The sequence below is a fragment of the Pigmentiphaga litoralis genome (assembly GCF_014651835.1).
Lineage (GTDB): Bacteria > Pseudomonadota > Gammaproteobacteria > Burkholderiales > Burkholderiaceae_B > Pigmentiphaga > Pigmentiphaga litoralis.
Genome location: NZ_BMXQ01000001.1, coordinates 2,759,126 through 2,815,089, shown reverse-complemented (window position 1 = coordinate 2,815,089; position 55,964 = coordinate 2,759,126). Strand labels below are relative to the sequence as shown.

Sequence of the window (55,964 nt, the reverse complement as noted above, 5' to 3'; positions counted from 1 at the left end):
CGATCTGGTGCGGCGCGGTGCGCAGGCCCGCAGGCAGGCTGACCGTTTCGGGCAGGATGCCAGCCAGCTTCGCGCTGCCCCATTGCAGGTCGTTGGGCCATTTGACCGTGACGGGCTGGGCGGCGGCCGGCAGGAAACGGTTCAGTGCCTCGCACGCCGCCACGCCCGCCACGACGGACAGCGGCGGCAACTGCGCCGGCGGCAGCCGGGTGTTCAGGGCGCAGGAAAACAGCAGGGCATCGCCGGCCTGGGTGCGCCAGGGGCGGCCTGCCCGGCCCCGGCCGGCAGTCTGCAGGTCGGCGCCGCGCAGCAGGGGCCCGCGCCAGTCGGCCAATGCAGCCCGGGTGGCGCGTTGCAGATCCGCGTTGGTCGAGGCGGTTTCAGTCACCCAGCTGACGTCGTGCCAGTCGGGCAGCAGCCGCGCGACGCGGGCGGCAAAAGGGTTCGAGGCGAGGGACGCAGGGTCCCGGCCAGAGGCGGAAGACGCGAACATGGGCGGGATTGTAGGCCGCAACGCCGCACGCCACCCGGTTTTTCCCCAAGGCGGCCCCTGTCGGGTGGCAACGACACGCCCGCCGAGTGCACGTAAACTTGAGGCATGTCGCAAATGCATGTCATTTATCTTTCATGAGCATCGTTGGCCCCGCGGCCGAGCCGGCGCCTCCGGCACTCGGCTACGCCGCGCCGCTCGCCAGGCTCGCCCTGTCGATCGTGCTGCTGCTGGTGGCCTACGCCAGCCTGTATCCCATCACCGACTGGATGGACGTCGGGGTGCCGGCGTTCGCCTATCTCAAGGCGCCCTGGCCACGGTACTGGGTGGGCTCCGAGATCGCCGCCAATGTGGCCGCCTACTTTCCGGCGGGGGCCCTGTTCGTCTGGGCGGTATACCCGTATTGCCGGGGCGCCCTGGCGGTGCTGCTGGCCGTGCTGCTGTGCGGGGGCGTGTCGGGCGGGCTGGAAGCCCTGCAGACCTTCCTGCCTGACCGCATCTCGTCCAATGTCGACCTTGCCGCCAACGCGGCGGGCGCCTTGCTGGGCGCGCTGGTGGGCGTTGCCACGGCTCGCCGCCTGATCGGCCGCAGTGCGTTGCTGAAATGGCGGTTGCGCTGGTTCCTGCCCGACGCCGGTCCGGCCCTGATCCTGGCTGCGTTGTGGGTGATCGTTCAGGTGCCGCGTCAGCCCATGCTGTTCGGCACCGGCGAATTCTGGCTGCTACTGGGCGATTGGGCCGCGTTTCCGGCGGAGCTGGTGGCCGAATTCTGGGCGCCCGAGCCGGTGCACCGCGTCTGGGCCGAACAGATCTGCACCGCCGTCGCCATGGTGGGCGCGGCCATGTTGCTGCTGCACAGCGCCAAGCCGGTGGCTGCGCGCGGTGTGCTGCCGGTTGCGCTGGTCGTGCTGGCGCTGGCCATCAAGGTGCTGCTGCAACCGCTGGCGATTCCGGGGCTCGATCCGGCCATCTGGCTGACCCAGGGCGCGGTGGTCGGCGGCTGCGTCGGCGTGGCTTTCGCGGTACTGTTGTCGTATGTGCCGAACGGCGTCCAGCGTGGCCTGGGGATCGCCGCGCTGGTCATGCAACTTGCGATCGTCAACCTGTTTCCGGCCGATCAGTACTTCGGCATGTCGACCGTGTTCCGCGCCGGGTGGCTGCATCTGGAATCGCTCACGCTCGGCCTGTCGGTGATCTGGCCCGTTGCGGCGCTGGTCTGGCTGACGCGTCCGCGCCGGGCCCCCATCGACGCCGCTCCCACTTCTTGAAGGACGCCTGTCCATGAGTTCCTACTACAAGCACCACGTGTTTTTCTGTCTGAACGAGCGCGAAGAAAAGGCGTCGCGCCCGAGCTGTGCCCGCCGCGACGCGCAGGCGATGCAGGAATATGCCAAGAAGCGCATCAAGTCGCTCGGGCTGTCCGGCCAGGGCGAGGTCCGCATCAACAAGGCAGGCTGTCTGGACCGCTGCGAAGAGGCGCCCGTGCTGGTCGTCTACCCCGAAGGCATCTGGTACACCTACATCGATAAAAGCGATATCGACGAGATCATCGATTCGCACTTCGTCAAAGGCCAGCCGGTCGAACGGCTGATGATCTGAAGGCTTCTGGACACGCATGGCTGCTTCTACCGACACCCTCACCTTCACCGGCCAGGCCGGCCTCATCGATTGCGCGCTTGATATCCCCGACGGCGGGATGGAGGGCGCGATCGGCTGGGCGCTGGTGCTGCATCCCCATCCGCTGTTTGGCGGCACCCGCGACAACAAGGTCGTGACGACGCTGTCGCGCGCCTGCGTGCAGGAGGGATTCGTGACGGTGCGGCCGAATTTCCGCGGCATCGGCAAGTCCGAAGGAGTCTTTGACAACGGCATTGGCGAGGCGGCCGACATGGCCGACCTGGTCGACCAGTTTCGCGAACGGTACCCGGCCCTGGCCGCAGGGCGTTTTGCGCTGGCCGGGTTTTCGTTCGGCAGTGCCGTCGCCAGCCAGGTGTTTGCCGCCTGCGGACCCGACAGCCCGCGCGGCCTGCCGGTGTCGGCGCTGATGCTGCTGGGAACCGCTGCAAGCCGGTTCCAGGTCGCCACCGTGCCCGAAGACACACTGGTCATCCATGGCGAGCAGGACGACACCGTGCCGCTCTCGTCGGTCATGGACTGGGCGCGGCCGCAGTCGCTGCCCGTCACGGTCATCCCGGGCGCGGGCCATTTCTTCCACGGCAACCTGACCATCGTCAAACGCCTGGTGCTCGCGCACCTGACACGCCCCTGATTTGGCAACAGTAGCAATCCGTTGCATTCCCCGGCCGGACCCGCGCCGGGCCTCGGCTTGCCGGGGTGCCTATAATCGGTCTTTTCCATCTCGCATGCCGGGTCAAGTGATCCCGTCGTCCCTGGCTTCTTACCGCCGGCCGGCGCCCAGTCCCGCATGCACGACTCGAATTCTCCCCCCATGAATCTGCGTTCCACTCTGGGTGCTACAGGTCGTCGATACGCCCTGACCGCCCTGGCTTCGGCCATGCTCGTCACGACCACCGCACTGCCTGCTGCCTTTGCTGCAGCCCCGGCCCCGACGGCTCCGGCCACCGCTGCCGGTCCTGCCGCGGCGCCGGCCGCCACCACGTCGTCGGCCCAGCCCGGCGCGCCGGCGATGTCGTCGGTGGGCCTGCTGTCGGCCATTCCGGCGCCGGCCGTCGCAGCCCGGTCGTGGGTCACGATCGACGTGACCAGCGACCAGGTGCTGGCCGAAGACCGTGCCGACGAACGAGTGGAACCTGCGTCGCTGACCAAGGTGATGTCGGCCTATCTGGTGTTCAACGCGCTGAAGGAAAAGCGCCTGTCGCTGGACCAGACGATCAACGTGTCGCAAAAGGCCTGGCGTACGGGCGGATCGCGCATGTTCATCGAGCCGCGCAAGCCTGTGTCGGTCGACGAACTGATTCGCGGCATGATCATCCAGTCGGGCAACGACGCCACGGTGGCCCTGGCCGAAGCCGTCTCGGGCACCGAAGAAGCCTTTGCCACGCTCATGAACCAGGAAGCCCTGCGCCTGGGCCTGAACAACACGCACTTCGTGAACTCGACGGGCCTGCCCGATCCGACGCACGTGACTACCGCGCGCGACCTGGCGCTGCTGGCCAAGCGCTTGATCCAGGACCACCCCGCGTATTACTCGACGTACTACAAGGAACGTCAGTTCACGTACAACAAGATTTCGCAGCCCAACCGCAACCGCCTGTTGTTCCTCGATCCGTCGGTCGATGGCATGAAGACGGGTCACACCGATGCGGCCGGCTACTGCCTGATTGCGTCTGCCATGCGCGGCGATCGTCGCATCCTGACCGTGATGGTCGGCGCGGCCAGCGAGCACGCACGCTCGCAGGAAAGCCTGAAGCTGATGAACTGGAGCTTCCAGAACTTCGACACCGTCCGGGTGTATGCCGCCAACCAGGCCGTGGCCGAACCACCGGTGTGGAAGGGCAGCGCCAAGACCGCCAAGCTGGGCTCGCCGCAGCCGATCTGGGTGACCGTGCCGCGTGGGCAGGCCGGCAACATCAAGTCCGGAATCGAACGCACCGATCCTTTGGTCGCCCCGTTGCTCCCGGGCCAGCAAGTGGGTACGCTCAAGCTCACGCTGAACGACAAGCCGGTGCGTGAAGTGCCGCTGGTCGTGCTGGAGCCGGTCGAACTGGCCGGCATCTTCGGCCGCGCGTTCGACGCCATGCGTCTCTGGTTCAAATAATCTTCAAGGAAACGGGATGATCGACGGGATCACGGGCGACCCACTGGTCTATTTGAATGGCGCGTGGTCGCCACTGTCGGAAGCCAAGGTGTCGGTGCTCGACCGCGGCTTCATCTTTGGCGACGGCATCTACGAAGTCGTCCCGGTCTACCATCGCAAGCCGTTCCGCATGAGCCATCACCTGGCTCGTCTGGAACGCAGCCTGGGCGCGCTGCGCATCCGCAATCCGCACAGCCTGGTGGAATGGGAAGATCTGGTGCGCCAGCTGATCGACAGTTCGCCCGCCGATGACCAGTTCGTCTACCTGCAGGTGACCCGCGGCGTGGCCAAGCGCGACCACGCCTTCCCGACCAATGACGTGGTTCCGACCGTGTTCGGCATGACGTCGCCATTCACGCGGCCCGACGCGCGGCAACGTGAGCAGGGCGTCAGCGTCGTCAGCATGCCCGACGAGCGCTGGCTGCATTGCGAGATCAAGTCCACATCCTTGCTGGGCAATGTGCTGGCCAAGCAGTACGCTGTCGATCATCAGGCGCAGGAAGTCGTGATGTTCCGCGACGGGTTCCTGTCGGAAGGGTCATCGAGCAATATATGGGTGGTGAAAGACGGCGCGATCATCGCGCCGCTCAAGAACCACCTGATTCTGGAAGGCATCCGCTACGGATTCATCGAAGGTCTGGCCGCCGCGCGCGGCCTGCCCATCGAGATCCGCCCCGTTGCCGAAGCCGAAGTGCAAGCGGCCGACGAATTGATGTTGTCGTCAGCCACCAAGGAAATTCTGCCCATCGTGTCCTACAACGGCCAGCCGATCGGCACCGGGAAACCCGGACCGGTCTATGCCCGCCTGCGCAAGGAATACGACGAGGCCATTGCGGCGTTGTGATCATGGAAAAAATCGAATCCCCGGATGAACGGACCTCGTTGATCGAGTATCCGTCGGACTTTCCCATCAAGGTGATGGGTCAGCACCACCCTGAATTTGCGGCCACGCTGACCGAAGTCGTGCTGCGCCACGACCCGGTCTTCGATCCGGCCACGGTGGAAATGCGCCCCAGCAAGGGCGGCAACTACCTCGGCCTGACCTTTACCGTGCGCGCCACGTCGCGCGAACAGCTCGACGCGCTGTATCAAGAGCTGAGCGGCCACCCGATGGTCAAAATCGTTCTGTGACGGCTGCGGTTGGGGGGCACCCCGTGGCGCGGTTGCGCGGGCCGCTGCCCGTGCCGCTGCACGTGCTGCGGCGCTTTGCTACGGTGCGGCCATGCTGATCCGCTGGCTGCCGCGCCCCTCGGACTACCAGGCCACGTGGGAAGCCATGCGTGCCTTCACGGCGGCGCGCACACCCGACACGCCCGATGAACTGTGGCTGGTCGAGCATTCCCCCGTCTACACGCAGGGCCTGGCTGGCAAGCCCGAGCACCTGCTGGCGCCCAGCCACATACCGGTCGTGCAGAGCGATCGGGGCGGGCAGGTGACCTATCACGGGCCGGGCCAGGTCGTGGCCTATGTGCTGCTGGACCTGCGGCGCGTCGGGTATTTCGTGAAGGAATACGTGTCTCGCGTCGAACAGGCGCTGATCGATACCCTGGCGGAATTCGGCGTGAACGACGCGCAGCGCAAGGCGGGCGCGCCGGGGGTGTATGTGCCGTGGCCACGGCCGGCGGCCGGAGCCGGCCAAAATTTTTTGGAGGGTGCTGACGGATCGATCGCGGCCGCGCCACCGCGTGAACTTGCCAAGATCGCGGCCCTGGGCATCAAGGTCCATAAGCACTGTACCTATCATGGGCTGGCCCTGAACGTGGCGATGGACCTGTCGCCGTTCGATGGCATCAACCCCTGCGGCTACGCGGGCCTGCGCACCGTTGACCTGTCAGCTTGCGGCATCCACGTGGACCTGGTCACCGCAGGCGAACGGCTGGCGGCCCACCTGAGCGCGCAGCTGCTGGCGACCCCGGCCGACCCGTCCCGCAGTGCAACAACGCGAGACCCCTCCGCGGCGGTAGAATAGGGGGTTATCACCAATCACAGCCCCCGGTTCTACCCCGGCCCCGCTGTTCAGGAATACTAGCCATGAGCTCTGTAGTCGATACGTCGGTTGATGCGGCCAGCGCGGCCATCCCCGCCGAACCCGTCATCACCAACAAGTCCTACGACCCGCTTAAGAAGCAGAAGTCGGAGGCCAAGATCTCCCGCATTCCCGTCAAGGTCGTCGCGGCTGAAAAGCTGAAGAAGCCCGACTGGATCCGCGTGCGCGCCGCATCGCCCGGTTCGCGTTTCTACGAGATCAAGCAGATCCTGCGCGAACACAAGCTGCACACCGTGTGCGAAGAAGCCTCATGTCCGAACATCGGTGAATGCTTCGGCAAGGGCACCGCCACGTTCATGATCATGGGCGACAAGTGCACCCGCCGCTGCCCCTTCTGTGACGTCGGCCACGGCCGTCCCGACCCGCTCGACACCGACGAGCCGCTCAACCTGGCCCGCACGATCGGCGCCATGAAGCTCAACTACGTCGTCATCACCTCGGTGGACCGCGACGACCTGCGTGACGGTGGCGCCGCCCACTTCGTCGAATGCATCCAGAAGACCCGCGAACTGTCGCCCAACACCCGCATTGAAGTGCTGGTGCCCGACTTCCGTGGCCGCCTGGATCGTGCGCTGGCCATCCTGAACGCCGGACCGCCCGACGTCATGAACCACAACCTGGAAACCGTGCCGCGCCTGTACAAGCAGGCCCGTCCGGGATCGGACTACAAGCACTCGCTCAAGCTTCTGGCCGACTTCAAGGCGCTGCACCCGAACGTTCCGACCAAGTCCGGCCTGATGCTCGGCCTGGGCGAGACCGACGAGGAAATCCTGGAAGTCATGCGCGACATGCGCGCGCACAACGTCGACATGCTGACCATCGGCCAGTACCTGCAGCCGTCCGAGCACCACCTGCCGGTGCTGCGGTATGTGCACCCCGACACGTTCAAGATGTTCGAACGCGAAGCCTACGCGATGGGGTTCACCCATGCGGCCGTCGGCGCCATGGTGCGCTCGTCGTACCATGCCGACGAACAGGCGCATGCGGCGGGCGTGGCGGATTCGTTGAACTGATCCGCCTGCCTGCGGACAGCAGGCTGTGGAAGAAAAAGCGGCCTTCGGGCCGCTTTTTTATTGCGTGAGAGGTGGCTCATCCGCAACGCTGCAAGGATGAAGAATGAGAATCATTGCTATACACTTGCGTCCTTACGGAGGCCAGCGCCACTGCCTTCACCAACCACCAGGTATCTCCGTGCCCGAGCGTTACTACAGAGAACTGCTACGGTATTTCACGCGCAAGTCGGGCGATGGCCATTCCGCCGCCGACGTCGTGCAGGAAGCCTACGCGCGCATCTATGCGCTGCAGCACTCGGGCGGCGCCGTTCTGCAGCCCCGCGCATTGCTGTATCGCGCGGGCCGCAACATTGCCGCCACGGCAGCCGCGCGGCGGGCCGCGGAGCAGCGGGTCCTGGACACGCTGGGGCTGGTCTCCGCCGACTGCATGCCATCGGTCGAAGGGCAGGTGATCGCCCGCCAACAGCTCGATCGCCTGATCCAGCGGTTAGCCGTCATGCCGCCCAAACGCCGCGCCGTGTTCATTCTGGTCAGGGTGCATGGCTACAGCTACGCGGAGGCTGGCGAACGGATGGGGCTGAACGTGACCGCGATCGAGCGGCATGTCATGCGTGGCATCCTGGATTGCGCCGGCGTGTCGGCGTCGCGCCCATGATGTCAGCAGTCTCACCCCCGCGTACTTTGGTAGCGTTTGCCGTTTCCATTCCCTGACCATGAGTTCCAACCCGCGGTCTCGCGCCCTGATCGAAAAGGCCCTGCTGCTGGTCGGCCGCACGCACAAGGCGACCCCCGAGGTGGCGCAGGCTGCGCGCGATGAACTTGCCCGTTGGCGTGCGGGCAGCCCCGAGCAGGCCCAGGCCGTTGAGGCGGCGCAGCGCCTGTGGGACAGCACGGACGCCAGCGCTCTGCAAAGTAGCGTTCCCCTGCCAGGCAGCCAGACGGCGGCTCGGGAAGGCCGCCGCCGCACGCTTGGCATGCTGGGCGCGGGCGGTGTGATCGCAGTCCTGGCCGGTGGGGGGCGGTGGTACTGGCAGCAGCCGCTGGAACAGCTGGCCCTGTCGACCGGAAGGGCCCAGCAACTCGACCGCACCTTGGCTGACCTGTCGGAACTGAGTCTGGCAGCGCGGACCACTTGCACGGTCGTGGTCTACCGCAACCGCCGCGAAGTGCGGCTGTCGGAAGGCGAAGTCCGCTTCAAGGTCGCGCATGATCCCGATCGGCCCTTCACGGTCACGACCGAATGGGGGCAGGTGCGTGTGTTGGGGACCACGTTCACGGTCAGCGCGCGCGAGGGCCACATGCAGGTTGCCGTGGCGCAGGGCCGGGTGGGTGTGTGGCCGCGCGGTGATGCGGGCGTGTCGGATGGGGCAGCGAGCACAGGGTCAGGCAGTCCCCCGGTTGTGCTGCAGGCAGGTGAAGCGATCCACGCCGATGGCCAAGGCCTGGGCGTGCGCCGCACGCTGCCGCCGGATGACGTCGGCGCGTGGCGGCAGGGCTGGCTGGTGTTCGACAACACGCCTTTATCGGAAGCCCTGGCCCGCTGGAACGATTACGTGCCGCAACCCTTCCGGCTGCAAGACCCGGCGCGGCTGCGCGATCTGCGAGTCAGTGGCAGCTTTCCGCTGCGGGATCCGCAGGCATTTCTTCAGGGCCTGCCCGACATGCTGCCGGTGCGCGTGACGCGTGCCGCGGGCGAACCCATCACCATCGAATTGCGCCAGCAAAAATAGTTGTCAGGGTTGGGGTGACTTCTCGGTCTTCTGCTTGAAACCCACCCGAGGACAAGGTCCATGATCCGACACCACCCCCTTGCAGCGCTGCCCGTATGCGGCCGCGCGCCGCGTGCCACCCCGCGTTCGAACAAGCCTTCGACCCCGCGTGCAGATCGCGCCGCGACCCATTCGCTGTGCGCGATCGCGCTGGCATGCAGCGCCGCGTTAGGCATGGCGACGGCGCCCAGGTACGCAGCTGCGCAAAACGCCCCGTTGCCCACTACCACGCTGTCGGTCGCGTTGCCGGAACAACCGTTGGCGCAGACCCTGAACGCCTTGTCACGTCAGTCGGGCGTGGCCATCGGTGCCGAGGGCGCCCTGCTGGCCGGCAAGACGGCGCCTGCACTGCAGGGGGTATTGACCCTGCAGCAGGCGCTGGACACGGCCTTGCGTGGTAGCGGTCTGGTGCCGGTGCGCAGCGGGCCGGGCACCCTCACCATCCAGCGCCAGGCGGCAGGCCCGGCCGCCATTTCGACCTTGCCTGCCGTCAGCGTGACCGCCGACGCAATCGCTTCCGGCCTGCCGGCGCCATACGCGGGCGGCCAGGTGTCCCGGGGATCGCGCCTGGGCATCCTGGGCAACAAGGACATGCTTGATACGCCTTTCAGCGCGACGCAATACACGTCGCGGCTGATCGAGGATCAGCAGGCGCAGAATCTGGGCGACATCCTGGTGAATGATCCGGCCATCCGCAACACCTACTCGCGCGATGCCGGCCGCGACGAATTCAACATCCGCGGCTTTACGCTGTTCAACTACGACATCTCGTTCAACGGTCTGTACGGTATGTCGCCACGCGACTCCAGTTCGCTGATCGGTGTGGAACGGGTCGACGTCCTGCGGGGGCCGAATGCCTTGCTGAACGGCATGGCGCCTGCCGGCTCCGTGGGCGGCGCGATCAACCTGGTGCCCAAACGCGCCGGTCCCGACCCGCTGAATCGCGTCACCTTGTCCTACATGGGCGGCGGCCAATTCGGCACGCATGTGGACCTGGCCCGCCGCTTTGGCGAAAACAAGGAATGGGGCGTGCGGCTCAATGCCATCCGTCGATCGGGAGACACGCCGGTCGATCATTCCAGTTCCGCATTGAGCGCCGTGGCCTTGGGCGTCGACTATCAGGGTGACAAGGTGCGTCTTGAAGCCGACGTGAACTACCAGAAGCGCCGCACGAGCGCGCGCAGCGGTCTGCTGCTGCCGGATAGCGGCTTCCAGATTGGCCGCGCGCCCGACAACAAGACGAACTTTCTGCCCGACTGGACATATTGGGATGTCAAAGAACTGGCGGCCACGGTGCGTGGTGAAGTCGACATTTCGCCCAACCTGACGGCGTACGGTGCGGCAGGGGCCATGAACTATGACTTCACCAGTCTGCAGACTTCGTTCTTGCTTGAAGATGCCGCTGGCAGCCTGATTGGACGTCCGGTGCGTCTGAACCAATACGTCGATACACGCACGGCCGAAGGCGGCGTGCGCGGCAAGTTCGCCACCGGCGGCCTGCAGCACGTCGCGGTGGCCAGCGTCAGCACCCTGACCATGAACAGTGGATCGCGTCGCCAGAACGGGTCGGTGATTTCGTCGAATCTGTATTCGCCAGTGTTCAACGCGCGGCCGGAAATCGCCATTGCCGATGGCGTCCCGAAGACAGGGCAGACGCGGTTGAACAGCATTGCGCTGGCTGACACCATTTCGATGGCCGACCAGCGGCTGCAGTTGACGCTGGGCGCACGGCGTCAGCAGGTCGAGTCGTCCAACTTCGACGCCGTCACGGGAAACCGCATCGATCCAAGCTACAAGAAAAGCGCCATCACACCGGTTGCCGCATTGGTGTTCAAAGTCACGCCGGTATTGTCGGTGTACGGCAATTACATCGAAGGCTTGACCCAAGGCCCCACGGCGCCTGCCGATGCGGTTAACGCCAATCAAATGTTCCCGCCGTCCAAAGCCAAGCAGATGGAAGTCGGGACCAAATACGACTTTGGCCGGTTCGCCACCACCCTTAGCGCGTTCCAAATCGAGCGTGCCAATGGCTACCGAAATCCGGCCACCAACGTTTTTGGCGTGGATGGCCAGCAGCGCAATCGCGGACTGGAATTGGTCACGCAGGGCGAAGTGGCAACCGGCGTGCGCTTGCTGGCGGGCGCGGCCTTTACCGACGGCAAGCTGACGCGAACCGAAGGTGGCCTGAATGACGGCCGCAATGCGCCGGCCGTGCCGCGTTTTCAGTTCAATGCCGCCGCCGAATGGGACACCCCGTTTCTGGTGGGCCTGACGCTGACCACACGCGCCGTGCGGACCACGTCGCAGTTCGTCGACACCGACAACACCCAGCAGATTCCGGGTTGGACGCGCTTTGACGTGGGCGCCCGCTATCGGTTCGTGGCCGGCAAGACGCCCATCACGATTCGTGCAACGGTCGAAAACGTGGCCGACAAGAACTACTGGATGTCAGCCGCTCGCCAGGGTTTGACGTACGGGGCGCCACGTACGCTGCTGCTGTCGCTGTCGGCGGATATTTAAGCGCAGCATGAGCGCGGGTGAACGGGGCGCATGCCGCGGGGCCGCATCCAGCATGGCTGCATGCGTTGCGGACCGGCACGGGTGCGCGGTGCCATGCGCTCGTGATGTGGGTAGAGGGGCCGCATGCAGCGCGGACCGGCATGAGTGTGCGCCCAGGCACAAATGCGCGGTGCGATGCACCCGTGTGCTGCCACGGCATGGCGCATCAGGCGGGACGTTCGCTTGATGGCGCCCGCTCGTCGCGACGTAGTGTGGCGCGCTCTGGCGGCTGTGGTCGGCGGCTACGCGGTGGCCAACCTTGTGCCGGTGGCGTTGACTGCCGGGTGGGGATGGGACCGCGTGGATGCCGCCCTGGCCGCCATGCAATTCAGCTTCGTCGTGTATGCCGCCGCCGTCATGTGGGCGTTTGGCGCGCGGAGCGCGCGTGCGGCGTGGATCGGTCTGTGTGGGGTTGCGCTGGTGACGGGCGCGGTCGTAGGGTGGGTCACATGAAGGGCCAGATCAAAGGCGGAACCAAGGCCCAGGTCAAAGACCGAACCAAGGGCCAAATCAAGGCTCGCAGCAGGGGGCTCCCTGGCACCCGCCGTGTCGCGTCGCTGCACGCGGCCTCCGCGCCATGAAAGACGCCTTCCGCCAGTCAATGGCCTGGCTGCACACCTGGCTGGGCGTGCTGGTCGGGTGGCTGCTATACTTCATGTTCATCACCGGCACCGCGGGCTACCTGGATACCGAGATCGATCGGTGGATGCGGCCTGAGCTGCCGGTGGCGACCGTTTCGCAGACGCCATTGAAGACAGACGCGGCGATCCGCCTGGCCACCGCGTACCTGTCCGAGCACGCGCACGGCGCGCGGCGGTGGAGCATCACGCTGCCGATCGATCGGAATGCGCCGTATTTGGAAGTGTCTTGGCAGGCGCCGCGGGGGGCATTGCCTGCCCAGACATCCGGCTCGGCCTACCTCGACCCGACCACCGGCGCCGAGCTACCCACCCGCAACACCGCAGGCGGGCAGACGCTCTACCAGATGCATTGGAAGCTGCATTACCTGCCCCAGACTGCAAGCGAGTGGATCGTCGGTATCGCGACCGTGGCCATGTTGATCGGCCTGGTCACCGGCATCGTCGTGCACAAGAAAATCTTCAAGGACTTCTTCACCTTCCGTTATGGAAAGGGCCAGCGATCCTGGCTCGACGCGCACAACGCCGTCAGTGTCCTGACCTTGCCCTTCCAGCTGATGATCACGTACTCGGGGCTGGTATTCGTCATGTTCACTCTCATGCCCCTGATCGTCGCTCCGTGGTATGGGCCAGGCGACACCGGCCGCAGCGCGTTCCTGGATGACGTCTTCGTGCCGCTGGCGCCGGCCAAAGCGTCCAACAGGGGGGCGACCTTGCTGCCCCTGGCACGCATCGCCATGGACGCACACCGGCGCTGGAGCGACGCGCCCATCGCCGCACTCGACATCCAGAATCCCTTCGACGCCAACGCACGCGTCATCGTCGTCGGCGACTTTTCGGCCGGGCCGATGCGGGCCACCGACATCCTGGCCTACGACGGCATCTCGGGCGATCTGCTTGTCGAACGCCACGCCTGGCAGTCCGGCCCGAAAGCCTTCCGCGACCTGATGCTGGGGCTGCACGAAGGCCAGTTCGCACCACCTGCCTTGCGCCTGCTGTACGTGCTGTCCGGCCTGCTGGGCGCCGCCATGATCGCGACCGGCATGGTGCTGTGGGTCGTGAAGCGGCGGCAACGCGCCGACCGCGGACGGCCGGTCAGCCATGCTGGCCTGCGCCTGGTCGAACGCCTGAACGTGGCCGCCATCATCGGCTTGCCAATCGCGATCGCGGCGTACTTCTGGGCGAATCGCCTGGTCCCTGTCGACCTGAAACCCCGCGCATCGCTGGAAGTCGACGTGCTGTTCCTGGCTTGGCTGATCATGGCCCTTCACGCATCACTGCGGCCGCTGGGCCAGCTCTGGAAAGAGCAGAGCCTCGTCGCAGCCGGGATGTTCTGCCTGCTGCCACTGGTGAACGCCATGACCACGAACCGTCATCTGGGCAGGACGATCATGGACGGCGACTGGGTGCTGGCGGGATTCGATCTGACAATGCTGGGGCTGGGGGCGATGTTCTGTGGCGTCGCCTTGAAGCTGCGCACCCGGTAAGCGCACTCGGTAAGCGCCAACTATCGGCGTCAGGACGCTTCCTGCAAAAGGAAGCCTTCGGTCACATGCGCAAATCGTTCCAGGTCATCGAAGGGAATCATGTGACTGGCTTGAGGCAAGTGCGCCACCGCCAGCTCCGGTTGAAGGCCTTGGACCTCGGCAAGTTCGTCGGGGGTGATCACGTTCCCGATGCCGGCCACCATGAGCAGAGTAGGCATCGCCAGCGCCGCGATATCGCCATGGATGTCGTCTTCCTGGAAACCTCGGTGCGTCTCTGTGATCGCCGTGATGTCGCACGTGTGCAGCCACTCGGCGCGGGTCTGGCACTGTGCGTCGCTCCACCTTGGGTAACTCAGGCGGACCTGTTCGGCACTTAGCAATCCGGCCTGGGCTTTGCGCAGGGTATCCAGATAGAAAGACAGCCCCAGCACATACGGTCGCCGACCCGGCCCGCTCAAGGGCGGATCCGCCAGGACCATGCGCTGGATCGAACCGCCACGATGTGCGGTCCGCGCAGCAATCCGTCCGCCCATCGAATGGCCGATCAGATAGAAGCTGTCCAGGTTCAGCGCGGCGGCAAACGCCTTGACGTCGTCGGCGTAGGTATCCAGGGAATAGCTCAGGCCAGGTCCGGCTTCAGAGAGTCCCCTGCCTCGAACGTCGAGCACATACGTGTCGAACGACGCGCCCAGGCGCTCGCCCACAAACGCCCAGGTGGCGGCTGGGCTGGTGATTCCAGGAATGACAATCAACGGCGGACCGTCGCCGAAACGCAAATAGTGCTGCCGGATGCCGTTGGCATGCACGTGCGCACCGTAGCGAAGGCGACTCATAAAGGCGCCAGCGCGGTCTGGTCGGTGTCAACGGCCGAAACCGAGTGGGTTCTCGGCCGACGAGCGCCACGCACGACGTCGATGAGTGCTTGCGGGTCCTCGGGCAGTGAGTCGCCCCGCCATGCGCTATGGCCATCGGGCCGGACAAGCGTCAACCGACGTTCGTAAAGCGCCGCAATCGTGTCATCTGCAATGTCGACCACGTGCAGCGGCATCCCCCTCCTAGTGGCGGCGGCTTCCAGCCGAGACACATCCAGATCGGCGCCGCCGAAGCGCAACAGCACGAAGCCTCGACCGAACAGATCAAGCGTGGACCGGCCATCGCCGAGCCAGGCATGGGGGGCGCGTGACCCTGGCCGCGACGTCTGGACATAGTTGACGGGGTCTGCATCCGGAGGGGGCGTCCCGTCGGGCACGCAGATGGGTGAGTCCTCATAGCGATAGCCCATCGCGGTGCCGGCGATCTCCCACTCCGGCAGCATGACTTCTTTCAGCGTCTTGCCGACTTCGCACCGAGTCGCTTCGCCGTCGGGCGTCGAATCGAGGATCTTCGAATAGTCCAACTTGAGCAGCCATGGCCGAAAAAGGCTGGTTGCCGCGCTGACGAACCACTTACCCACGGGCCGACGTTCCAGATCATAGGTGTCGAGCAAATGCTCGCCACCCCAGCCGGTCAATACGGCTTCCAGTTTCCAGCCAAGGTCGACAACGTCTTGCAGCGAGGTGTTCATGCCAAATCCGCCGGTTGGCGACATGGCATGGGCGGCGTCACCTGCGATGAAAATCCGACCGTGGCGAAGCTGCGATGCGACAACTTCGCGGCGGCGCCATGGCGACAACGCCTTGACCTCGAACGGGATATCGTCGCGACCCAGACACCGTCGCACGATTGCAGACGTATCGGTATTTTCCAGGTCGATTTTCTGCGCAGAGCCCGTCAGCGACAGGCGCCACTCGTTGCGACCATCAACGACCGTCAGGTTTCCCCAGATGCCGGTAGGACCCACCAGCATGTAGCGCTCACCTTCGCCCATATCATGATGACGCTGCAGCCATGGCGAATGGATCAGGAGGCTGATCGTATAGTTGAGCAAGGGAGTACCGTCGAGACCGATGCCCAGCGCATTGCGAACACTGCTATCGACGCCGTCGCAGGCCACCATATAGTCTGCGTGGATCACGGTCATGGTGTCATCGATCGTTTCTGGCCTGCCGATGCCGAGCGTCTCGGGACGGTCGCCCGTAAAGTCGTGCGCGTGGTTCTGCTTCAGGTTCCGGACGTACGCAATGACGCCGCCGTCCGTTTCTTCAAAGCTTTCGAGGCGATGCAATCGACGGATGGATACGCTCGGATGTTCGAGTGCCGCCTTTTCGAGCAGCGGATCGAACAGCAATTGTGGGCACCGCTCCCGATCCTGCGGCGAAAACGGCGGCGCGGCCCGGCCGCCCAGCGGCTCGTACTGTTCACGCTCAAGTTCGTGGCCAGTCAGGCTCGTGCAATAGACGATGTCCATCCGGTAGTCGCGCGGAAACCCCGCGTGATAGACGCGGTCGGCAATGCCCCAGCGGCGGCAGAATTCCATCGTGCGCCATGTCAGTCCCGCGGCGCGCGGCAGTGTACTGATCTCGTCTTGCTGATCGATAACGATGCAGTCGATGCCTCGCCAACCCAGGTCAAGCGCCAGAGCCAATCCGGCCGGACCCGCGCCCACAATCAGTACGGATGTTTCGATGGTGTGAGCCATGGTGTTCTTGCTCCTTGCCTGTACGGCGGTTCAGGCCGTCACGACGTCGAGATATTTTTTCATGATGTGCTGGATCGCGGCTTCGAGATGCGACATGGGGCCCGGCTCGTAGAACGGCGATTGCATCGCATGCTGTAGCGACACGACCATCGAAGCGTCTTCTGCGACCAGATCAGTGATGAAGCCTTTGTATTCCTCAAGGTTCGCCGAAAAGTCCGGCTGATCGAAGGCTTCATGCGGGAACATCAGGTAGACGTGGAGCACACACTTGGACGCCGAGATCGGCCACACCTGCCACATGCGCAGGCTGTCGGATCGCATCGACAAGCTCAGGTTCGGGTAGATGCCTGCGCGGCAGGAAGTATCTTCGGACATGCCCTTGAGCCAGGGCAGCATCGGGAAGGTGCGCGCGCCTGTGCTGGAATGGGGACGCGCCTTTTGCTCGTAGGCCCAGCCGCCGCGCGGCAGCAGTCGCACGTCGAAGGTGTCGGCCTTGTTCTTTTTGACGAAGCCGCCGAACGTTCCCTTGTGGAGCACCGGCACGTGATAGACGTCCACCAAGTTTTCAACAAGCAGCTTCCAGTTGCAGTCGACTTCAATCACCATCTTGTCGGCTATCCGGCATTGGTCGGTCTGGAACCACCAAAGCTCTGTTTCGTAGGGCGCGATGAAGTCATCGAAGGACATCGGCTCGGGATTGAAGCTGACAAAGATCCATCCCCGCCAGACTTCAAGCTTCAAGCGCCGCATCCTGCAGTTCTTCAACTCGGCCTTGGTTTGCGTCATCCTTGGCGCAGTCACCAGATTGCCGCTCAGGTCGTAGAGCCACGCGTGATACGGACAACTGAAATCCTGTGCGTTGCCCTTGCCCGACACCACGGCAACGCCCCGATGCACGCACATGTTCATGAAGGCGTTGATCTCGCCTGCTTCGTTGCGTGCCAGCACGAAAGATTCGTCGGCGATCTGGCAGGTGGTGTAGTCGCCCGGCAGGGGGATCTCTTCGCTGCGGCCCACGCAAAGCCATGTTTCGAGAAAGATGCGCTCTTTTTCCAGTTTGGCAATGGATGCCGACGCGTAGAACTCGCCCGGCACGTGATTGGCCTCTGGCAGGTCGCGGTAGACGTGCGCCGCTTTCTCGCGAAGATCGAGCAGGGGGATGGACAAGGGGGCGTTCATGACAGCTCCAATCGGACGGAATTACTGGACCTTCGCGCCAGACACCTTGACGGCGGTCGCGTAGCGCTCGAGATTCTGCGAAATGTTGCTGGTGTAGGCTTCCGGAGTGCTTCCTACTACGGCCGCACCCATGACGTTATTGATTCGGTCGACGACCTCGGGACGTTTGAGTGCAACCGCGATTTCTTTCGACAACTTTGCGATGGCGGCCGGTGGTGTGCCGCGCGTCGCCATGATGCCCAACTCAGTGGTGAAGTCGAAGTTCGGAACGTACTCGGCGATCGAGATAACATCCGGCGTTTGCGGCCAGCGCTGCGCCGAGGTCACGCCCAACAGCTTTACCGTGCCTTGTTTGATGTAAGGCAGGATCGAGGGCAACGACGCGACGGTCACGGTGGTCTCCCCACCGATGAACCCCACGATGGACTGACCCGATCCCTTGTAGGGAACGTGTGTGATGTCCAAGTTCAGCGCCGTCTTGAACGACTCCATGGCAATGTGATGCAAGCTGCCGATCCCGGCTGACCCGTAGTTGTATTTGCCAGGGTTCGCCTTGGCGAGGTCAATGAATTGCTGCAGGGTGTCGATGCCGGCCGAGGTCTTCACGGCGAAAAAGAAGGGCACCCGCGTCATCAGGCTGACGCCGACAAGATCATGGCGCGGATCGAATGGCAGCTTGGCGAAGAGCGCCGGGGTGATGACGTACTGAGTGTCGGTGAGCAGGACGGTATAGCCATCGGGCGTGGCTTTGGAAACCATGTCCGCGGCCGGAATGCCGCCAGCGCCGGGGCGATTTTCGACCACGAAGGTCTGGCCGGTTTGTTGAGTCAATGCCTCGCTGACGGTTCGGGCCAGCGCGTCGGCGCCGCCGCCAGCGCCGTAGGCAACGACCATCCGGACGGGCCGCGCAGGGTATTCCTGGCCGACGGCGTGCGAGCCTGTCAGTACGCCGAAGGCAGCACAGCCGACGATGCAATATGCTTTCAAAACGCGAGATAGGGACATGATTTCCAAGCCTTTGGACAGGGTTAAAGGAACAGTCGATCGGTTCAAAGCAGGGGCATGTCGGCGTATCTGCGCAGCCTGACTTCCGGTCTTACACGCCGGACGGCGCAAGTCTCCCTCTACCCTCCAGCAGGGCAATGGCCTCGGTGACTGAAACCACGTCCGCGTACTTGGCGGCCATGTCGAACAGGTTCACTGCATGCGATGTTTGTGAACGGTCAAAGACGGCTTCGTGGGGAACGATGACTTTGAAGCCAAGCGAAGAGGCGTCCACGGTCGTGGCGCGGACGCATCCGCTGGTGGTGCCTCCAACAACGAAAAGCGTATCGACGCCAAAATCGATCAAGTGGCTTGCCAACGGGGTACCGAAGAAGGCACTGGCGTGATGCTTCGGAATGACCAGGTCTGTGTCGGCAGGAGCAACGTCGGCAATGAACTCATAGCCGCGTGCGGAAATCGTCATGATGTTGGGCATTTTGTCGGCGAAGCGCCCGCCGTTGTGCCGGCCTTTAGGAGCGACATGCGGATAGACGATCGGAAAGCCGGCTGCCCTGAATACCGCGATCAGGCGGGCGACATGGGCCACTGCGCGCCACGTGACTTCCCCGCAGCTGGTGGGATATTCAAGAATGGCGTCTTCGATGCGTGCCGGCTTTTCGCCCGACGACCGGTATTGCATGTCGATGATCAGCAAGGCCGGCCGCCTGATATTCATCGCAACCTGGCCTGTGCCCATACCCGCAAGCCGATAAAGGGCCTCGTCCGCAGCAGGAATGACCCCGGTCCAGGGCATATCCATCGATGTGCTGTCAGTCAGGGTGGGAAGCAAATGGGGAGTCGGAGTCAAGACAGGTCCTCGGTGGTGTGCCCGGCAAAGCCTGCCACGCGTTGGTTTGCGGGAACGACGTTGCCGTGATCGACCATTGGCTCGTCGTCCACCCAGATGCTGCACGACGACATTGGGATGTCGAGGTGGCAAGGCGTGTGACGGCTGCCGCCGGCCTCGGCGTTCGGTCCGGTCGAGAACATGAAGTTGCCGTAGTAGGACCGCGCGTCCATGGCATTGGTCTGTCGCTTGTCGTACATGCCGAGTGCGGTCCACGTCGCCCGGTCGTGCAGTCCCCATCCCAGATGCGACACCGCGTAGCCATCCGGATCGTTGAACGAAGCGATGTAGTCGCGCAGGTAGCGGGCGTCCAGACCGCCTTCGATGCGCCGTACAAAGCCATCGCGAATTTCGAGCCGGATGGGCGTGCGAACGTAGTCCTTGAACGGCAGAATGGTGTCGCCACTATCAAGAACCACGACGCCGTTGGCCGACCCCTCGTCGGGCCAGCGTGCAATGAACGCGCTGGGACAATGGTCCCAGCGTCCAGGTTCGTCGGCATAACCGTACTGAACGAGCGTGGGATATTGCCCCAAGGTCACGTGCAGATCCGTTCCGGCGTCCGATCGCACATGCATGCGGTGCGCGCGGCTCAATACCGAGTTGGCCGCCAGCACCCGCCGTTTGTCATCGGCGTTCGTCATCAGGCGCATCATGACGTCGGGCGGTTCTTTGACCAGGATGATGCGGCAGCCCGCGGCCAGGATTTCGTCCTGCTCGGCGCCGCGATACATGCCCATAAGGTCAACAATCAGGTCCGCGCCCTTGAGCGTCTGTTGCGCCAGACGGTTGTTGGCAATGGCGGACGGACCGTAATGCGCCGTGCTTTCGCCTGCCACGGCAACCGCCGGTGCGGCGCCTGGCTCAAGGGTGAGATACGACGCTCCCCGCAGTGCCAGCGCCAGTTGAGCCGCGTCGATATGCAGAGATGAGGACGCTGCACCCGTCAGCAGCACGACATGCTCTTCTTTAGTCAGCTTGCAAAGGTCGAGGAGGCGCGTCCAGGCGTTCAACAGAGCGGGATCTACAGTCACGATGTCAGTCCTCGGATACCGCGTTGGCGTATTGCAGCAGCAGGGCGCCGATCTCGTCATGCCGGTCGGCAATCCGTTGGATCGGCGCCCCGATGACGAACGCATATTCTTCGCCGCCGAAACGAAAGCCGACTGCAATGGCGGTGGTGTCGGATCGGTATTCGCCGACAACTACATGCCAGCCGCGCCGTGCTCCCATTTCCACCTGTTCAGCAATGGCCTTGGGATCGACCAAGGTCGCAGGCGAGTAATGCTGCAATTCAAGTTGACGGATAAGGGCTTCGCGCGTTGCGGGTTCCATCAGCGCGAGCATGGCGCGACCAGAGGCGGCGCTGTGTATCGGCTTGCGCTGACCGGCATGGGCGGCGAAACGCAGGACTTGCGTGGGCTCGGCCACGTCCAGGTACAACACTTCGACGCCATCGCGTTTGGCCAGGATGGCGGTTTCCGCCAGCTGGCTGCACAAGTCCGCGAGAACCGGCGCAGCTAGCGCCAGGATGGGATCACGATTCGAGATGCGCTCGCCCAGGTCGCGCCAGCGACGTGTAGGGTAGTAGCCCGAGTCCTTGCCCAACCAGTACATGTAGCCCGCCTGCCGCAGAGTCTCCAACAGCGCAAAGCAGCTCGACTTTGGCAGTTCGAGTTGTTTGCTCAGTTGCGCAAGGGTCGCCGGCTTCGACGTCCGTGCGAAGTATTCAAGAACGGTCAGCACCCGCAATGCGCTTTTGACGCCAGCGGCCGGCAAGGACTGGGCAGTCTCCGCGTCAACGGCGTCGGGGCCGGGAGCGACAGCAGTGGCCTGCGCAGACCGATAGGACTTATTTGTTTTATCGTTCATATATGTGAACAAGCGTTTATGTTTAGGAATACGTTACGTGTGACGTTCTTGTGTGTCAACCTGTTTTTATGTGTTGCGGCAGACGTGCAGACGAAAAAAAGCCGCACCTTGAAAGGGTGCGGCTAGATGGTTCTGCGTCAGGATCGCGGCTCAGGCCATGTTCAATCCACCTTGATATTCCGCTCGGTGATCAACGCCTTGCCCTTCTTGGTCTCTTCCGCCAGATACGTCTTCAGTTCGGCAGGCGATCCGCCGATCGGCTCGGCGCCGATCGAAGCCAGCGTGGCCTGGACCTTCGGGTTTTTCAACGCTTCGCGCATCGACGCGTTCAGCTTGTCGATGATCGGCTGCGGCGTGCCGGCCGGGGCGAAGGCGGCGAACCAGGGGGTCAGTTCGTAGTTCTTCACGCCCGCTTCAGCAACCGTCGGCACGTTGGGCAGGGCGGCGGACCGCTTGCTGGTGGTGACGGCAATCGCGGTCAGCTTGCCGGCGTCGATGTGCGGCTTGGCCGACGTGACGCTGTCGAACATGTAGTCGACCTGGCCGCCGAGCATGTCGGCAATGGCCGGGCCGCTGCCCTTGTACGGGATGTGCAGCAGGTTGGTGCCGGTCATGGATGCGAACAGCTCGCCTGCCAGGTGGATCGATGTGCCAACACCGGCCGATGCGTAAGTGTATTTGCCGGGCGCGGCCTTGGCCTTGCTGATGACTTCTGCCACGGTCTTGACGTCGTTGCGCTTCGGGTTGGTAACCAGCACGTTCGGCACCACCGCCAGCAACGAGATCGGCGCAAAGTCGGCGATCGGGTCATAGTTCATGCTGCGGTACAAGAACGGGTTCACCGCCATGCCGTTGGCGACGATCATGATGGTGTAGCCGTCGGGCGCCGAGCGGGCCACGCTGCTCGCGCCGATGTTGCCACCCGCGCCAGGACGGTTTTCGATCACGAAGGATTGGCCAAGCGATGCGCCCATGGTCTCGCCCAGGGTGCGGGCAATGTTGTCCATGGCGCCGCCGGGCGGGAAGGGGACGACCCAGCGCACCGGGCGGTCGGGATAGGTCTGCGCAAAGGCGGTAGGGGCCAGGGCCGCGGCGAGCGCCGTCAGCGCCAGCGCGCCGAGGACTCGGCGCGACGGGTTCAGAAGTGTCAAAACAGTCTCCGTTATAGGTAAAAGCTTGTGGTTCAGCGAATGGAAGAAGGGTGCTGCGCCAGGGGCGTCACGTGGATTTCCATGTACGGGAACAGCGGCAAGCCGGACAGCAGGGTGTGCAGTTCGTCGTTCGACTCGACATCGAACAGGCTGTAGTTGGCGTATTCGCCGACCACGCGATAGATCGCCTGCCATTTGCCCGAACGTTGCAGGTCTTGCGAGTAGTTCTTTTCGCGCAGCTTGATGGCGTCGACATCGGCGGCGGGCAGATCGTGCGGGATGCGCACGTCCATACGGACCAGGAACATCATGGTGGGTCTCCTCAGGTGCCTTTGCGGCGATAGTGCTTGAGCTTGTCGTCGTCCAGCTCGAGCCCCAGGCCGGGTGTGGTGGGCACGGTCAATGCAAAATCGCGGAATTCGGGGCGGTTGACGACGATGTCGTCGGTCAGCAGCAGGGGGCCGAACAGTTCGGTGCCCCAGGCCAGGCGGGGCAGGGTGGCAAACGCGTGGGCCGATGCAATCGACCCGACGCTGCCTTCGAGCATGGTGCCGCCGTACAAGGACATGCCTGCGGCGTCGCCCACCGCTGCCGTGCGAATCAGGCCGTACAGGCCGCCGGATTTGGCGATTTTCAGCGCCAGGACATCGGCGGCGCCAAGCCGGGCGATTTCCAGCGCGTCTTCCGGACTGTGCACGGCTTCATCCGCCATGATCGGCACGACAAAGCGCGCCGCCAGGCGGGCCATGCCGGCAAGATGGGCACGCGGCAGGGGTTGCTCGATCAGGTCCACGCCGTTGGCTTCGAGCTGGGCGATCGCGCCCGCCGCCTCGGCTTCGTTCCAGGCCTGGTTCACGTCCACCGTCACGCGGGCGCGGTCGCCCAGCGCGCGCTTGATGGCGCATACATGGGCCACGTCGTCGGCCACGGCGCGGCGGCCGATCTTCAGCTTGAAGGTGTTGTGGCGGCGGGACGCCAGCAGGGACTCGGCTTCGGCAATGTCGCGCTGGGTGTCGCCGCTTGCCAGGGTCCACAGCACCGGCAGGCGGTCGCGCACGGCGCCGCCCAGCAGGGTGGACACCGGTACGCCCAGGCGCTTGCCTTGCGCGTCCAGCAGCGCGGTTTCCAGCGCGGACTTGGCAAAGGTGTTGCCCCGCGCCGTGTAGGCCAGCCTCGCCATTGCGCCGTGGATGTTGGTGGCGTCACGGCCGATCAGCGCCGGCGCCAGGTAGGTGTCGATGTTGAGCTTGATGCTTTCGGGGCTTTCCTCGCCGTAGCTCAGGCCGCCGATGGTGGTGGCCTCGCCGATGCCTTCGATGCCGTCCGAGCAACGCAGGCGCACGATCACCATCGACTGCGTGTTCATGACGGTCATCGCCAACTGGTGGGCGCGAATCGTCGGCAGGTCGACAATGAAGGTTTCTACTGCGACAACGTTAGGATAATCCATACTTTTTTGATCGGAAGCGTCGATCTGGCCAAGTATGCGTAGTGACCTTGGGCGCGTCCAAGACTATATTTGTCGTTTGCCATACCCTGAAGGTATCGAATGGACCTCCGGCAACTGCGCTATTTCCAGACTGTGGCCCAGGAACTCAACGTGACCCGGGCGGCGGCGCGTCTGCATATGGCCCAGCCTCCGCTCAGCCGGCAGATCAAGAGCCTGGAAGAGGATCTTGGGGTGGCGCTGTTCGACCGGTCCGAACGCGCGCTCAAGCTGACCGAGGCCGGGCGCTTCCTGCTCGAACAGTCACTGCAACTGACGCTGCGCTTCCAGGAAATGGTCGAAGGCACCCGTCGCATCGGGCAGCAGGGGCGGCGCTGGTTCGGGATCGGGTTTGTTCCGTCGACGCTGTACGGCTTCGTGCCCGAGCTGATTCGCCGGGTGCGCAGCGCCGATCCACAGGTGGAAGTGGGCCTGTCGGAAATGACGACGCTGCAGCAGATGGACGCCCTGAAGGCAGGCCGGATCGATGTCGGCTTTGGCCGGATCCTGTTCGATGACCCCGCCATTGAACGGACGGTATTGATGGCGGAGCCGCTGGTGGCGGTGTTCCCGCATGCGCATCCGTTGCTGCTGCGCAAGGCGGAAGAAGGCGTGACGGCGGCAGACCTGGCGCCCTTGCCCTTCGTGCTGTATCCGGCGCGGCCGCGCCCCAGTTACGCCGACCACGTGCTCGCGCTGTTTCGCGCGGCGGGCCATACCTTGAATATTGTTCAGGAAGCCAATGAACTGCAGACGGCAATCGGCCTGGTCGCGGCAGGGTTGGGGGTGACGGCAGTTCCGGCGTCGGTGCGGCGGCTGCATCGCGACGATATCGGCTATGCGCCGCTGATCACCCCGGGGTTTTCATCGCCCGTAATTGTCAGTTATCGGCGTGATGACCGGTCGCCTTTCCTGAAGCAGGCCGTGGCTTTGGCGGAGACGCTGGCGGCCGCGCAGGCGGGGTAGATTGCGCTCGTCGCGTTAGCGGATCGCCGCAGCGGCATGACCTCGGTGGCCTTACCTTACCGGCATCACCCCGGCGGCATCACCCAGCGGCACGCTGCCCCTGGCCGCCGACCGCGTGCCCGGAGTCGGATGGTTGCTGGCCGCATGGTAGGTGAATACGGCTGAGAACTTGACCTGGTCGCTCAGGTTCCGGCCGGCTGCATGCAGCGTATTGCTATGGAAGAACATGATGTCGCCCGCGTTCAATTCGGGTACGACCGCGCGTGCGATCAATGCCTGGTTATCGGCCAGGTCATCCCGCAAAAAGATCTTTTTGTCGAAGCGTGCGGGCGCAATCACTTCGATATGCGAGCGCGGCACCAGGTGCAGGCCGCCATTGTCATTGTGCTCGGGGCCCAGCGCGACCCACACCGACACCATGTCCGGACGGTCGAACGCCCAGTAGCGAAAGTCACGGTGCCAACCGGTCAAACTGCCATAACGGGGGTGTTTGGTCATCACGCAGTTGTGATGCGCCAGGGAAATGCACGCCGGTCCGTTGAAGTACGCCTGCATCCATTCGCGGATCGGGGCACTGGTCGCCCAGGTGCGATAGGCCTCATGGCGCGACCAGGCATCGAGCAGACGGCGCACGGTGCCGCCTCCCTCATCCGCATGCGAGGCCGGTGCACCGGGGTAGCCCAGGTCCGCTTCAAGTTCGAGCGGTTCGACGCGCGCGTCGAGATCCGCCTGCGCAAGCCGCCGCAGCTCGGCCACCTGGCCGGCATCGAGCATGTTCCGCACCACCACCAACCCTTCCTGGCGAAGGGTGGCTACCTGATCTTCAAGAGACTCGGAACGCATGGTCTGTACTTCGGTATTCGAGGGAGAACCGACTAGGATACGCCTATCGCAGCGTGTCGTCAGAGCTCGGCCGTGCGGCATGCAACACGCCGATTCATGGGCATGCAACGGGCGCAAAAACGGGCAAGAAAAAGGGCCGACAAAGCGGGCCGCGATGCGCAGGCTGCGGACCACGATGGATGCATGCCTTCTGCCTCCACCGCGGTCGCGAAAGCCTGTTATTCCACCGTAATGTTGTTGCTCTTTACCAGCGCGCCCCAGCGCGTCGTTTCCTTCTGGATGAAGCTGGCAAATTCGGCAGGGGTGCTGCCCACCGGGTCCAGGCCCAGCTTTTCGAGCTTGCCGCGCGTCTCGGTATCGGTCACGGCGGCCTTCACTTCCTTGGCCAGGCGGTCCACCACGGCGGCCGGCGTGCCCTTGGGCACGAAGAAGCCGTTCCACTCCAGCACGTCAAAGTCCTTGAAGCCGTTTTCCTGGATCGTGGTGACGTCCGGCAGCGCAGCCATCCGCTTGGCCGACGTCACGGCAATCGCCTTGAGGCGGTTCGACTGGACGTAACTCAAGCCCGATGCGGCGTTCGCAAAGTAGGCATCCACCTGTCCGCCCATCACGTCGGCCAATGCCGGGGCGCCGCCCTTGTACGGAACGTGCAGCATGTCCAGCTTGCCCTGGTTCTTGAGCAGTTCGCCCACCAGGTGCGCCGGGCTGCCGGCGCCATACGATGCGTACGTGACCTTGCCGGGATTCTTCTGCGCGTATGCCAGGAATTCCTTGAAGGTGTTGTACGGCGCCTTGGGCGGCACAACCAGGATGTTGGGCACGCTGACCGCCAGCGACACCGGGATGAGGTCCTTCGCGGCGTCGAAGGGCATCTTGCGCAAGACGGGGTTCACCGCATAGGTGGATGCGTCATACAGCACGGTGTAGCCATCGGGGTCGGCCTGCGCGACGGCCTGGCCGCCGATCATGCCGCTTGCACCCGGACGGTTGTCGATCACCACTGTCACGCCCAGCGACTTGCCCATGGTCTGGGCCAGGATGCGCGCCGCATTGTCGGCGCCGCCGCCGGCCGAATAGGGCACGATCAGGCGAATGGGTTTGGTGGGCCACGCTTGCGCGAAGCTGGAGGCGGTTGCGCCAAGGGCGGCCACCGTCAGGCCGACAGTGGCCAGGGTCTTGATGAAAGTCATCGTGTCTCCGATGGTGTTGAAAATTCTTGTGATGCAGGCACTTACACTCGCGACGCGATCCCGGCCTGTCTCGCCAGCACGTGTTGCGGCGACAGCTCCGGGTGGGCCATGGCCGTCAGCGGCATCATGTAGGTCTGTTCCAGCATGAACTGGCCCGTCATGGCGGCATGGGGCGTCTGGTCCGAAAAGCAGATCCAGGTGCTGCCCGGCGGAAACTCGAAGGATTCCTGCTCGCCATTGGCCTGGTAGTCGGCATCGGCCTTCATGCGGTCATGCATCTGCAGCATCAGGTGATCGTAGGCGCTGCGGCGCGTCTTGGTGATGTGCAGGCGGTGCATCAGCCAGGCCAGACCGGGCCGGAATGGTGTTGCGCCCGGCACAAAGCGCTGTGCCAGCGAATCGAAATCCTGGCCCACCCGCCACTGGCGCGACTGGCCATGCGGATTGATGTTGTTGAAGACCCGCAAGATCCGCTGTTCGCCGGTGGGCCGCGACGGAAACGCGTCCACATGCAGCCGCGTATCGTCCTTGCGCCACGACGGCTTCCACGTGCCGATACGGTGCAGGCGCAGACTGGTGGTCGGCTTGTGCAGGCTGTCCAGATAGCCCGGCACCAGGTGCGACAGCAGCGCGCGCGTCGACGTGTAGTAGCGCTTGACCAGCGCGGCAATCGCGTCCTTGCGGGCATCGTCCACCACCACGCCGGTCAATACACCGGTCGTGGCGTTCAGGCTGATGTTCTTGCGTTTGGGATCGACCAGTGCCGGATCCAGCAAGGCCAGTTCGGCCGGACTGAGCGTGAACGCAAGCCTGGGGAAGTACAGCACCTTGCCGCGCTCCAGCTCGTCGATTGGCGACGCGCCCGGCTGGCTGGGCGGGGCGGCATTCCAGTCCTGAAGGTCGAAGGGGACAATGCGGCTGGAACGGGTCATGGGCAGAGACAGTCGGGAAGGGGCGAGGGCAGGGTCGGGACGCGAACGCTCACCCTGCCAGCGCCTTTTCGATCGTTGCGTGGAATTCGGCTTCGTCGGGTTCGCCAAGGTAGCGTTTGATGATGTTGCCTTGCTTGTCGATCAGGAAGGACGTGGGCGTCAATTTGACGTCCTGGAAGGCGCGCGCGATGTCGCCGACCGGATCGAGTGCGACCTTGAAGGGCAGTTGCCGCGTCTCGGCAAAATTGAGCACGTAGTTGGCCGGGTCGTAGCTCATCGCCACCGCCACCATGTCATAGCCTTTGGGCGCATACTTCTTGTAGGTCTCGACCATCATCGGCATTTCTTTCACGCATGTGACGCAGCTGGTGGCCCAGAAATTGACCAGCACGACCTTGCCGCGCAGGCTTTCGGTCGTGAATTTTTCGCCCTGGATCGACGTGAATGTCGTCTCGGGCGCCTTGCTCGACGGCGCCAGGGCGAACCAGGCGCCAGCAGCCGCGATTGCGGCTACGGCGGCGACCGCGATAAGCTTGGCCGCCCCGCGCTGTGCGCGAAACGTTACCGGATAGCCCTGAGAGGCAGACAATGAAGACATATCAGTCCATGCACGTGAGTGAGTCTGGCCAGGCCCGGCAAGGGGACGACGCAATAGTGCTGCACGCCATCGACACGCGTCGCCGGGAGATCCTTGGCATTATAGGCCTCGTCGTCCTCGGTGGCGCCCTGCTGTCGCCACGCAGCGTCCTGGCGGCCAGCGTGTCCGGCCTGTCCAACACCGAAGCGTCGGCCGGCCTGAAGGAAGCGCTGATCAAGGGGTCGGAAACCGCCGTGAACCTGCTCGGTCAGCCCGGCGGTTTCCTGGACAACGCCAAGGTGCGCATACCGCTGCCCGAAGGCCTGAAAAAGGCGCAGGCGGTGCTGCGCATGATGGGCCGCGGCCAGCAGGCCGAAGAGCTCGAAGTCGCCATGAATCGCGCGGCCGAATCGGCGGTGCAGGAAGCCAGGCCCCTGTTGGTCAACGCCGTGCAGACCATGACGGTGCAGGACGCCAAGGGCATCCTGACGGGTGGCGACGACTCGGTCACGACCTACTTCAAGGGCAAGACCCAGACTCCGCTTGCGCAGCGTTTCCTGCCGATCGTGTCGAAAGAGATCGACAAGCTCGGGTTGGCGCAGATGTACAACCAGTACGCTGGTCAGGCCGCGCAGTTCGGCGTGATCCGCAAGGAAGACGCCAACGTGCAGCAGTACGTCACCCGCAAGGCGCTGGATGGGCTTTACCTGATGATCGGCGAGCAGGAACGCAGCATCCGCGCGGACCCGATCGGGACGGGCAGCGCGATCTTGAGGAAGGTGTTCGGCGCGGTGAAGTAAGCGGCGCTCCGCGCTGCGACGCGCGCGAGTTCCGTGCGCAATGCGTGCCGGCTCCGTGTTGCAACGCGGGCGAGTTCCGTGCTGCAAGGCGGGCGGGTTCGCCGCTGCAACGCCGGCGGCGCTCCGCGCGCTCAGCCGGCCGGCGCGGTCTTCAATTTGCGGCCCAGCCGCCGCCAGCCGATCACCACACCTGTCACACTCAGCGCCGCGCCGCCCAGGCTCAGCAGGATCAGCAGCGTGTCCCACAGCGGACGCCGATCCAGCAGCGGCAACCAATCCCAGCTGTGCAGCATCGCGAACAGCCACCGGCTGAGCCGGCGCGCGTCATCGGTCTGGCTGATGACCGAGGCCGTGCGAGGGTCGATATGCACCCAGGTGTGCGATGGATCGTCGAACCTGACCCGCAGGATCGGCAGCGGCTTGTCGGTCCCGCCCGTCATGGTGTGGTCGTCGCGGGCGTAGTAGTAAGTGTCGTAGTCGACAAGGCGGTCGATGCTCGCCACTGGCGCGGTCATCAGCCGAGACGCCGCAGTGGAAACGGCGGCTTCATCGAAGCTTCTTGCGGTTGCCGTCCTGGCGTCGAGGACTTGCGGTGCGCCAAGCGCCGCACGCGCCAGCACAACGGGTTGGCCCATGGCATAAGACCAACGCAGCTCGCGGATCGAGCCGCCGGCGGCAGCCAGCAGGTCGGCTATCGGCGCACTGAACGTGCCGGACCCGTGGGACCCTGTCGGTGCGCCCGCACCCCCCGCGTCACCTGCGATGACGTCCGCAGCTGCCTGCACGCGTCCGCCCTGCATGGCGACACCATTCAACGCCGGTCCGCTGGCGCTGAACATCTTCCATGGATTCATCGACATCCATCCGCTGAAGATCCACGTGAGGGTGATGGCCGCGAACAGCAAGCCACTGATGTGATGCCAGCGCATCATCGGGCTGGTATAGGGCGAGCGCGATCCCGTGCGATAGACCCGGCTGAAGCGCCAACGCAGGATGCCGATGACCGAGCCCGTCAGCGCCACGGCCAGTCCCAGTACCGACAGCGTGTTGACGATGCCGGACCAGTACGGATCAAAGACGGTGCCGCGGAAAGGGTAGAGCCAGTGGATCCACGCGCCCGCGTAATTCCAGAGGCGTTCGGTGCGCGGCGCGTCGCGAACGACTTCGCCCGTGCGGCCGGAGATGTAGAGACGTGTGCGCTGCGCGTCGCCAACGTCGACGACGTGCAAGGGACGATGCGCGTCGAGGCCACGCGAGTGAGAGAACGCGTCTTCGTCGATTTTGGCGACATAGGTCAGGGGCGGTGAAGGTATGCCGGCCGATGACACGATGCCCGCACCCGCACCCGCACCCGCACCCGCACCCGCACCCGCACCCGCACCCGCACCAGAATCTTTGCCCTCCAATGCCGCCGCCGTACCCCTGCGCACACCGGCACCCGATTCCGCAGGTGCTGCAGCAACTCCTGCCACGCCCGCCCACGCCGCCGCGCTCGCCAGCGCGTCCTCCTGCGTCGTGGCTGGCAGCCGTTTGCCGGTAACCGCATCGACCACGATCGTGCCGCCCCCAGGCGACGCACCGTGACCGCTGCCCGCTCCACCCGCCGCAACTTGCGGCTCGACCAGGTACACCGGCTGCCCGGCTCGCGCGCGTGCCAGCCGCAGGTCCCGCAGCGGCCCATGTATCCCGGCCACCGCCAACGCGGCGTCGGGACCCAGCAGCGCCGTCTTCGCATCCAGCGCCGGCAGGTGTGACAGCCGCTCGGCCGTCGTCAGCTTGGGATAGCCGACATACATCATGACGACGCCCGATACGAACCACATCGCAAAGAACAGGCACGCCGTAATGCCCATCCAGCGGTGGATCAGGAACAGCCAGCGTTTTGCGCGGTGCATGGCGGCGCTCCTCAGAACGACGCGCGCAGCGTCAGGTCTGCGGTGCGTGGCGCACCCAGGTAGACCTGAGTGGTGGTGCCGGCGTTGGCGGCGTACACCCGGTCCGTCAGGTTGCGGATGCGACCCGTGAGCGACATGGCCTTGCTGAATTGCCAGCTGACGCCCACGTCGACCAGCGTGTAAGCCGACCACGTAGCGGTGTTGGCGGCATCCGCATAGACCCGTCCGACATGCCGCACGCCCACGATGCCGGTCCACGCCGGCGCAAACGCATACGAGGTCCACACATTGGCCACGAAGGACGGCGTGTTGTTGGGCGTCTTGCCCGCCAGCGACACGCCGCCTTGCGTAAACGTGTCATAGGTCGCGTCGACCAAGGTCACGTTGCCCTGCACGGCCCACCGGGAAGTCGGCCGCAAGGCCAGGGCCGCCTCGATCCCCTTCGAACTCTGTTCACCCACAGGCAGTGTCAATGCGCTGTTGTTCGGATCTTGCGTCGCGATGTTCTTGCGATTGATGTGATACGCGGCCAATGTGGCCGTGGCCTTGCGGTCCCAGAAGTCGAGCTTGCTGCCGATCTCGATCTGTTTGCCGGTGGTGAGCTTGCTGTTGTTCATGACGTCCGCGAACGATGCCGTCGACAACACTCCCGACGGGGGATCGGCGGCGGTCGCGTATTGCACGTACAGGTTGGCGTCCTGCGTCACGTCCCACACCAGGCCGATGCGGCCCGTGGTCGGCGAGTAGGACCGCTCAAAGCTGGCCGGTGCAGCGGCCGTGACGGCGCGCCGGTTCGTCAGGTCCAGATCAATCCGTTCATGCCGCAAGGCTGTCACAAGATTCAGGGTGGGCAGCAACGCAGTGCGGTTTTCGAGATACACCGCCAGCGTCTTGATCTTCACATCGCGGTCGGGGTTGAAGCCGGGGGATGTCCCCGGGATCTGATAGAAATCACCGGGCGTGAACTGGTACGGATCCACGGTATCGACCGTTCCGGCCAGGCTGTTCGGAAAGCGGGTGTGCCGGTTGGTGCTGATGTCGGCGCCAACTGCCCAATCGCTTTTTCGCCCGAACAGGGTGCCCTGATACAGGGCGTCGATCCGGTCGCCGATCAGTTGCTGGTCATGGCGTTGCAGGAATGCGCCCGATCGCTGGATGGCGCGGTTGTCGGGCGTATAGCGGTAGGTTTCCACGTTCCGGTAATCGCGCAGCGCGTCGTACACGTAGAACGTGTTGGTCAACTTGAGTCGGTCAGTCGCCTTCCATTCCGTGATCGACCGCAGCCACTGCACCCGCTGCTGATACAGCCCGTCGGCCGCGTTGTAGTTCTTGAAGCGCGTGCCTTTGTCTATCGTCAGTTCCCCCGCCGCGGGGTTCAGCACCGGCGTGCCCCAGTAGGGTCGGTCCACGTGCTCGGCCTGGTATTCGTACGCCAGCGTGTGGGTCAGGCCTCGGCCAAAGTCCGACAGCAAGGAGGCAGCAAGCTGGGTGGATCGCGTTCCCGTGCCGGCCGTCCAGCTGTTCGCGTCGCGATGGTTCACGTCGACGCGGGCATAGTGGTTGACGGCGCCTTCGCCATCCCCGGCAATGCGGCGGTTCAGGCCGAACGAGACTTCTTTCAGGCCATGGCTGCCGAACCGCAGCTGCGCGTCGCCGACGTCCTCGCGCTGCGCCAGCTTGGTGATGTAATTGATCGATCCGCCCACGGCGCCCGAGCCGTACAGAAAGCTCGACGGTCCGCCGATCACTTCGACCCGGTCATAGATCCAGCTGTCCACGGGTCGGGCCGCGATGCCGTACTGCACGTTGATGCCATTGAACAACTGGCTGACCGAACTGCTGTTGAAGCCGCGATAGCTCACACCGATGCTGCCTGGCGCGCTGTGCGCGGTGATGCCCGGGACAGCACGAAGGATCTCCTGCGTGTCCAGCGCGCCCCGCAATTCGATGGCTTCCCGATCGACAACGGTCACGGACGCCGGTGTTTCCCGCGGCGTCAGGCCAAGGCGGCTGGCGGTGTCGGAAGGCCGGTCCAGATTGAGTTGACCCAGTCCTGCCGGCGCGGGCGCATCGGCTTCGACCGTAATTGTGGACAGCGTCGCGGGTGGGGTGGACGTCTCTGCGGCCTGCGCCTGCACGACGCCAGGCACACCGGCGGCGCCAAGCAGGGCAAGGGCCATGGCGAGTGCTGTCGGCTGCAAGGCAGTGGGCTGACGGGAAGGAACGGACGGGCGGGATGGGCGCGCAGGCGCGGCGCCAGGGGAACGCAAACGGGACATGGCAAACCTGATCGGGACGCGTCATCGCCCGCACGGCAGCGCCGGCGGTGCGATACACGAGGCAAGAAAGACGCAGTCGGAATCGGACCGTGGAGATCCTTCACGACTGCACGAGCATCGAGGTCAGGTAAGCGAGGGAGGCCCTCGCGCCGGAAGCGGGGCGAGGGTGGCGGCCGCAAGACGGGCCGCTGGAATGGACTTGAGAACGTAAGCGAGTGGATCGGACGTCTGCGCCACCAGCACCGGCGTCGGCATCAGCCCGACCGGCGCAAAGCACAGCGGGCAATCCATGACCATGCGGTCACCATCGCCAGCGGACGACGAATCCTGGTCATGCACGATGATCTTGACCACGCCCGAACCCGAGCAGATCACATCGAACAGCGCCGGCTTGATGATCGGCGACGCAATCGCTGCCCCCAGCGTCATGGCGAACCAGAGCAGCACGGTAAGGTGCAGGAAGCGAAAGGTCCGAAGGGCATGCATGGGCCGGATGATCCCCCGGCGAAGTACGTAGCGTCAAGCCACCGTCGCTCGACAGTGATGCGACAGTCGTTAGCAGGCGTGACGTGCGGCGGCCTGCAGGATCGCCTGGACACGATCCTGCACAGGCTGATCGCCGTCGAACCGCATGACGCGGCAGGTCAATTGGCCAAGCCAGGCCTCATGCCGTGCGCGGCTGCGCCCCGGCATCACGCCCTCGTCATACTGGGCGGCCCAGGCCATGAAGGCCGGGTCGGCACGTCCGAAGCGTGCACGCTCGCGGGCCTCGATCCGTTGCATGCGCAACGGCGTCGGGACCGACAGGAAGACGACGAGGTCCAAAGCCGTTTCCAGCGGCTCGCCCCATCCGCAGACGGACCCGGCCACGACCGCAGGCAAAGAGCCTGACCCGGAACCGGCGTCCGGCCCCTCCATGGCAAAAAGCAGGGTCGACAGGCGCGTCGCTGCATCCACTTTGTCCTTGAAGGGCGGATCCGTGTGCTTCCAGTAGAAATCATCCGCGTCGATGAAGCGGCCGCCGATCGCAGTCGCGAGGGCGCAAGCCAGCGTCGACGTTCCAGAACCGGGCGCGCCGACGATATTGATCCGACGAAAGGGAAATGCGGTCATGGCTCAGAACGAAAGCGAACCCGCCCCGCGCAGCATGTGCTGCAACGGGGCGGGCCTTCCATCAGGCAGTGGCTGCCGCGCGGCTTACTTTGCGCCCGGCGCGTTCTTGGCGGCTTCGTCCTGCTCGGCCTTGACCTTCGACAGGTCGGCCAGCTCGGCTTCGGTGATGTAGTCGAACACCTTCACGACCTTGGTCACGCTGCTGACGCCGGCGGCAATGGACGCGGCGCGCTTGCCTTCGCGTTCGGTCACGCGACCCATCAGATAGACCGTGCCCCGCTGCGTATTGATCAGGAAGGCATTGGCGAACAGGTCCTTGGCATCGATCAACGACGCCTTGACCTTGCCGGTGATCAGCGTGTCGTTGGACCGGGTCGTCAGCGAGCTGGGCGGGCCCACCTGCAGTTCGTTGACTACCGACCGCACGTTTTCGATCGTGGAGGCCTGGAGTTCGGCGTCAGCCTTGTTGGCGTCGGTCGGGACTTCACCGGTTAGCAGCACCTTGCGGTTGTACGCGTTGATGACGACGTGACCCTTGTCGCCATAACGGCCCGAGATGCGGTTGCTGGCCTTGAGTTCGATGCTCTGGTCTTCGACCTGGTTGCCCATGGTGCGGCGGTCAGTCGCTGCAAACGTGCCCATGACCGCGCCGCCCATGATGATGGGAATGCAACCGCCTACGGCCAGTGCGCCGGTGGCGATGGCAAGGGCGACCGCGATCGGGCGGGCGAGCGTCAGCAGAGGGGTGTGCGGCATTACATGTCTCCGAGCAATTGGGCATCGATGCCGTCGCATATGGCATGCAACAGCAGGATGTGGACTTCCTGGATCCGCAAAGTGCGGTCGTGAGGGACGCACAGGTGGACGTCGGTCTCGGTCAGCATGGCGCCGATCTGTCCGCCGCCCTTGCCGGTCAAGGCGATCACGTGCATTTCACGTGACTGAGCGGCAGCGATGGCCTGGATGACGTTGGTCGAATTGCCACTGGTCGAGATCGCCAGCAGCACGTCGCCGGGTTGGCCCAGTGCGTTCACCTGCTGAGAGAAGACCCGGTCAAAGCCAAAGTCGTTCCCCACCGCCGTCAGGATGGAGGTGTCGGTGTTCAGCGCGATGGCCGCCAGGGGCAGGCGTTCGCGCTCGAAACGGCCGACCAGTTCCGCAACGAAGTGCTGGGCGTCGGCAGCGGAACCGCCGTTGCCACACGCCAGGATCTTGCCGTTGTTGGTCAGCGTGTGGAAACACGCGTCCACAGCGGCGGCCGTTGGTGCGGGCAGCACGTCTTGCGACTGTTCGAAGAGCGCGATGGCGTCACGAAAATGGGCGGAAATGCGGGCAGAAAGGTCCATGCGCGGATTATCTCATGTGGCCGGATGGCGGAAACGGGCGTGATGCGCCCAAAGTGTGTCCACTGTAACCGGCCACGGGCCGCGCTGTCGTCATCCGACTGCGCCGAACGCGCCCCTGAGCCAATGCAGGCCTTGCGCGTCCTGGGCGACCACATCGAACCGGCACGCCGGCAACGGACCTTTCCACCGGTACACCAGGAAGAACTGCGCAGCCAGCTGGACCCGGCGCTGCTTGGCCCGCCCCACGCTGGCCGCGGCGCCGCCGAATCGGGACGCCGCGCGATGCCGGACCTCCACGAACACCAGGGTGTCCCGGTCCATCATGATCAGATCGATTTCGCCTTGCCGGCATGCCAGATTGCGCGCCACCAGCACGAGCCCGGCCCGTTCGAGCAAACGAAGCGCTTCGTTTTCGGCGGCATCGCCCACCCGCTGCGTCGGCGAGCGCTTGAGCTCGGGCAGCGCGTCGGTGTCATCGGGCCGCTTGATCGACACCTTGCGTTGCCGCCGGCGCCGCGCGCGCCGCTGGGCGACGCGGGCAGTGTCGAAGTCCCCGTGGTGCGCAAGAACGCCGGGGCCGGACGACGCGGATGTGTCGGGCGAGGGTGGTGCGGTCAACGTCGGCGGCGGGGTCTTGTCGGTGCTCATGCCATCATCCTCCTGCCAAGAAGCCAAGGGGTCGGACGCTCGGGTATCCTCGCAGGATGGAAAACGAATCTGGCATTAACGAACCCGGCGTCAACGATTCCGGCAGCGATGACTCGGGCGGCACTGAGTCTCGCAACAATGAACCGGGCAGCAATCCGTCCGGCAGCAATGGGGCCGGCAGCGTCGAGTCCGACAGCAGCAAGTCCCGCAGCAGCGAGTCCCGCAGCAGCGAGTCCGGCCCGGCCGCGCAGCCCATGTCGCCGTCTCATGCCTGGATGCGGATGGCGGACCGCGTTGCAACGCAGTTCTGGCCCAAGCCGGCGTTGTATGTCGTGGCGACGCCCATCGGCAACCTGGGTGACCTGAGCCTGCGCGCGCAGATCAGTCTGCAGCAGGCCGACGTGATCGCGGCGGAAGACACCCGGCTGACGCGGCCGCTGCTCGACGCGTGGGGCATCGGCACGCCCCTGATCGCCGCGCATCGCCACAACGAAGCGCAGGTCGCGGAAGCGATCGTGGGCAGGCTGGCTGCGGGCGAGCGCGTGGCGCTGGTGTCGGACGCCGGCGCGCCCGGGGTGAGCGACCCGGGGGCGCGCGTGGTCCGCGTGGTGCGCGAGGCGGGCTATCCGGTCGTGCCCGTGCCGGGTCCCAGTGCAGTCATTGCAGCACTCATGGCCAGTGGCGTGACCACGGACGAAAATCCCGCCTTCGCGTTCGCGGGCTTCCCGCCGCCCAAGACGGTGGCCCGCCGCCGCTGGCTCGAAGAATGGTGCCGCCTGCAGGCGCCGGTGGCCATGTACGAGTCGCCGCACCGCCTGTCGGCCACACTGGCGGACCTGCTGGCGGTCTGCGGGCCCGAGCGGCCCTTGACCATTGCACGGGAACTGACCAAGCGATTTGAAGAGATCGTGACGCTGCCGCTGGCCGACGCGCAGGATTGGCTGGTCGCGCACCCGCAGCGTGCGCAGGGCGAGTTCGTGCTGATCGTGGGCGCCGCGGCCGCGCCCGAAAGCGACATGCTCGATGCCCGGACCGAAGAGGTGGTCCAGGCCCTGTTGGAAGTCATGAGCGTGCGCGACTGCGCCAAGGTGGCTGCCAGGATTACCGGTTTGCCCCGCGACGCCCTGTACGCCCGCGCGCTGGCGATCAAGAACGGCAAGAGCGACGACGAGTAACCTGGACCCGGCGCCCCGGCTGTGTTCGAGCCTGGGTCGCCCATCAGGGCTCAGGGCCGGTGCGGCGGGATGCGTTTGATGCGGGTGAACGGTGGAATGCATGGGGGTCAATCTCCGGCAACGCTGCCAGGCAGCGAAAGAACCAGTCCAATGCATGCTCCGGCAACGCGCTTCGCGAGGCGAGCGCCGCGCCGCGCCGAGCACGGCAAGCACGGCAAGCACGGCAAGCACGGCAAGCACGGCAAGCACGGCAAGCACGGCAAGCACGGCAAGCACGGCAAGCACACCAAGCACGGCAAGCACACCAAGCACGGCAAGCACACCAAGCACGGCAAGCACACCAAGCACACCAAGCACACCAAGCACACCAAGCACCCTGAGCACGCCAAGCATGCCGACACGCCAAGTACGGCTTGCACGCTAGCGCGGCTGCCGTGTTCTGCCTGGACTGGTGTTGCCAGCATGCGCGCCGCGCGTCGGATGCACGATTGGAGCTGCGTGTCGTTGTCACGTCAGGCTTGCGCCGACGCCGACGGGGAGCTTCCTCCATGACAATGCGCGGCGCATCCGCAATACTCACATCATCGGTTTTCCCTAATAGACGACCCACTTGATGGCATAACCCACCCGATGTCACGAACCACCTGGCGCCACGACCCACCGGACCCTACGACCCACCCAATGCCACAAACCACGTCTGACGCCACCATGCTCTCGCTCAACCCTGCGCTGACCCGCGCCGCCGTGGCGACGGCATGGCGTTATCTGGACATGCCGACACGGCTGGGCGCCTTGCGGATCGCCGTGCGCGCGCCCTCCGCCCGCATCGCGAGCCCGTCAGCAGGAAAAAACAGAATGGAAGCAGGCGGTCGTGCGCCTGAAGGCCTTGCCGGCGCGTGGTTTGTCGATGAGCAGAAGTATTTGCCGGCGTTGACGCCGGCATGGGAAGCGTCCCCCGATCATCCCTTTCTGAAGGAAGCGCAGGAAGACATCCAGGCATGGTTTGAAGGGGAGCGCGAGGCGTTCAAGACGGTGCTGTCCCCGAGCGGGACGCCATTCCAGGAAACCGTCTGGCAGGGGCTGCTCGGCATTCCGTACGGCGACACCGAGAGCTATGCCGCGTTGACGCATCGAATTGGCTGCCCGCCGACGGCGGTACGTGCCGTGGCAGGCGCCGTCGGCCGCAATCCAATCTCAGTGTTGATTCCGTGCCATCGTGTAATTGGCAGCGATGGCGCATTGACAGGTTACGCGGGCGGCTTGCCGCGCAAGCAGTTCCTGCTGCGGTTGGAGCAATCCAGCAGGCAGACAGCAATGCCGTTCAGCCTGCAACCCTGATCGGGCGATCTCCGGGCGCTGCTGGCCCATCCCAGGCTGATCATCCTGGACGAAGCCACGCTGGCATAACACGCTGAACGCGCTGAACCCGTCACAGGCCCTGAACGCTAGCGCGTAACGATCACCGGAGTGACGTCCACACGCGCCTGCATACGCTGCGCCGCAGCCATGGCGGCCTCACGATCCGGGTACGGACCCACTTGCACGCGATGCAGGCTGCCGCCACTGATGACGCGCAAGGACTCGATCTCAGGCACCCGGGACCGGATCCGATTCACAAGATCTTCTGCATTGCGTTCGCCATTGAAGGCGCCGACTTGCAGGTAGATGCCAGAACTTAGCGGGGCTGATACGGGGGTTGGCCGATAGGCGGAGGGCACGGTGACTGGCGCGGATGTCTGGTACGAAGGCGCCGCAGCGCCATAGCCTCCGGTCGAAGCAGAGGCCGGGCCTGCAGCAGCCAAGTCGGAACCTGGAGCGGAACTGACGACCGCCCCTGCCCCGGCTCCGGTCCAGGCGCCTTCAGCCCCAGCCACGGTCGCACTTGGACGCGGCGCCGGCCGCAGCGCTGGCGTAGGTGCCAGGATCTGTACCGGCAATGCACCCGCTGTCTGCTCCACAGGCACGGTCATGGCTATCGCATCGATCTCGGGACCGGTGCCCGTCGTGGTTGCCACGCCTGTGTAATTCGATGCCACGGCCATCGACGATGCGGCCCCCGACGCACCAGACGACGCACCATACGACGCCGCAGAGAGCGCCGCCATGCCCGCAGGCGCCGCCGGCGCCATGGCCAGCACCGGCTGGCCGTTGCGCTCCGCGCGTATCCGCGCGATCTCGGCGGGCATCAGCAGCTCCACTACCACTTCAGAACTGCCCTTGCCCAGAATGCCCAGCTTGTGCGCCGCCGTGTACGACAAGTCGATCAGGCGGTCGCCGTGGAACGGTCCACGGTCGTTGATCCGGACAATGACGGACTTGTTGTTGGCGACCCGGGTGACCCGCGCGTAGCTGGGAATCGGCATGGTCGGGTGGGCAGCGGTCATGGCGTACATGTCGTAGATCTCGCCGTTCGAGGTTCGCGCGCCATGGAATTTCTTGCCGTACCACGATGCCACCCCACGCGCGGTGTAGCCCTGCTGCGTCGTATCTGGCACGTAACGCTTGCCGAAGATCACATACGGCTTGTTCGCCCCGCTGGCCAGCGGCTCGAGCTGGGGCAGGGCGTCGGGCACCAGATCCAGATTGGCGGGCGGGTTGTCTTCCGGGCCGTCGTCCTTGTAGTAGCCACCGCCTTTGCTGCCCGAAGACGCCACACTGCCACCGCTCTTGGTCGGCGAACTGCCGCAGCCGGCCAGCGCGAACGCGGCAAGGGTGGCGGCCAAAACGGTGTAGCGGCTGGGCGTCAGGGTCATCGCGCGGCACTCCGGGCAGGGACGTGAGGGACCAGATCGTGAGCAACCTGGTCATGCAGGTCGAATTGTTTTTGCGCGCGGTGGCGCACCAGCACCTGGCCTTGGTCAGCAAACAGCGCGGCCAGCTGCTCCACCACGTATACCGACCGATGCTTGCCGCCAGTGCAGCCAATCGCCACCGTGAGGTAGCTTCGAGTGTCCTGCATGTACTGGGGAAGCCAAGTCCGGATAAAGCCGGCAATATCATCGATCATCCGTTGAACGACTGGAATCCCGGCAAGGTAGGCTGCCACCGGCGCGTCGCGCCCGGTCAGTGGCCGCAGCAGCGGATCGTAGTGCGGATTGGGCAGGCAACGCATGTCGAACATCAGGTCGGCGTCCAGCGGCACACCTTCCTTGAACGCGAACGACTCGAAGGTCAGCACCAGCGGATGGCTGTCGGCGTGCACGACGTTGCGCACCCAGGCGCGCAACTGGCCCGGCGTCAGCCCGGTGGTGTCGATCACGTTGCCCAGTTCGCGCAGGGGGCCCAACAGTTCGCGCTCGCTGAAAATGCACGCTTCGACCGAGGGCGCGACGCCCTGGTGATACAGCTTCTGCGTCAATGGATGGCGCCGGCGCGATTCGGAATACCGGGTTACCAGCGTATTGGTGTCGGCATCCAGAAAGACCACGCGGATTTCGGTGCCCATCTGGCGCAGCGCGACGATGATGCGCGGCAGGCTGGCGATGTCGCCGCTGGACCGCGCGTCGATCGATACCGCCACGCGCTGCTGGTCTTCGTCGCGGGCAGCCGCCACGAATTCCTGCAGGAAGCGAACGGGCAGGTTGTCGACACAGTTGTAGCCGGCATCTTCCAGCGTCCGGAGCGCAACCGACTTGCCGGACCCGGAAATACCGGTGATGAAGACGACGCGAAGCACTGCCTGGTTTTGCATGGGTGAACCGTCGGAGTGGAAATCAACTGCCGTTCTGGATGGCTTGCGCCTGGCGTTCCATGAAGTCCCGCATCGTATCGATGCCGCGCAACTGCAATATGACATTGCGTACCGCGGCCTCGACCAGCACGGCCAGGTTGCGGCCGGCGGCAACGGGCAGCACGACCTTGCGGATCGGCAGCGCGAGGACCTCCTGCGTTTGCGCCTGCAGCGGCAGGCGTTCGAAGTTGGCTTCGGGCGACGTGGTGCGCACCAGGTGCACGATCAGCTTGAGCTTCATCTTGCGCCGCACCGACGTTTCGCCAAAGATGGCCCGGATGTCCAGCAGGCCCAGCCCGCGCACTTCCAGCAGGTTCTGCAGCAGCGGCGGGCACCGGCCTTCGATCATGTTGGGCGCGATCCGCGAGAACTCGACGGCATCGTCGGCCACCAGGCCGTGGCCGCGAGAAATCAGTTCCAGCGCCAGTTCGCTCTTGCCCAGGCCCGATTCGCCCGAGATCAGCACGCCCATGCCCAGCACGTCCATGAACACACCGTGCACGGTGGTCATGGGCGCCAGCTTCTTGGCCAGATAGATCCGCAGCAGGTCGATCACCTGGGCCGCCGATTTGGGCGAAGCCAGCACCGCGACATTTTGCTGTTCGCAGTGCGTGATGATGTCTTCCGGAGCCGCCAGACCGTCGGCCATGATGATGGCGGGCACGCCCCCGGCGATCAGTTCGTCCAGGTGGTGCGCACGCTTGCGCAGTTCAAAGCGCGTGTAATACGACAGCTCTTCATGCCCGAACACCTGGATCCGCGAAGGATGGATCAGGTTCAGGTGGCCGACCAGGTCGGAAGCGGCCAGACAGGTCGCCGGCAGGGGCGAACGCCCGGCGCTGCCGCGGCCGGCCAGCCAGGTCAGGCTGATCTTGTCCGCGTTGTCGTCGACCAGCTTTTCAATTGTCAGCATCACGTATCGGAACACCCGGAAAAAAGTACCGGAAGGTGGGATGGCAGGACCTGCTCAAGCCAGGGACAGCAATGCCGGGCGCGCGTGGCCCGTGTGGTGGGGGGCCGCCGCGTCAGGCCGTTGCGTCCGACTGTGCCGGCTCCCAGTGCGTGAGCAGGGAATGCACGGCGCTGGCCGAAGGTTCAGCCAGCAGGGCGTCGCGCAGCGCGCGGTTGGACAACATCTGCGCAAGTTCGGACAGGATCTCGAGGTGCATCTGGGTGGCCTGTTCGGGCACCAGCAGGAACACGAGCAACTGTACCGGCTTGCCGTCGGGCGCTTCGAACCCGATGGGCGCCGCCAGACGCACGAACGCGGCAACCGCTTCGGTCAGGCCCTTGATGCGCCCGTGCGGCACCGCGACGCCCTGGCCGAGTCCGGTGGACCCGAGGCGCTCGCGCGAAAACAGGCTATCGAACACGACCGACCGGGCGATACCGTGATTGTTTTCAAACAGGAGCCCGATCTGCTCGAAGACCCGCTTCTTGCTGGTGACTTCCAGCTCGAGCAGGACGTTGGAGGGGGGCAATATCCGAGAAATCAGATTCATAGTGTGGGCGACCGGCCCGTGCACGAAATGCCTTGCACAGGAAAGGAACCAGAGGTGACAGCGCTTGGCCTTGGACGTCGATTATAGCCAGCATGTCCGACCTGTCACTCAATCGGGATGTTTATGCCTATTTCTTACTGGAATTTCATCCGTTTGGATGCTATGTCGCGGTGAGAGTTCCGCGCCGGCCCGGGAGAGTTGACCACGCCATGGTGGTCGTCCGGGCCGGTGTCACTTGCCGGCGGCTCGATCAGAGCGCGGCGTCAGTATCCGTGCCGTCAGGATGCGGCAGGAATCTGCCTGCGATCAGAGATCGGCAGGGATCTGCCTTTTGGGCGCTTCGTCGATCGTGACGCGGGTGGTCTGGATCTTGTCCTTGTACTTGATGACCTGGCGGTCCACCTTGTCGACCAGCGTGTCGATCGCGGCGTACAGATTATCTTCCTGGGCCTCGCAATGGATGTCCTTGCCCTTGAGGTGCACGGTGACTTCGGCCAGATGCTTCAGCTTTTCTACCGAAAGGATCACTTGGATGTCGATGACATGATCGAAATGACGCAAAACCCGCTCGATCTTGTTCATGACGTACTCCCGGATGGCGGGAGTGACCACGAGGTGATGACCGCTGATGCTCAGATTCATGTAAAGCCCTCCTTGAAGCTGTCTGGGGAGGGATCTCCCCAAAACCTGCCAGCCCCTGCGTAAGCGGGAGCCGGCATCGTGGCACTCGCATGCCACTTTGGTTGCGTCGCGGAAAGGAGGGTCTCCGGACCAAGCCACGCAACAAAAGTAGCGAGCCAATGCATCAACCGATGACGTTCAGATGGGCTCGTATCCGAAGCCTTCAATAGCTGAGTTGCAAGCAGCGATGTCGGGATGTTTCGCGACGGTCGGGGCGGGGGGTGCGGCTCGGCTAGATCGCCTTGCGCAGGGAGACGGGGGGAATCTTCAGGGCTTCGCGGTACTTGGCGACAGTGCGCCGGGCCACCACGATGCCTTGCTCTCCAAGCATCTGCGCAAGCTGGCTGTCGGATAGCGGCTGGGTGGGTTCCTCCGCGCAAACAAGCTGTTTGATCAAAGCCCGGATCGCCGTCGAGGACGCTGCCCCGCCGGTTTCCGTTGCCACATGGCTGCCGAAGAAGTACTTGAGTTCGAACGTGCCGAGCGGGGTGAGCATGTATTTCTGGGTAGTCACCCGCGAGATCGTCGACTCGTGCAGCCCTAGTGTATCTGCTATTTCACGTAACACAAGGGGGCGCATGGCGACTTCGCCGTGGTTCAGAAAGCCGTGCTGACGCTCGACGATGGCCTGCGCCACGCGCTGGATCGTGTCGAAGCGCTGCTGCACATTGCGGATCAGCCAGCGGGCTTCCTGCAGCTGTGAGGACAGGCCCGGATGGGCCGATGCCCGCTCGGATTTGAGAATCTGGGCGTACATCTGATTGACCCGCAGGCGGGGCACGGCGTCGGAGTTCAGAATGGCGCGCCACTGGTTGCCGACCTTGCGCACGACCACGTCGGGCACCACAAAATCGGCGGCCGGCGCCGAGTACTTCGAGCCGGGCCGGGGATCGAGCTTGCGGATCAGGGTCTGCGCCGAGCGCAGCAGGTCGTCGTCGCAGCTCAGCGCCTTGCGCAGCTTGGCGTAGTCCCGCGCGCCAAGCAGGGCCAGATGGTCCACGACAATGGCGCGGGCGCAGTGCAGCACGTGGGGGTCGCGCGCTTCGGGCAGGCAGTCCAGGTCGGGATCCCGCAACTGCAGGCGCAGGCACTCGGCCATGTTGCGGGCGCCGACCCCGGTGGGGTCGAACGATTGCAGCAGGCCCAGGGCCGAGCGCAGTTCGTCTTCGTCGATGTCGAGCTCGGGCGGGAACAGGGCCGCGATCTCGTCCAGCGGGGTCGTCAGGTAGCCGTTGTCGTCCAGTTCGTCGATCAGCGCGCCCACCAGGGCGCCGTCACGATGCGTGACCTGCGTCAGCGACAGCTGCTCATGCAGGTGCTCGCGCAGCGACGTCGAACGCGCCGCCAGTTGCGGCGCCGTGTCGTCGTCATGCTCGGAGCCCGGGCGATGCAGCTCGGGCATGTCGTGCGTGTCCTGCGTCTCGCGCGCGTCGTCCACCGCCGTCGACGGCTCGCTCGAATCGGCGGGCGTCTCGGCCGGGGCCTCGGTGCGCTGGGTCTCGTGCATGCTGCCATCGGCGTCGACGCGCAAGTTCCCGATCGCCGCGTCTTCATCGCGTTCGAGCAGCGGATTTTCCTGCAGGATCTGCTCGATCTCGTGTTCGAGTTCGAGCGTGGACAATTGCAGCAGCTTGATGGACTGCTGCAGTGCCGGCGTCAGCGCCAGGTGCTGGGAGGTGCGAAGTTGAAGGCCAGGTTTAAGCATAGTCACCGCTACATGCGGAAGTGTTCCCCCAGGTACACGCGCCGCACCGCGGGGTCGCCCACGATTTCTTCCGGATGGCCATTGGCCAGCACGGTCCCTTCACTGATGATGTAGGCACGGTCGCAGATACCGAGAGTTTCGCGAACGTTGTGGTCGGTGATCAGCACGCCGATGCCCCGTCCCTTCAGGAATCGCACGATGCGCTGGATCTCGATCACTGCGATCGGATCGACACCCGCAAACGGCTCGTCCAGCAGGATGAAGCGGGGATTGGTGGCCAGTGCGCGTGCGATTTCGACTCGGCGGCGTTCGCCACCCGACAGCGAGATCGCAGCATTGCTCCGGATATGGCCGATCTGCAGTTCTTCAAGCAGCGCTTCAAGGTGTTCGGCAACACGGGCCGACTTGAGCGTGACGCCGTGTTCGTCGCGCTGCAGTTCCAGCACGGCGCGGATGTTCTGCTCGACCGTGAGGCGGCGGAACACCGAGGCGTCCTGCGGCAGATAGGACAGGCCCCGCCGCGCGCGCTGGTGGATCGGCAGCGCCGTGATCGATTCGCCGTCGATGTCGATGCTGCCCGCATCGGCCGGCACCAGGCCGACGATCATGTAGAAGCAGGTGGTCTTGCCGGCGCCGTTCGGGCCGAGCAGGCCCACCACTTCGCCGCCATCGACTTCAAGCGACACGTTCTGGACAACGGTGCGGCCCGAATAGGCCTTGCGCAGGCCGGTGGCGCGCAGCTTGCCCGACTGCTTCGTCTGGCCGCCCACGGCCGAGGCCGGTGCGTCCTCGACCACAGGAGGCGTGACGGGATGGTTCATCGGCCCCCCTTGGCGGCGGCCGGTGCGCCGGGGCGCGCGCAGCCATTGTCCGGCGCGGCGCCGCCGCTTTCGCGCGGCTGGATCACGGTGCGCACGCGCTGGTTCGGCGTGGCGGCCCGCGGACCGCCGTTGGCGCTGTACGTTTCGGCGCGCTGGTCATACGTGATCTGCTGGCCGCGGACTTCGTCCACCACCTGTTCGCACGCCAGGCGTTTGACGACCGCGCGCGAGATGAAGTGGATCTTGTCGTTGCGGCCATCGAACTCGGCCCGCTCGGCTTCGCCTTCGATGTATTCGTCGGTGCCTTCACGGCGCTGGCGCACGAACACGAGCTTGCTCCCGGTCGCGGTGGCGACGCCATGCTGGAAGCCCTCGGGGTCTTCGCGCAGTTCGAGGCGGTCGGCACGCAGCGTCAGCGAGCCCTTGGTCAGCACGACATTGCCTGTGAACACGCTCGTCTGCTTCAGGTCGTCATACCGCAGCGAGTCGGCATCCACCAGGGTCGGCTGCTGGTTGTCGGTCTTGGCTGCCACTGCGGCGCCGGCGGTCAGGGTCACGCTGGCGATCGCGATCAGCGCCTGCGCGGCGAGGCGGGTAAATGAAAGGTTCGGCACGATGATTTTCTTGTCCTTGTCTAGGGCTGCCGCGGTGCGGGGGATTTCCCCGGGGTGATTTCTACCTGAGTGCGCTGCGCGATCGACAACTCGCGCGTGACGTTGTTGTAGCGCATGCCGCGGCCCTGGATGCGCGAGCGTCCGTTCAGGATCGTGGCGGGCTGATCGGTAAACGCAAGGTCTTCGTCGGGGCGCAGGGTCATCTGTTCGCTGCGGATCGTCAGGGCATCCCGGCCCTGGGCCGCCATGCGCTGGAAGTCGACGTTGCCCCGCATGTCGATACGCGCGCCGTCTTCATCCATCCGCGCGAAATTCGACGAGACCACCGTGGTCGGCCGGTCGGCGCGCTGGTTGACCGCGCGCAGCTGGGTCACCTCGGACGAGTCATCGTCGGGGTAATGCACCAGTCGCTTGCCTTCCATGCGGGTGCTGGGCAGCCCGGCGGGATCGCTGCGCACCATCACGAAATCCTCGACATACGAGTCGATTTCATGGGTGAGCCGCCGCGGCGGGTCGGTGGTGACCGCCCGCTGCGCATAGTCGGCCGCCCACCATGTGCCGGCCACGAGCGATACCAGCAGGATGATGGATACGGCAGAGGCGAGACGGTCTTTCATGGCGGCCCTGGCTTATTGCGGTGAACCGACGGTGAGCGGGGCGCGCGGCCGGCCGGCGATGAAGCCGCCCAGGCGTCCTTGCGCGGCCAGGATCAGGTCGCAGCATTCGCGGGCGGCGCCGGTGCCGGCCGGGCGGCTGGAAATCCAGTGCGCGGCCTGGGCCACGTACGGCGGCGCCTCGGGCACGCTGGCGGCAAAACCCACGCGCTGCATGGCATGCAGGTCGATCACGTCGTCCCCCATGAAGCCGATGTGTTCCATGTCCAGGCCATGCCGCTGCGCCAGCACCGTCACGGCCTGCGACTTGTCGCGCACGCCCTGCTGCACGTCCGAGATACCCAGGTCGGCCGCGCGGCGCGCCACGATGGGCGAGTCGCGCCCGGTAATGAAGGACACCAGGATGCCGCTTTCCTGCAGCATGCGGATGCCGAACCCGTCGAGCGCATGGAAGGCCTTGATGGATTCACCGTGCTCGCCGTAGAGCAGGGAGCCGTCGGTCAGCACGCCGTCCACGTCGAAGATCATGAGACGCAGGCGCGTCGCCCGTTCGCAGACAGCCTGCGATGTGCGCGCCAGGATCAGTGCTTCGGCGGGGTGGGAAGGGGTCAGTTTCATTGCCATCGGGGTTCAGAGCACCTTTGCTGCCATCAGGTCATGGGTATGCAGGGCGCCGACGAGGCGGCCCGTGTCATCCAGGACCAGAAGCTGGTTCTTGCGGTTTTCGTCCATTTGCGCGGCGGCTTCGACCGCCAGCGCGTCGGGGCCGACATGGCGCGGCGACCGCGTCATGCCGCTTGCAACCTTGAGGCTGCGGATATCGCCTTCGCGCTCGATCAGGCGGCGCAGGTCGCCATCGGTAAAGATGCCGACCAGTTCGCTGCCGTCCAGGACGGCGGTCATGCCCATGCCCTTGCGGGTGATTTCGATCAGGGCTTCGGTAATGGACGCATCAACCGACACCACCGGGATCGCGTCGCCGGTTCGCATCACGTCGCGCACGTGCGTCAGCAGGCGCCGGCCCAGCGCGCCCCCCGGGTGCGAGCGCGCAAAGTCTTCCGGACCGAAGCCCCGGGCTTCCAGACAGGCCACGGCCAGCGCGTCGCCCAGCCCGAGGGCGGCGGTGGTGCTGGCGGTGGGCGCGAGGTTCAGCGGGCAGGCTTCGATGTCGACGCCGCCATTCAGGTGGACATCGGACAGTTTGGCGAGTTCGGAATGCGGGTTGCCGGTAATGCTGATGAGCTTGGCGTCCATCCGTTTGACGGCCGGAACGATCGTCAGCAGTTCGGCCGTGGTGCCCGAATAGGAGATGGCCAGCATGACGTCGTCGGACGTGATCATGCCCAGATCGCCGTGGACGGCTTCGGCCGCGTGCACAAAGAAGGCCGGCGTGCCGGTGGATGCCAGGGTGGCGGCGATCTTGCGGGCAATGTGGCCGGACTTGCCGATGCCGCTGACCACGACGCGGCCGCGGCAGGCGAGCAGGATCTCGACCGCCGCTTCGAAGCGGGCGTCGAGCCGCTCGGCCAGCGTCACGAGGGCTTGCGCTTCGATCGTGAGCGTGCGGCGCGCGGACGGCAATGCGTCGGCGGCGTTCGGCACGGGAACGCGAGCAGTACCTGTCGTGGGAAGCGAAGCTGTCATGGGGCTGCGATTGTGACCGGAGTGTGGCAGTGCGACGCGGGCGGCCGACACGAAGTGATAAAAACAGAGCGTGCCGACGCTGGCCGGGTTACTTTTGCCGTAGTTTAATTCAGCGGACCTACCAGTATAGTAGCAAGGCACGGTCCTTGCTTGACCGGCTGCGCCGCGTTTTTTAGTGCTTACTCTCCTTGGACTGCCGATGTTTCTGGACCCCAATTACATCCGCGACCGTATTCGTACGGTGCCGGACTGGCCGCAAGCGGGGGTGATGTTCCGCGACATCACGCCGTTGCTGCAGGATCCCAAGACGTTCCGCGCGCTGATCGACATGTTCGTCTATCGCTACATGGGGCAGCGGCTGGACCTGGTGGCAGGCATCGACGCCCGGGGGTTCATCCTGGCCAGCGTGGTCGCCTACGAGCTGAACCTGGGGTTCGTGCCAGTGCGCAAGAAAGGCAAGCTGCCCTTCGCGTCGATCTCGGAAGAGTATGCGCTGGAGTACGGCAGTGCGGCGGTGGAGATGCATGCCGACGCCGTGCGGCCCGGGCAACGGGTATTGCTGATGGACGATCTGGTGGCGACGGGCGGCACCTTGCTGGCGGGCGCCAAGCTGCTGCAGCGCCTGGGGGCCAACGTGGTCGAAGCCGCGGCGATCGTGGATCTGCCGTCGCTGGGCGGCGGCGACCGGATACGGGCGTCGGGGCTGGATCTGTACGCGGTGTGCGCGTTCCCCGACTGACCCTGTCATCAGCCTGCTTATTGAAGAAAAAGATCCCGTCACCCGTGTGGCGGGATCTTTTGCTTTCAGAGCGAAGGATGCCGATCCCGGACCGGGCTGACGGCTTCCAGTTGCGCCGCGGCGCGAAGCAGCGTGGCCTCGGCCTGCCAGGTCGCCACGAGCTGGATGCCGATGGGCATCCCATCGTGGCTGGTGCCGAAACGCATCGACATGCCCGGAAGCCCCGTCAGGTTAAGCGGCACGGTGGACCCTTGCAGATAGGTCGCGTCGACCGTCTGGCCGTTGATCCGGAATTCTGTCGTGCCATGGGGCTGCGCCGGAATCGGTTGTACGGGTGTGATCAGCAGGTCGTAGCGCGAAAAGTAGTCGGCAAAGCCGTCGCGCAGGCGCTCCGCGGCCTGTTCGGCGTCGATGAAGTCGGCCATCGACGTGTCGGGCGTGGCCAGCATGGTTCGGGCCATCAGATAGATCTCGTCGTCGCGGCGGCCCGCCGTGGCAGCCTGGAAGGCCGGCTTCATTTCCATGATGTGCAAGCGATTGAACACGTCCAGGGCAAAGTCGCGTTCCAACGCCGGGATGCGGACGGCGTCGACGGTGTGCCCGGCCTGGCGCATGGCCCCGGCTGCAGCCCGGACGGTGGCGGCGACTTCGGGATCAATCGGACCGAACCCGGGTTCGACCAGCCAGCCCACGCGCAGCGGGCCGGTGTTCAAGGCGCCACTGGCAGGCTGGACGGGCCCGATGCTCGACGAAAACGCATCCTGTCCGTCCGGACCCGCCAGGACGGAATAGGCCAGGGCAATGTCGCGCACGCTGCGCGCCATGGGCCCGACATGCCAGAAGCGGCGGGGCGCGCGGGGCCAGATGCCCGTCATTGGCACGCGCCCATGGGTGGCCTTCAATGACGTGATGCCCGTCTGCGCCGCCGGGCCACGGACAGAAATGGCCAGATCCGTTCCCAGGCCCAGCGGCGACATGCCCGCCGCGATGGCTGCGGATTCGCCGCCACTGGATCCACCCGGGGTGCGCGCCAGATTCCAAGGATTGTTGGTGCGGCCAGACAGCAGGTTGTCGCTCTCGATCCAGTACGAAAATTCCGGCAGGTTGGTCTTGGCGAGCAGGATGCCGCCGGCGCCCTTGAGCCGGGCGACACTGGTCGCATCGGCATCGGGATTGCGTCCCTTGAAAATGGGCGACCCGCGCTGGGTCAGTACGCCGGCCGTATCGATCGAATCCTTGACGGTGAACGGCACGCCATGCAGCGGGCCAAGATCGTCGCCGCGCAAGACGGCCGCTTCGGCCATCTTGGCCTCGGCCAGCGCCTGATCGGCGATCGTCACGATGGCGTTGATGCTGGGATCGACCTCGGCAATGCGGTCCAGGTGGGCCTGCACGACTTCCACCGGCGACACGTCGCGGTTGCGGATCAGTTCGGCAAGGTGGGTGGCGTCGTAGCGGGTCAGGTTCGTCATGGTTGGCATCATCTATCTATCAGTTGGTAGACAAATAGTAGAAGGAGTTTACGGACGTTGTCAAAGACTATCTATCAGTTGGTAGATTTGGTTGGTGGGCGGTAGAATGCCCGATCCACGCCCGATGTCCGGGCGCCCCCGTCGAGACGAACGCATGAGCCTGATCAACGCCAAAGAAGCCATCCTGGCCGCTGCCACACGCACTGCACAGGCGCACGGCTACGCCGGACTCAATTTCCGTGAGCTGGGTGCGGAGGTGGGCATTAAGAGTGCGAGCATTCACTACCACTTCCCTACCAAAGCGGATCTGGGTGCCGCGGTAGCGCGCCGCTATTGGGAAGACACGTCGGCGGCCTTGGAGGCGATTGCCGACGGCACGGGCGACCCCGTGGCCAGCCTGCGTCGTTATCCGGAGATTTTTCGCCAGTCGCTGGAGCGCGACAACCGCATGTGCCTGTGCAGCTTCATGGCGGCCGAATACGACGATCTGCCCGAGGCCGTGCAGGCGGAAGTCCAGACCTTTACCGACGTGAACGTCGCGTGGCTGGCGAAGATGCTGCTGGCCGCAAAGGCGGTCCATGCTGATGGCGCCGAGGCCAGGGCACGCGCCATCTTCGCCGCGGTCGCGGGCGCCCAGCTGATCGCCAGAAGTCGCGCCGACATTTCGCTCTTCGACACGCTGATTACCAACTACCGCGAAGCCGGACTGTTGCCCGGCTGACCCGGTCCCTTAGACCGCGTCCGAATCCGCCACTTTCTTGCTGGCCCGGGCCGGCTTGGACGCCTTCTTGGCGCTGGCCGCGGTCTCGAGCAAGCGCGCCAGATACCTGCCGGTGTGGCTGTCCGCATTCCGGGCGATGTCTTCCGGCGTCCCCTGGGCCACGATCTGCCCACCGCCATCGCCGCCTTCCGGCCCCATGTCGATCACCCAGTCCGCCGTCTTGATGACGTCCAGGTTGTGCTCGATCACGACCACAGTGTTGCCGGCAATGACCAGTTGGCCGATGACTTCCAGCAGCAGGGCGATGTCGTGGAAGTGCAGGCCGGTGGTCGGCTCATCCAGGATGTACAGCGTGCTGCCGGTGCCGCGTTTGGACAGTTCCTGCGACAGCTTGACGCGCTGCGCCTCGCCGCCCGACAGGGTGGTCGCGCTCTGGCCCAGGCGGATGTAGCCCAGGCCGACCTCGATCAGGGTCTGCAGCTTGCGCGCGATGGCGGGCACGGCTTCGAAGTAGGTCAGGGCCTGCTCGACCGTCAGGTCCAGCACTTCGCTGATGTTCCGGCCGCGATAGCGGATTTCCAGCGTTTCGCGGTTGTAGCGTTTGCCGTGGCAGACGTCGCAGGGCACGTAGATGTCCGGCAGAAAGTGCATTTCCACCTTGACCATGCCGTCGCCCTGGCAGGCTTCGCAGCGGCCGCCCTTGACGTTGAAGCTGAAGCGGCCGGGGTCGTAGCCCCGCGCCCGCGACTCGGGCACGCCGGCAAACAGTTCGCGGATCGGCGTGAACAGGCCCGTATACGTCGCCGGGTTGCTGCGGGGCGTGCGGCCGATCGGACTCTGGTCGACGCTGATGATCTTGTCGAAGTGGTCGAGCCCGTCGATCGACACATACGGCGCCGGCTCGGTCTGGCTGTTGTACAGGTGCTGCGAGACCGTCGGCACCAGGGTGTCGTTGATCAGCGTGGACTTGCCCGAGCCCGACACGCCGGCAATGCACACCAGGCGGCCGACCGGAATGTGCAGGTCGACCGACTTCAGGTTGTTGCCCGATGCGCCCAGCAGGTGCAGCCACTTCAGGTCGGCTTCGTCATGCACTGGCCGTCGGGCCGGCACGGCGATCGCCAGCGCGCCGCTCATGTATTGGCCGGTCAATGACTTCGGGTCGGCCAACACCTGCGCAGGCGTACCTTCGGCCACGATCTCGCCGCCGTGTTCGCCCGCGCCCGGCCCCATGTCGACGACCCAGTCGGCCGCGCGGATCATGTCTTCGTCGTGCTCGACCACGATCACGCTGTTGCCCAGGTCGCGCAGGTGGCGCAGGGTGTCGATCAGCCGGTCGTTGTCGCGCTGATGCAGACCGATCGACGGTTCGTCCAGCACATACATCACGCCGGTCAGGCCCGAGCCGATCTGGCTGGCCAGCCGAATCCGCTGCGCCTCGCCACCCGAAATGGTGTCCGCGCTGCGATCGAGCGACAGGTAATTCAGGCCGACGTTATTCAGGAAAGACAGGCGGGACGCGATTTCCTTGACGATACGATCGGCAATGTCGCGCTTGGCGCCGGTCAGGGCCAGTTCCTCGAACCAGCGCAGGCACTCGGCCAGGGGCAGGGCTTCCAGCTCATAGATGGCCAGGCCCTGTTCACCTTCGCCGACCTTCACGAACCGCGCTTCGCGGCGCAGGCGCGAGCCGCCGCAGTCCGGACAGGTCTTGATGTTTCGGTACTTGCCCAGTTCTTCGCGCACCGTGGCCGACTCGGTTTCCTTCCAGCGCCGTTCCAGGTTCGGAATCACGCCTTCGAAGGCATGCGTCTTGACCGACGTGCGGCCCTTCTCGTTCACATAGGTAAACGGAATTTCCTGTTCACCGGACCCGAAGAGCACCCGTTCCTGCACTTCGGCAGGCAGTTCCTCGAAGGACGTGTCGACCTCGAACTCGTAGAAGGCCGCCAGGTTGGTCAGCAACTGGTGATAGAAAGGATTGCGGCGGTCCCAGCCCTTGATGGCGCCACTGGCCAGGCTCAGTTCCGGAAAGGCCACGACACGTTTCGGGTCGAAAAAGCCGACATGGCCGATGCCGTCGCAGGTCGGGCAGGCGCCCACCGGATTATTGAAGCTGAACAGGCGCGGTTCCAGTTCCGGCAGGCTGTGGCTGCACACGGGGCAGGCATAGCGGCTGGAAAACAGATGTTCCTTGCCGTGCGTTTCATCTTCGGACGCGTCCAGTTCCAGCACGATCGCGCGGCCCTGGGCCAACGTAATCGCCGTTTCGAAGCTTTCAGCCAGGCGCTGCTGCGCTTCCGGACGCACCCGCAGCCGGTCGATCACGATGTCGATATCGTGCTTGTCGTTCTTCTTCAAGGGCGGAACGCTGGAGATATCCATGACCTCGCCATCGACCCGGACCCGCACGAAACCCTGCGCCTGCAGGCTGGCCAGGTCGTCTTCGAAGCTGCCCTTGCGGTCGCGCACCAGCGGCGCCAGGATCGCCAGGCGCATTTCGGGCGACATGGCCAGCGTGGCGTCGACCATCTGGCTCACGCTTTGCGCTTGCAGGGGCAGCAGGTGATCGGGGCAGTAGGGCGTACCCACCCGCGCAAACAGCAGGCGCAGGTAGTCGTGGATTTCCGTGACGGTGCCCACGGTGGACCGCGGATTGTGGCTGGCCGCCTTCTGTTCGATGGAGATCGCCGGCGACAGGCCTTCGATCAGGTCGACCTCGGGCTTGTCCATGAGCTGCAGGAACTGCCGGGCGTACGCGGACAGGCTCTCGACATACCGCCGCTGGCCTTCGGCATAAAGCGTATCGAACGCCAGCGACGACTTGCCCGACCCCGACAAGCCGGTAATCACCACCAACTGGTGCCGCGGCAATTCCAGCGACACGTTCTTGAGGTTATGCGTGCGGGCGCCCCGGATGCGTATTACGTCCATGACATTACATCCATTGTGCTGCACCCGCTTTGCCGTTCATTACTCTGCAACCCATCAGTTTGCTTCATCCGTTTGCTGTTCCGGCATCGGCCGGCGGGGCGCATGCGTCCAACCCGGTCAAAAGCCAACTTGGTACTATAACGCGCTGCAATATCGCGCGCCTATCCGATCCGCCCTCGCTGCACTCATGCGTCCTGATGACCGCTCCTGACTCCTTCCGCATGACCCCGTCCGAACGGCGCGCCAGTTTCTCGCTGGCGGGACTCTTCATGTGCCGGATGCTGGGGCTGTTCCTGCTGCTGCCGGTATTTGCCGTCGCAGCGCAGGGCCTGCCGGGCGGAACCGACCCTGCCCGCGTCGGCTTGGCCCTGGGCATGTATGGACTGACGCAAGCGTTCATGCAGATTCCCTTCGGCATCGCGTCCGACAAATGGGGCCGCCGGCCGGTCGTCGTGTTCGGGCTCATCCTGTTCGTGCTGGGCAGCATCGTCTGTGCGACCTCGGATGACCTGTTCTGGATCACGGTCGGGCGGGCCATTCAAGGCTCCGGCGCCATTTCCGCTGCCGTCACCGCGTGGCTGGCCGACGCGACCCGCGATCACGTCCGCACCAAGGCCATGGCCCTGATTGGCGTGTCGATCGGCATTACGTTTGCGGTTTCCCTGGTGCTGGCGCCGCTGCTGGTCGGCTGGGGCGGGCTGCCGGGCCTGTTCTGGACCATCGCCGCGCTGGGCCTGGCGGCGTTGGGCGTGGCCGCCTGGGTCGTGCCTGCCGCACCCCCCACGCCGCCTTCCGTGGGCAAAATCCCCTTCCGTACGGTGTTGCTCAACCCCGATCTGCTGCGCCTGAACCTTGGCGTATTCACGCTGCACCTGATCCAGGTCGCCTTGTTCGTGGTCGTTCCGGCCACGCTGGTGCGCATCGGCGGGCTCGAGGCCAGCACCCTGTGGCGCGTCTATCTGCCCGTGATCGTGGTGTCGTTTTTGGTGATGGTGCCCATTATTGGCGTGACCGAAAGGTTCTCGACCCACCGGCAGACCATGCGCGGGGCCGTCGGGGCCTTGCTGCTGGTCTGTATTGGACTG

General features: G+C 64.9%; 56 protein-coding genes and 1 pseudogene (2 of these 57 running past the window's edge). 21 read left to right on the top strand and 36 right to left on the bottom strand.

Translation table 11 applies throughout. The features are described 5' to 3' along the window. Positions 1-493, bottom strand: the 5' portion of a protein-coding gene (locus tag IE116_RS12775) for a biotin--[acetyl-CoA-carboxylase] ligase (protein WP_189612955.1). Its footprint begins 365 nt before the window's first position; 493 of the gene's 858 nt are visible here — the first part of the coding sequence; it begins with the start codon at positions 491-493; its stop codon lies beyond the left edge, outside the window. A gap of 134 nt (positions 494-627) precedes the next feature. On the opposite strand from IE116_RS12775, the gene IE116_RS12770 reads away from it, so the two are divergent. The 13 genes from IE116_RS12770 (at position 628) to IE116_RS12710 (ending at position 13,781) form a co-directional block, all read left to right on the top strand. Further along, positions 628-1,758 carry a VanZ family protein gene (locus IE116_RS12770; protein WP_189612953.1) on the top strand — a complete coding sequence of 377 codons (1,131 nt, stop codon included), beginning with the start codon at positions 628-630 and terminating at the stop codon, positions 1,756-1,758. 13 nt (positions 1,759-1,771) lie between these two features. Beyond that, on the top strand, positions 1,772-2,089 hold the full coding sequence (locus IE116_RS12765; protein WP_189612951.1) for a (2Fe-2S) ferredoxin domain-containing protein: 318 nt from the start codon (positions 1,772-1,774) through the stop codon (positions 2,087-2,089). 16 nt (positions 2,090-2,105) lie between these two features. Beyond that, a complete protein-coding gene (locus IE116_RS12760) occupies positions 2,106-2,759 on the top strand; it encodes an alpha/beta hydrolase (protein WP_189612949.1) in 654 nt (217 codons plus the stop codon). Positions 2,760-2,939: 180 nt separating this feature from the next. Further along, the gene (locus tag IE116_RS12755; protein WP_229828133.1) at positions 2,940-4,229 is read left to right on the top strand and encodes a D-alanyl-D-alanine carboxypeptidase family protein; all 1,290 of its coding nucleotides are present in this window, start codon (positions 2,940-2,942) and stop codon (positions 4,227-4,229) included. Between the two features lie 16 nt (positions 4,230-4,245). Continuing rightward, the gene (locus IE116_RS12750; protein WP_189612947.1) at positions 4,246-5,112 is read left to right on the top strand and encodes a D-amino acid aminotransferase; all 867 of its coding nucleotides are present in this window, start codon (positions 4,246-4,248) and stop codon (positions 5,110-5,112) included. A 2-nt stretch (positions 5,113-5,114) separates the two neighbouring features. Further along, positions 5,115-5,399, top strand: a complete 285-nt coding sequence (locus IE116_RS12745) for a DUF493 family protein (protein WP_189612945.1) — start codon at positions 5,115-5,117, stop codon at positions 5,397-5,399. A 94-nt stretch (positions 5,400-5,493) separates the two neighbouring features. Beyond that, positions 5,494-6,237 (top strand): lipoyl(octanoyl) transferase LipB, encoded by a 744-nt coding sequence (gene lipB / locus IE116_RS12740; protein ID WP_189614606.1) that lies wholly within the window; start codon positions 5,494-5,496, stop codon positions 6,235-6,237. A 62-nt stretch (positions 6,238-6,299) separates the two neighbouring features. Beyond that, positions 6,300-7,328 carry a lipoyl synthase gene (lipA, locus tag IE116_RS12735; protein WP_189612943.1) on the top strand — a complete coding sequence of 343 codons (1,029 nt, stop codon included), beginning with the start codon at positions 6,300-6,302 and terminating at the stop codon, positions 7,326-7,328. A gap of 178 nt (positions 7,329-7,506) precedes the next feature. Next, positions 7,507-7,983: an RNA polymerase sigma factor gene (locus IE116_RS12730; protein WP_189612941.1), complete on the top strand. Its 477-nt coding sequence runs from the start codon at positions 7,507-7,509 to the stop codon at positions 7,981-7,983. 58 nt (positions 7,984-8,041) lie between these two features. Then, positions 8,042-9,058: a FecR family protein gene (locus IE116_RS12725; RefSeq protein ID WP_189612939.1), complete on the top strand. Its 1,017-nt coding sequence runs from the start codon at positions 8,042-8,044 to the stop codon at positions 9,056-9,058. Between the two features lie 60 nt (positions 9,059-9,118). Continuing rightward, the gene (locus IE116_RS12720) at positions 9,119-11,617 is read left to right on the top strand and encodes a TonB-dependent receptor (RefSeq protein WP_229828132.1); all 2,499 of its coding nucleotides are present in this window, start codon (positions 9,119-9,121) and stop codon (positions 11,615-11,617) included. A gap of 225 nt (positions 11,618-11,842) precedes the next feature. Beyond that, a complete protein-coding gene (locus tag IE116_RS12715; protein WP_189612937.1) occupies positions 11,843-12,109 on the top strand; it encodes a hypothetical protein in 267 nt (88 codons plus the stop codon). A gap of 124 nt (positions 12,110-12,233) precedes the next feature. Next, entirely contained in the window at positions 12,234-13,781 is a 1,548-nt protein-coding gene (locus IE116_RS12710) for a PepSY-associated TM helix domain-containing protein (RefSeq protein WP_189612935.1), read from the top strand. Positions 13,782-13,810: 29 nt separating this feature from the next. Here the strand turns inward: IE116_RS12710 and IE116_RS12705 are convergent, their stop codons facing one another. The 10 genes from IE116_RS12705 to IE116_RS12660 form a co-directional block, all read right to left on the bottom strand. Next, positions 13,811-14,614 (bottom strand): alpha/beta fold hydrolase, encoded by an 804-nt coding sequence (locus tag IE116_RS12705; RefSeq protein ID WP_189612933.1) that lies wholly within the window; start codon positions 14,612-14,614, stop codon positions 13,811-13,813. Then, complete coding sequence (locus IE116_RS12700) at positions 14,611-16,359, bottom strand: FAD-dependent oxidoreductase (RefSeq protein ID WP_189612931.1); 1,749 nt, start codon at positions 16,357-16,359, stop codon at positions 14,611-14,613. The genes IE116_RS12705 and IE116_RS12700 overlap by 4 nt, the downstream gene beginning before the upstream one ends. Positions 16,360-16,389: 30 nt before the next feature. After that, entirely contained in the window at positions 16,390-17,538 is a 1,149-nt protein-coding gene (locus tag IE116_RS12695; protein ID WP_189612929.1) for an aromatic ring-hydroxylating oxygenase subunit alpha, read from the bottom strand. 21 nt (positions 17,539-17,559) lie between these two features. Next, entirely contained in the window at positions 17,560-18,543 is a 984-nt protein-coding gene (locus tag IE116_RS12690) for a Bug family tripartite tricarboxylate transporter substrate binding protein (RefSeq protein ID WP_189612927.1), read from the bottom strand. 91 nt (positions 18,544-18,634) lie between these two features. Then, positions 18,635-19,390: an isochorismatase family protein gene (locus IE116_RS12685; RefSeq protein WP_229828131.1), complete on the bottom strand. Its 756-nt coding sequence runs from the start codon at positions 19,388-19,390 to the stop codon at positions 18,635-18,637. Then, positions 19,387-20,463: a 2,5-dihydroxypyridine 5,6-dioxygenase NicX family protein gene (locus IE116_RS12680; protein ID WP_229828130.1), complete on the bottom strand. Its 1,077-nt coding sequence runs from the start codon at positions 20,461-20,463 to the stop codon at positions 19,387-19,389. Before IE116_RS12680 ends, IE116_RS12685 begins: the two co-directional genes overlap by 4 nt. Positions 20,464-20,467: 4 nt before the next feature. Beyond that, positions 20,468-21,301 (bottom strand): IclR family transcriptional regulator, encoded by an 834-nt coding sequence (locus tag IE116_RS12675; RefSeq protein ID WP_189612925.1) that lies wholly within the window; start codon positions 21,299-21,301, stop codon positions 20,468-20,470. 161 nt (positions 21,302-21,462) lie between these two features. Continuing rightward, the gene (locus tag IE116_RS12670; protein ID WP_373303045.1) at positions 21,463-22,443 is read right to left on the bottom strand and encodes a tripartite tricarboxylate transporter substrate binding protein; all 981 of its coding nucleotides are present in this window, start codon (positions 22,441-22,443) and stop codon (positions 21,463-21,465) included. 41 nt (positions 22,444-22,484) lie between these two features. Then, on the bottom strand, positions 22,485-22,763 hold the full coding sequence (gene catC, locus IE116_RS12665) for a muconolactone Delta-isomerase (protein ID WP_189612922.1): 279 nt from the start codon (positions 22,761-22,763) through the stop codon (positions 22,485-22,487). An 11-nt stretch (positions 22,764-22,774) separates the two neighbouring features. Beyond that, positions 22,775-23,902 (bottom strand): muconate/chloromuconate family cycloisomerase, encoded by a 1,128-nt coding sequence (locus IE116_RS12660; protein WP_189612920.1) that lies wholly within the window; start codon positions 23,900-23,902, stop codon positions 22,775-22,777. Between the two features lie 99 nt (positions 23,903-24,001). On the opposite strand from IE116_RS12660, the gene IE116_RS12655 reads away from it, so the two are divergent. Continuing rightward, a complete protein-coding gene (locus tag IE116_RS12655; RefSeq protein WP_189612918.1) occupies positions 24,002-24,904 on the top strand; it encodes a LysR family transcriptional regulator in 903 nt (300 codons plus the stop codon). Between the two features lie 51 nt (positions 24,905-24,955). Here IE116_RS12655 and IE116_RS12650 read toward each other — a convergent pair whose 3' ends face one another. The 4 genes from IE116_RS12650 to IE116_RS12635 all read right to left on the bottom strand — a co-directional run bounded on the left by IE116_RS12650 (position 24,956) and on the right by IE116_RS12635 (position 28,467). Next, a complete protein-coding gene (locus IE116_RS12650; protein ID WP_189612917.1) occupies positions 24,956-25,747 on the bottom strand; it encodes a phytanoyl-CoA dioxygenase family protein in 792 nt (263 codons plus the stop codon). Between the two features lie 218 nt (positions 25,748-25,965). Further along, a complete protein-coding gene (locus tag IE116_RS12645) occupies positions 25,966-26,937 on the bottom strand; it encodes a Bug family tripartite tricarboxylate transporter substrate binding protein (RefSeq protein WP_189612915.1) in 972 nt (323 codons plus the stop codon). A gap of 41 nt (positions 26,938-26,978) precedes the next feature. After that, on the bottom strand, positions 26,979-27,869 hold the full coding sequence (kdoO, locus tag IE116_RS12640) for a Kdo hydroxylase KdoO (RefSeq protein WP_189612913.1): 891 nt from the start codon (positions 27,867-27,869) through the stop codon (positions 26,979-26,981). Between the two features lie 49 nt (positions 27,870-27,918). Beyond that, positions 27,919-28,467: a TlpA disulfide reductase family protein gene (locus tag IE116_RS12635; RefSeq protein ID WP_189612911.1), complete on the bottom strand. Its 549-nt coding sequence runs from the start codon at positions 28,465-28,467 to the stop codon at positions 27,919-27,921. Between IE116_RS12635 and IE116_RS12630 the strand changes: the two genes are divergently transcribed. Further along, positions 28,458-29,246 (top strand): DUF4197 domain-containing protein, encoded by a 789-nt coding sequence (locus IE116_RS12630; RefSeq protein WP_229828129.1) that lies wholly within the window; start codon positions 28,458-28,460, stop codon positions 29,244-29,246. The genes IE116_RS12635 and IE116_RS12630 overlap by 10 nt on opposite strands. 131 nt (positions 29,247-29,377) lie before the next feature. On the opposite strand, the gene IE116_RS12625 is transcribed toward IE116_RS12630, so the two are convergent. The 7 genes from IE116_RS12625 to IE116_RS12595 form a co-directional block, all read right to left on the bottom strand. Continuing rightward, entirely contained in the window at positions 29,378-31,141 is a 1,764-nt protein-coding gene (locus IE116_RS12625; protein WP_189612908.1) for a PepSY-associated transmembrane domain-containing protein, read from the bottom strand. 11 nt (positions 31,142-31,152) lie between these two features. Then, the gene (locus IE116_RS12620) at positions 31,153-33,321 is read right to left on the bottom strand and encodes a TonB-dependent receptor (RefSeq protein ID WP_229828128.1); all 2,169 of its coding nucleotides are present in this window, start codon (positions 33,319-33,321) and stop codon (positions 31,153-31,155) included. 222 nt (positions 33,322-33,543) lie between these two features. Continuing rightward, on the bottom strand, positions 33,544-33,906 hold the full coding sequence (locus IE116_RS12615) for a DUF2946 family protein (protein ID WP_189612904.1): 363 nt from the start codon (positions 33,904-33,906) through the stop codon (positions 33,544-33,546). A 69-nt stretch (positions 33,907-33,975) separates the two neighbouring features. Continuing rightward, positions 33,976-34,533 carry a P-loop NTPase family protein gene (locus IE116_RS12610; RefSeq protein ID WP_189612902.1) on the bottom strand — a complete coding sequence of 186 codons (558 nt, stop codon included), beginning with the start codon at positions 34,531-34,533 and terminating at the stop codon, positions 33,976-33,978. Positions 34,534-34,617: 84 nt separating this feature from the next. Continuing rightward, positions 34,618-35,289, bottom strand: coding sequence for a BON domain-containing protein (locus tag IE116_RS12605; protein WP_189612901.1), 672 nt, complete (start codon positions 35,287-35,289; stop codon positions 34,618-34,620). After that, positions 35,289-35,879, bottom strand: coding sequence for a phosphoheptose isomerase (locus IE116_RS12600; protein ID WP_189612899.1), 591 nt, complete (start codon positions 35,877-35,879; stop codon positions 35,289-35,291). The genes IE116_RS12605 and IE116_RS12600 overlap by 1 nt, the downstream gene beginning before the upstream one ends. A gap of 90 nt (positions 35,880-35,969) precedes the next feature. Continuing rightward, entirely contained in the window at positions 35,970-36,527 is a 558-nt protein-coding gene (locus IE116_RS12595; RefSeq protein WP_189612897.1) for a YraN family protein, read from the bottom strand. A 254-nt stretch (positions 36,528-36,781) separates the two neighbouring features. On the opposite strand from IE116_RS12595, the gene rsmI reads away from it, so the two are divergent. From rsmI to IE116_RS12580, 3 genes are all read left to right on the top strand, one after another. Then, positions 36,782-37,702 (top strand): 16S rRNA (cytidine(1402)-2'-O)-methyltransferase, encoded by a 921-nt coding sequence (rsmI, locus tag IE116_RS12590; protein WP_189614601.1) that lies wholly within the window; start codon positions 36,782-36,784, stop codon positions 37,700-37,702. Between the two features lie 150 nt (positions 37,703-37,852). Then, a complete protein-coding gene (locus IE116_RS12585) occupies positions 37,853-38,254 on the top strand; it encodes a hypothetical protein (protein ID WP_189612896.1) in 402 nt (133 codons plus the stop codon). Between the two features lie 240 nt (positions 38,255-38,494). Next, positions 38,495-39,040 carry a methylated-DNA--[protein]-cysteine S-methyltransferase gene (locus tag IE116_RS12580; protein WP_229828127.1) on the top strand — a complete coding sequence of 182 codons (546 nt, stop codon included), beginning with the start codon at positions 38,495-38,497 and terminating at the stop codon, positions 39,038-39,040. Positions 39,041-39,147: 107 nt separating this feature from the next. Here the strand turns inward: IE116_RS12580 and IE116_RS26225 are convergent, their stop codons facing one another. The 12 genes and pseudogenes from IE116_RS26225 to IE116_RS12525 form a co-directional block, all read right to left on the bottom strand. Beyond that, on the bottom strand, positions 39,148-39,672 hold the full coding sequence (locus IE116_RS26225) for an SPOR domain-containing protein (protein WP_308428257.1): 525 nt from the start codon (positions 39,670-39,672) through the stop codon (positions 39,148-39,150). A 123-nt stretch (positions 39,673-39,795) separates the two neighbouring features. After that, positions 39,796-40,455: pseudogene (locus IE116_RS26220) on the bottom strand (septal ring lytic transglycosylase RlpA family protein); the annotation flags it as partial. Further along, on the bottom strand, positions 40,452-41,378 hold the full coding sequence (gene rapZ, locus IE116_RS12570; RefSeq protein ID WP_189614599.1) for an RNase adapter RapZ: 927 nt from the start codon (positions 41,376-41,378) through the stop codon (positions 40,452-40,454). The pseudogene IE116_RS26220 and the gene rapZ, both read right to left, overlap by 4 nt. Positions 41,379-41,415: 37 nt before the next feature. Beyond that, on the bottom strand, positions 41,416-42,345 hold the full coding sequence (hprK, locus tag IE116_RS12565) for an HPr(Ser) kinase/phosphatase (RefSeq protein WP_189612892.1): 930 nt from the start codon (positions 42,343-42,345) through the stop codon (positions 41,416-41,418). 112 nt (positions 42,346-42,457) lie between these two features. Further along, positions 42,458-42,934 carry a PTS IIA-like nitrogen regulatory protein PtsN gene (gene ptsN, locus IE116_RS12560; protein WP_189612890.1) on the bottom strand — a complete coding sequence of 159 codons (477 nt, stop codon included), beginning with the start codon at positions 42,932-42,934 and terminating at the stop codon, positions 42,458-42,460. Between the two features lie 306 nt (positions 42,935-43,240). Next, entirely contained in the window at positions 43,241-43,576 is a 336-nt protein-coding gene (hpf, locus tag IE116_RS12555; RefSeq protein WP_179584484.1) for a ribosome hibernation-promoting factor, HPF/YfiA family, read from the bottom strand. A 271-nt stretch (positions 43,577-43,847) separates the two neighbouring features. Further along, a complete protein-coding gene (locus tag IE116_RS12550) occupies positions 43,848-45,320 on the bottom strand; it encodes an RNA polymerase factor sigma-54 (protein WP_189612888.1) in 1,473 nt (490 codons plus the stop codon). A gap of 8 nt (positions 45,321-45,328) precedes the next feature. After that, a complete protein-coding gene (lptB, locus tag IE116_RS12545) occupies positions 45,329-46,141 on the bottom strand; it encodes an LPS export ABC transporter ATP-binding protein (protein WP_189612886.1) in 813 nt (270 codons plus the stop codon). Continuing rightward, a complete protein-coding gene (lptA, locus tag IE116_RS12540; protein WP_189612884.1) occupies positions 46,138-46,755 on the bottom strand; it encodes a lipopolysaccharide transport periplasmic protein LptA in 618 nt (205 codons plus the stop codon). Before lptA ends, lptB begins: the two co-directional genes overlap by 4 nt. Before the next feature lie 20 nt (positions 46,756-46,775). Continuing rightward, positions 46,776-47,372, bottom strand: a complete 597-nt coding sequence (lptC, locus tag IE116_RS12535) for an LPS export ABC transporter periplasmic protein LptC (protein WP_189612882.1) — start codon at positions 47,370-47,372, stop codon at positions 46,776-46,778. A gap of 12 nt (positions 47,373-47,384) precedes the next feature. Further along, positions 47,385-47,993 (bottom strand): KdsC family phosphatase, encoded by a 609-nt coding sequence (locus IE116_RS12530; RefSeq protein ID WP_189612881.1) that lies wholly within the window; start codon positions 47,991-47,993, stop codon positions 47,385-47,387. A gap of 6 nt (positions 47,994-47,999) precedes the next feature. After that, a complete protein-coding gene (locus tag IE116_RS12525) occupies positions 48,000-49,013 on the bottom strand; it encodes a KpsF/GutQ family sugar-phosphate isomerase (protein ID WP_189612879.1) in 1,014 nt (337 codons plus the stop codon). 199 nt (positions 49,014-49,212) lie between these two features. Between IE116_RS12525 and IE116_RS12520 the strand changes: the two genes are divergently transcribed. After that, positions 49,213-49,752, top strand: a complete 540-nt coding sequence (locus IE116_RS12520; RefSeq protein WP_189612877.1) for an adenine phosphoribosyltransferase — start codon at positions 49,213-49,215, stop codon at positions 49,750-49,752. A 65-nt stretch (positions 49,753-49,817) separates the two neighbouring features. Here IE116_RS12520 and IE116_RS12515 read toward each other — a convergent pair whose 3' ends face one another. Next, entirely contained in the window at positions 49,818-51,224 is a 1,407-nt protein-coding gene (locus IE116_RS12515; protein ID WP_189612875.1) for an amidase, read from the bottom strand. 154 nt (positions 51,225-51,378) lie between these two features. Here IE116_RS12515 and IE116_RS12510 point away from each other — a divergent pair, with 154 nt between their 5' ends. Next, the gene (locus IE116_RS12510; protein ID WP_189612874.1) at positions 51,379-51,945 is read left to right on the top strand and encodes a TetR/AcrR family transcriptional regulator; all 567 of its coding nucleotides are present in this window, start codon (positions 51,379-51,381) and stop codon (positions 51,943-51,945) included. Positions 51,946-51,954: 9 nt separating this feature from the next. Here IE116_RS12510 and uvrA read toward each other — a convergent pair whose 3' ends face one another. Continuing rightward, positions 51,955-54,879, bottom strand: a complete 2,925-nt coding sequence (gene uvrA, locus IE116_RS12505) for an excinuclease ABC subunit UvrA (RefSeq protein ID WP_189612872.1) — start codon at positions 54,877-54,879, stop codon at positions 51,955-51,957. Positions 54,880-55,076: 197 nt separating this feature from the next. Here uvrA and IE116_RS12500 point away from each other — a divergent pair, with 197 nt between their 5' ends. Then, a protein-coding gene (locus IE116_RS12500) for an MFS transporter (RefSeq protein ID WP_229828126.1) crosses the window boundary here: on the top strand, positions 55,077-55,964 show its 5' portion. 327 nt of this gene lie beyond the right edge of the window; the window shows 888 of its 1,215 coding nt (coding positions 1-888); its start codon is at positions 55,077-55,079; its stop codon lies off the right edge, out of view.

Excerpts from the sequence above, each read along its gene's own strand:
- IE116_RS12770 (WP_189612953.1), top strand. The coding sequence starts at position 628 with ATGAGCATCGTTGGCCCCGCGGCCGAGCCGGCGCCTCCGGCACTCGGC.
- IE116_RS12765 (WP_189612951.1), top strand. The coding sequence starts at position 1,772 with ATGAGTTCCTACTACAAGCACCACGTGTTTTTCTGTCTGAACGAGCGC.
- IE116_RS12760 (WP_189612949.1), top strand. The coding sequence starts at position 2,106 with ATGGCTGCTTCTACCGACACCCTCACCTTCACCGGCCAGGCCGGCCTC.
- IE116_RS12755 (WP_229828133.1), top strand. The coding sequence starts at position 2,940 with ATGAATCTGCGTTCCACTCTGGGTGCTACAGGTCGTCGATACGCCCTG.
- IE116_RS12750 (WP_189612947.1), top strand. The coding sequence starts at position 4,246 with ATGATCGACGGGATCACGGGCGACCCACTGGTCTATTTGAATGGCGCG.
- IE116_RS12745 (WP_189612945.1), top strand. The coding sequence starts at position 5,115 with ATGGAAAAAATCGAATCCCCGGATGAACGGACCTCGTTGATCGAGTAT.
- lipA (WP_189612943.1), top strand. The coding sequence starts at position 6,300 with ATGAGCTCTGTAGTCGATACGTCGGTTGATGCGGCCAGCGCGGCCATC.
- IE116_RS12725 (WP_189612939.1), top strand. The coding sequence starts at position 8,042 with ATGAGTTCCAACCCGCGGTCTCGCGCCCTGATCGAAAAGGCCCTGCTG.
- IE116_RS12720 (WP_229828132.1), top strand. The coding sequence starts at position 9,119 with ATGATCCGACACCACCCCCTTGCAGCGCTGCCCGTATGCGGCCGCGCG.
- IE116_RS12715 (WP_189612937.1), top strand. The coding sequence starts at position 11,843 with ATGGCGCCCGCTCGTCGCGACGTAGTGTGGCGCGCTCTGGCGGCTGTG.
- IE116_RS12710 (WP_189612935.1), top strand. The coding sequence starts at position 12,234 with ATGAAAGACGCCTTCCGCCAGTCAATGGCCTGGCTGCACACCTGGCTG.
- IE116_RS12705 (WP_189612933.1), bottom strand. The coding sequence starts at position 14,614 with ATGAGTCGCCTTCGCTACGGTGCGCACGTGCATGCCAACGGCATCCGG.
- IE116_RS12700 (WP_189612931.1), bottom strand. The coding sequence starts at position 16,359 with ATGGCTCACACCATCGAAACATCCGTACTGATTGTGGGCGCGGGTCCG.
- IE116_RS12695 (WP_189612929.1), bottom strand. The coding sequence starts at position 17,538 with ATGAACGCCCCCTTGTCCATCCCCCTGCTCGATCTTCGCGAGAAAGCG.
- IE116_RS12690 (WP_189612927.1), bottom strand. The coding sequence starts at position 18,543 with ATGTCCCTATCTCGCGTTTTGAAAGCATATTGCATCGTCGGCTGTGCT.
- IE116_RS12675 (WP_189612925.1), bottom strand. The coding sequence starts at position 21,301 with ATGAACGATAAAACAAATAAGTCCTATCGGTCTGCGCAGGCCACTGCT.
- catC (WP_189612922.1), bottom strand. The coding sequence starts at position 22,763 with ATGATGTTCCTGGTCCGTATGGACGTGCGCATCCCGCACGATCTGCCC.
- IE116_RS12660 (WP_189612920.1), bottom strand. The coding sequence starts at position 23,902 with ATGGATTATCCTAACGTTGTCGCAGTAGAAACCTTCATTGTCGACCTG.
- IE116_RS12655 (WP_189612918.1), top strand. The coding sequence starts at position 24,002 with ATGGACCTCCGGCAACTGCGCTATTTCCAGACTGTGGCCCAGGAACTC.
- IE116_RS12650 (WP_189612917.1), bottom strand. The coding sequence starts at position 25,747 with ATGCGTTCCGAGTCTCTTGAAGATCAGGTAGCCACCCTTCGCCAGGAA.
- IE116_RS12645 (WP_189612915.1), bottom strand. The coding sequence starts at position 26,937 with ATGACTTTCATCAAGACCCTGGCCACTGTCGGCCTGACGGTGGCCGCC.
- kdoO (WP_189612913.1), bottom strand. The coding sequence starts at position 27,869 with ATGACCCGTTCCAGCCGCATTGTCCCCTTCGACCTTCAGGACTGGAAT.
- IE116_RS12630 (WP_229828129.1), top strand. The coding sequence starts at position 28,458 with ATGAAGACATATCAGTCCATGCACGTGAGTGAGTCTGGCCAGGCCCGG.
- IE116_RS12635 (WP_189612911.1), bottom strand. The coding sequence starts at position 28,467 with ATGTCTTCATTGTCTGCCTCTCAGGGCTATCCGGTAACGTTTCGCGCA.
- IE116_RS12625 (WP_189612908.1), bottom strand. The coding sequence starts at position 31,141 with ATGCACCGCGCAAAACGCTGGCTGTTCCTGATCCACCGCTGGATGGGC.
- IE116_RS12620 (WP_229828128.1), bottom strand. The coding sequence starts at position 33,321 with ATGGCCCTTGCCCTGCTTGGCGCCGCCGGTGTGCCTGGCGTCGTGCAG.
- IE116_RS12615 (WP_189612904.1), bottom strand. The coding sequence starts at position 33,906 with ATGCATGCCCTTCGGACCTTTCGCTTCCTGCACCTTACCGTGCTGCTC.
- IE116_RS12610 (WP_189612902.1), bottom strand. The coding sequence starts at position 34,533 with ATGACCGCATTTCCCTTTCGTCGGATCAATATCGTCGGCGCGCCCGGT.
- IE116_RS12605 (WP_189612901.1), bottom strand. The coding sequence starts at position 35,289 with ATGCCGCACACCCCTCTGCTGACGCTCGCCCGCCCGATCGCGGTCGCC.
- IE116_RS12600 (WP_189612899.1), bottom strand. The coding sequence starts at position 35,879 with ATGGACCTTTCTGCCCGCATTTCCGCCCATTTTCGTGACGCCATCGCG.
- IE116_RS12595 (WP_189612897.1), bottom strand. The coding sequence starts at position 36,527 with ATGAGCACCGACAAGACCCCGCCGCCGACGTTGACCGCACCACCCTCG.
- rsmI (WP_189614601.1), top strand. The coding sequence starts at position 36,782 with ATGTCGCCGTCTCATGCCTGGATGCGGATGGCGGACCGCGTTGCAACG.
- IE116_RS12585 (WP_189612896.1), top strand. The coding sequence starts at position 37,853 with ATGCATGCTCCGGCAACGCGCTTCGCGAGGCGAGCGCCGCGCCGCGCC.
- IE116_RS26225 (WP_308428257.1), bottom strand. The coding sequence starts at position 39,672 with ATGACCGTGCCTGTGGAGCAGACAGCGGGTGCATTGCCGGTACAGATC.
- hprK (WP_189612892.1), bottom strand. The coding sequence starts at position 42,345 with ATGCTGACAATTGAAAAGCTGGTCGACGACAACGCGGACAAGATCAGC.
- ptsN (WP_189612890.1), bottom strand. The coding sequence starts at position 42,934 with ATGAATCTGATTTCTCGGATATTGCCCCCCTCCAACGTCCTGCTCGAG.
- hpf (WP_179584484.1), bottom strand. The coding sequence starts at position 43,576 with ATGAATCTGAGCATCAGCGGTCATCACCTCGTGGTCACTCCCGCCATC.
- IE116_RS12550 (WP_189612888.1), bottom strand. The coding sequence starts at position 45,320 with ATGCTTAAACCTGGCCTTCAACTTCGCACCTCCCAGCACCTGGCGCTG.
- lptB (WP_189612886.1), bottom strand. The coding sequence starts at position 46,141 with ATGAACCATCCCGTCACGCCTCCTGTGGTCGAGGACGCACCGGCCTCG.
- lptC (WP_189612882.1), bottom strand. The coding sequence starts at position 47,372 with ATGAAAGACCGTCTCGCCTCTGCCGTATCCATCATCCTGCTGGTATCG.
- IE116_RS12530 (WP_189612881.1), bottom strand. The coding sequence starts at position 47,993 with ATGGCAATGAAACTGACCCCTTCCCACCCCGCCGAAGCACTGATCCTG.
- IE116_RS12525 (WP_189612879.1), bottom strand. The coding sequence starts at position 49,013 with ATGACAGCTTCGCTTCCCACGACAGGTACTGCTCGCGTTCCCGTGCCG.
- IE116_RS12520 (WP_189612877.1), top strand. The coding sequence starts at position 49,213 with ATGTTTCTGGACCCCAATTACATCCGCGACCGTATTCGTACGGTGCCG.
- IE116_RS12515 (WP_189612875.1), bottom strand. The coding sequence starts at position 51,224 with ATGACGAACCTGACCCGCTACGACGCCACCCACCTTGCCGAACTGATC.
- IE116_RS12510 (WP_189612874.1), top strand. The coding sequence starts at position 51,379 with ATGAGCCTGATCAACGCCAAAGAAGCCATCCTGGCCGCTGCCACACGC.
- uvrA (WP_189612872.1), bottom strand. The coding sequence starts at position 54,879 with ATGGACGTAATACGCATCCGGGGCGCCCGCACGCATAACCTCAAGAAC.